The 57,671-nt window shown below is 30.2% G+C and carries 51 protein-coding genes, 6 tRNA genes, 1 other RNA gene and 3 pseudogenes; 32 read left to right on the top strand and 29 right to left on the bottom strand.

The annotated features are described in order from the left end of the window. Positions 1-46 precede the first annotated feature (46 nt). On the top strand, positions 47-1,270 hold the full coding sequence (locus L8U98_RS06660; protein WP_263725315.1) for an HD domain-containing protein: 1,224 nt from the start codon (positions 47-49) through the stop codon (positions 1,268-1,270). Between the two features lie 3 nt (positions 1,271-1,273). On the opposite strand, the gene ffs is transcribed toward L8U98_RS06660, so the two are convergent. After that, positions 1,274-1,371: signal recognition particle sRNA small type (gene ffs / locus L8U98_RS06655), an RNA gene on the bottom strand. 52 nt (positions 1,372-1,423) lie between these two features. On the opposite strand from ffs, the gene L8U98_RS06650 reads away from it, so the two are divergent. Further along, positions 1,424-1,867: a hypothetical protein gene (locus L8U98_RS06650; RefSeq protein WP_263725314.1), complete on the top strand. Its 444-nt coding sequence runs from the start codon at positions 1,424-1,426 to the stop codon at positions 1,865-1,867. 10 nt (positions 1,868-1,877) lie between these two features. On the opposite strand, the gene L8U98_RS06645 is transcribed toward L8U98_RS06650, so the two are convergent. Genes L8U98_RS06645 through L8U98_RS06625 form a run of 4 tightly spaced genes read right to left on the bottom strand, consistent with a single transcriptional unit; the run spans position 1,878 to position 6,546 of the window. Beyond that, the gene (locus L8U98_RS06645) at positions 1,878-3,503 is read right to left on the bottom strand and encodes a flagellar hook protein FlgE (RefSeq protein ID WP_263725313.1); all 1,626 of its coding nucleotides are present in this window, start codon (positions 3,501-3,503) and stop codon (positions 1,878-1,880) included. Between the two features lie 4 nt (positions 3,504-3,507). Continuing rightward, the gene (locus L8U98_RS08280; protein ID WP_412175048.1) at positions 3,508-4,515 is read right to left on the bottom strand and encodes a flagellar hook capping FlgD N-terminal domain-containing protein; all 1,008 of its coding nucleotides are present in this window, start codon (positions 4,513-4,515) and stop codon (positions 3,508-3,510) included. Between the two features lie 51 nt (positions 4,516-4,566). Beyond that, positions 4,567-6,204, bottom strand: a complete 1,638-nt coding sequence (locus tag L8U98_RS06630; protein WP_263725312.1) for a flagellar hook-length control protein FliK — start codon at positions 6,202-6,204, stop codon at positions 4,567-4,569. A gap of 3 nt (positions 6,205-6,207) precedes the next feature. Further along, entirely contained in the window at positions 6,208-6,546 is a 339-nt protein-coding gene (locus L8U98_RS06625) for a hypothetical protein (protein WP_263683132.1), read from the bottom strand. Positions 6,547-6,673: 127 nt separating this feature from the next. On the opposite strand from L8U98_RS06625, the gene typA reads away from it, so the two are divergent. Continuing rightward, positions 6,674-8,482, top strand: coding sequence for a translational GTPase TypA (gene typA / locus L8U98_RS06620; RefSeq protein WP_039629177.1), 1,809 nt, complete (start codon positions 6,674-6,676; stop codon positions 8,480-8,482). Beyond that, complete coding sequence (locus L8U98_RS06615; RefSeq protein ID WP_263725311.1) at positions 8,482-9,114, top strand: poly(A) polymerase; 633 nt, start codon at positions 8,482-8,484, stop codon at positions 9,112-9,114. Before typA ends, L8U98_RS06615 begins: the two co-directional genes overlap by 1 nt. 11 nt (positions 9,115-9,125) lie before the next feature. Here L8U98_RS06615 and L8U98_RS06610 read toward each other — a convergent pair whose 3' ends face one another. The 10 genes from L8U98_RS06610 to L8U98_RS06565 form a co-directional block, all read right to left on the bottom strand. Continuing rightward, entirely contained in the window at positions 9,126-9,866 is a 741-nt protein-coding gene (locus L8U98_RS06610; protein WP_263725310.1) for a carbonic anhydrase family protein, read from the bottom strand. A 102-nt stretch (positions 9,867-9,968) separates the two neighbouring features. Next, positions 9,969-10,598, bottom strand: a complete 630-nt coding sequence (locus tag L8U98_RS06605) for a protein-L-isoaspartate(D-aspartate) O-methyltransferase (protein WP_263664091.1) — start codon at positions 10,596-10,598, stop codon at positions 9,969-9,971. A gap of 90 nt (positions 10,599-10,688) precedes the next feature. After that, positions 10,689-12,206, bottom strand: a complete 1,518-nt coding sequence (locus L8U98_RS06600; RefSeq protein ID WP_263725309.1) for a disulfide bond formation protein B — start codon at positions 12,204-12,206, stop codon at positions 10,689-10,691. 10 nt (positions 12,207-12,216) lie between these two features. Then, complete coding sequence (locus tag L8U98_RS06595) at positions 12,217-12,384, bottom strand: hypothetical protein (RefSeq protein WP_039619427.1); 168 nt, start codon at positions 12,382-12,384, stop codon at positions 12,217-12,219. A gap of 124 nt (positions 12,385-12,508) precedes the next feature. Further along, complete coding sequence (locus L8U98_RS06590; RefSeq protein ID WP_263664043.1) at positions 12,509-13,531, bottom strand: ribonucleotide-diphosphate reductase subunit beta; 1,023 nt, start codon at positions 13,529-13,531, stop codon at positions 12,509-12,511. After that, entirely contained in the window at positions 13,528-13,944 is a 417-nt protein-coding gene (locus L8U98_RS06585; protein WP_263664044.1) for an RDD family protein, read from the bottom strand. The genes L8U98_RS06590 and L8U98_RS06585 overlap by 4 nt, the downstream gene beginning before the upstream one ends. Then, on the bottom strand, positions 13,944-14,552 hold the full coding sequence (pyrE, locus tag L8U98_RS06580; protein ID WP_263707096.1) for an orotate phosphoribosyltransferase: 609 nt from the start codon (positions 14,550-14,552) through the stop codon (positions 13,944-13,946). The genes L8U98_RS06585 and pyrE overlap by 1 nt, the downstream gene beginning before the upstream one ends. A gap of 2 nt (positions 14,553-14,554) precedes the next feature. Next, positions 14,555-15,112, bottom strand: a complete 558-nt coding sequence (frr, locus tag L8U98_RS06575; RefSeq protein ID WP_039668941.1) for a ribosome recycling factor — start codon at positions 15,110-15,112, stop codon at positions 14,555-14,557. A gap of 12 nt (positions 15,113-15,124) precedes the next feature. Continuing rightward, entirely contained in the window at positions 15,125-15,469 is a 345-nt protein-coding gene (gene secG, locus L8U98_RS06570; protein WP_012662194.1) for a preprotein translocase subunit SecG, read from the bottom strand. A 102-nt stretch (positions 15,470-15,571) separates the two neighbouring features. Then, on the bottom strand, positions 15,572-16,273 hold the full coding sequence (locus L8U98_RS06565; RefSeq protein ID WP_039619421.1) for a Bax inhibitor-1/YccA family protein: 702 nt from the start codon (positions 16,271-16,273) through the stop codon (positions 15,572-15,574). A 160-nt stretch (positions 16,274-16,433) separates the two neighbouring features. Here L8U98_RS06565 and L8U98_RS06560 point away from each other — a divergent pair, with 160 nt between their 5' ends. Further along, positions 16,434-17,072, top strand: coding sequence for a carbonic anhydrase (locus L8U98_RS06560; RefSeq protein ID WP_263664047.1), 639 nt, complete (start codon positions 16,434-16,436; stop codon positions 17,070-17,072). Next, the gene (locus L8U98_RS06555; protein ID WP_263702849.1) at positions 17,069-18,940 is read left to right on the top strand and encodes a mechanosensitive ion channel family protein; all 1,872 of its coding nucleotides are present in this window, start codon (positions 17,069-17,071) and stop codon (positions 18,938-18,940) included. Before L8U98_RS06560 ends, L8U98_RS06555 begins: the two co-directional genes overlap by 4 nt. Here L8U98_RS06555 and L8U98_RS06550 read toward each other — a convergent pair. After that, positions 18,937-19,251, bottom strand: coding sequence for a hypothetical protein (locus L8U98_RS06550; protein ID WP_263679566.1), 315 nt, complete (start codon positions 19,249-19,251; stop codon positions 18,937-18,939). The two genes, L8U98_RS06555 and L8U98_RS06550, sit on opposite strands and share 4 nt — an antisense overlap. Before the next feature lie 31 nt (positions 19,252-19,282). Beyond that, positions 19,283-19,645, bottom strand: coding sequence for a hypothetical protein (locus tag L8U98_RS06545; RefSeq protein WP_263664050.1), 363 nt, complete (start codon positions 19,643-19,645; stop codon positions 19,283-19,285). A gap of 100 nt (positions 19,646-19,745) precedes the next feature. Here L8U98_RS06545 and L8U98_RS06540 point away from each other — a divergent pair, with 100 nt between their 5' ends. From L8U98_RS06540 to L8U98_RS08270, 4 genes and pseudogenes are all read left to right on the top strand, one after another. Further along, positions 19,746-25,031 (top strand): Ig-like domain-containing alpha-2-macroglobulin family protein, encoded by a 5,286-nt coding sequence (locus L8U98_RS06540; RefSeq protein WP_263725308.1) that lies wholly within the window; start codon positions 19,746-19,748, stop codon positions 25,029-25,031. Continuing rightward, positions 25,028-27,232 (top strand): penicillin-binding protein 1C, encoded by a 2,205-nt coding sequence (gene pbpC, locus L8U98_RS06535; protein ID WP_263725307.1) that lies wholly within the window; start codon positions 25,028-25,030, stop codon positions 27,230-27,232. The genes L8U98_RS06540 and pbpC overlap by 4 nt, the downstream gene beginning before the upstream one ends. 194 nt (positions 27,233-27,426) lie before the next feature. Continuing rightward, a pseudogene (locus L8U98_RS08275) lies at positions 27,427-28,059 on the top strand (PDC sensor domain-containing protein); the annotation flags it as partial. A 1,068-nt stretch (positions 28,060-29,127) separates the two neighbouring features. Beyond that, positions 29,128-29,508, top strand: a pseudogene (locus L8U98_RS08270) (methyl-accepting chemotaxis protein); the annotation flags it as partial. 23 nt (positions 29,509-29,531) lie between these two features. On the opposite strand, the gene L8U98_RS06525 reads toward L8U98_RS08270, so the two are convergent. Continuing rightward, on the bottom strand, positions 29,532-30,515 hold the full coding sequence (locus tag L8U98_RS06525) for an argininosuccinate synthase (protein ID WP_263725305.1): 984 nt from the start codon (positions 30,513-30,515) through the stop codon (positions 29,532-29,534). Positions 30,516-30,580: 65 nt separating this feature from the next. After that, complete coding sequence (gene dnaG, locus L8U98_RS06520) at positions 30,581-32,368, bottom strand: DNA primase (RefSeq protein WP_263725304.1); 1,788 nt, start codon at positions 32,366-32,368, stop codon at positions 30,581-30,583. Between the two features lie 74 nt (positions 32,369-32,442). On the opposite strand from dnaG, the gene L8U98_RS06515 reads away from it, so the two are divergent. Genes L8U98_RS06515 through L8U98_RS06490 form a run of 6 tightly spaced genes read left to right on the top strand, consistent with a single transcriptional unit; the run spans position 32,443 to position 37,349 of the window. Next, positions 32,443-33,405 (top strand): hypothetical protein, encoded by a 963-nt coding sequence (locus tag L8U98_RS06515; protein WP_263725303.1) that lies wholly within the window; start codon positions 32,443-32,445, stop codon positions 33,403-33,405. Continuing rightward, on the top strand, positions 33,402-33,842 hold the full coding sequence (gene rnhA, locus L8U98_RS06510) for a ribonuclease HI (protein WP_039668930.1): 441 nt from the start codon (positions 33,402-33,404) through the stop codon (positions 33,840-33,842). The genes L8U98_RS06515 and rnhA overlap by 4 nt, the downstream gene beginning before the upstream one ends. Then, a complete protein-coding gene (rnc, locus tag L8U98_RS06505; RefSeq protein WP_263664061.1) occupies positions 33,835-34,503 on the top strand; it encodes a ribonuclease III in 669 nt (222 codons plus the stop codon). The genes rnhA and rnc overlap by 8 nt, the downstream gene beginning before the upstream one ends. Next, complete coding sequence (gene aroC, locus L8U98_RS06500; RefSeq protein ID WP_263725302.1) at positions 34,500-35,588, top strand: chorismate synthase; 1,089 nt, start codon at positions 34,500-34,502, stop codon at positions 35,586-35,588. Before rnc ends, aroC begins: the two co-directional genes overlap by 4 nt. A gap of 55 nt (positions 35,589-35,643) precedes the next feature. Then, entirely contained in the window at positions 35,644-36,687 is a 1,044-nt protein-coding gene (locus tag L8U98_RS06495; protein ID WP_263725301.1) for a Cj0069 family protein, read from the top strand. A 35-nt stretch (positions 36,688-36,722) separates the two neighbouring features. Further along, positions 36,723-37,349: a trimeric intracellular cation channel family protein gene (locus tag L8U98_RS06490; RefSeq protein WP_039629140.1), complete on the top strand. Its 627-nt coding sequence runs from the start codon at positions 36,723-36,725 to the stop codon at positions 37,347-37,349. A 195-nt stretch (positions 37,350-37,544) separates the two neighbouring features. On the opposite strand, the gene L8U98_RS06485 is transcribed toward L8U98_RS06490, so the two are convergent. The 10 genes and pseudogenes from L8U98_RS06485 to folE all read right to left on the bottom strand — a co-directional run bounded on the left by L8U98_RS06485 (position 37,545) and on the right by folE (position 46,228). Continuing rightward, positions 37,545-37,619 (bottom strand) — tRNA-Glu (locus L8U98_RS06485). A gap of 53 nt (positions 37,620-37,672) precedes the next feature. Beyond that, positions 37,673-38,826 (bottom strand): annotated as a pseudogene (gene nhaA / locus L8U98_RS06480) (Na+/H+ antiporter NhaA). Then, a complete protein-coding gene (gene nhaA / locus L8U98_RS06475; RefSeq protein WP_263725300.1) occupies positions 38,823-39,983 on the bottom strand; it encodes a Na+/H+ antiporter NhaA in 1,161 nt (386 codons plus the stop codon). Before nhaA (L8U98_RS06475) ends, nhaA (L8U98_RS06480) begins: the two are co-directional and overlap by 4 nt. An 81-nt stretch (positions 39,984-40,064) precedes the next feature. Beyond that, positions 40,065-41,036, bottom strand: a complete 972-nt coding sequence (locus L8U98_RS06470; protein ID WP_039619400.1) for a Fe-S cluster assembly scaffold protein IscU — start codon at positions 41,034-41,036, stop codon at positions 40,065-40,067. 10 nt (positions 41,037-41,046) lie between these two features. Beyond that, complete coding sequence (locus L8U98_RS06465) at positions 41,047-42,225, bottom strand: NifS family cysteine desulfurase (RefSeq protein ID WP_115646283.1); 1,179 nt, start codon at positions 42,223-42,225, stop codon at positions 41,047-41,049. 122 nt (positions 42,226-42,347) lie between these two features. Further along, on the bottom strand, positions 42,348-43,493 hold the full coding sequence (locus L8U98_RS06460; RefSeq protein ID WP_263683141.1) for a hypothetical protein: 1,146 nt from the start codon (positions 43,491-43,493) through the stop codon (positions 42,348-42,350). A 77-nt stretch (positions 43,494-43,570) separates the two neighbouring features. Next, positions 43,571-43,750, bottom strand: a complete 180-nt coding sequence (locus L8U98_RS06455) for a putative motility protein (RefSeq protein ID WP_039619394.1) — start codon at positions 43,748-43,750, stop codon at positions 43,571-43,573. Positions 43,751-43,803: 53 nt separating this feature from the next. After that, on the bottom strand, positions 43,804-44,292 hold the full coding sequence (locus tag L8U98_RS06450; RefSeq protein ID WP_263725299.1) for a hypothetical protein: 489 nt from the start codon (positions 44,290-44,292) through the stop codon (positions 43,804-43,806). Between the two features lie 53 nt (positions 44,293-44,345). Beyond that, positions 44,346-45,656 (bottom strand): flagellar protein export ATPase FliI, encoded by a 1,311-nt coding sequence (gene fliI / locus L8U98_RS06445; RefSeq protein ID WP_039668920.1) that lies wholly within the window; start codon positions 45,654-45,656, stop codon positions 44,346-44,348. Then, complete coding sequence (gene folE, locus L8U98_RS06440; protein WP_012662169.1) at positions 45,656-46,228, bottom strand: GTP cyclohydrolase I FolE; 573 nt, start codon at positions 46,226-46,228, stop codon at positions 45,656-45,658. The genes fliI and folE overlap by 1 nt, the downstream gene beginning before the upstream one ends. A gap of 109 nt (positions 46,229-46,337) precedes the next feature. Here folE and tig point away from each other — a divergent pair, with 109 nt between their 5' ends. From tig to L8U98_RS06360, 16 genes are all read left to right on the top strand, one after another. After that, complete coding sequence (gene tig, locus L8U98_RS06435; RefSeq protein ID WP_263725298.1) at positions 46,338-47,657, top strand: trigger factor; 1,320 nt, start codon at positions 46,338-46,340, stop codon at positions 47,655-47,657. Next, the gene (clpP, locus tag L8U98_RS06430; RefSeq protein ID WP_087699173.1) at positions 47,657-48,247 is read left to right on the top strand and encodes an ATP-dependent Clp endopeptidase proteolytic subunit ClpP; all 591 of its coding nucleotides are present in this window, start codon (positions 47,657-47,659) and stop codon (positions 48,245-48,247) included. The genes tig and clpP overlap by 1 nt, the downstream gene beginning before the upstream one ends. Before the next feature lie 14 nt (positions 48,248-48,261). Beyond that, complete coding sequence (locus tag L8U98_RS06425; RefSeq protein WP_263664077.1) at positions 48,262-49,302, top strand: GGDEF domain-containing protein; 1,041 nt, start codon at positions 48,262-48,264, stop codon at positions 49,300-49,302. After that, positions 49,299-49,823 (top strand): peptide deformylase, encoded by a 525-nt coding sequence (gene def / locus L8U98_RS06420; protein WP_263725297.1) that lies wholly within the window; start codon positions 49,299-49,301, stop codon positions 49,821-49,823. Before L8U98_RS06425 ends, def begins: the two co-directional genes overlap by 4 nt. After that, positions 49,820-51,328, top strand: coding sequence for a YifB family Mg chelatase-like AAA ATPase (locus L8U98_RS06415; protein ID WP_263725296.1), 1,509 nt, complete (start codon positions 49,820-49,822; stop codon positions 51,326-51,328). The genes def and L8U98_RS06415 overlap by 4 nt, the downstream gene beginning before the upstream one ends. 8 nt (positions 51,329-51,336) lie before the next feature. After that, positions 51,337-52,026, top strand: a complete 690-nt coding sequence (locus tag L8U98_RS06410; RefSeq protein WP_039619378.1) for an NYN domain-containing protein — start codon at positions 51,337-51,339, stop codon at positions 52,024-52,026. A gap of 2 nt (positions 52,027-52,028) precedes the next feature. After that, positions 52,029-53,369 carry a DNA recombination protein RmuC gene (gene rmuC / locus L8U98_RS06405; RefSeq protein ID WP_263725295.1) on the top strand — a complete coding sequence of 447 codons (1,341 nt, stop codon included), beginning with the start codon at positions 52,029-52,031 and terminating at the stop codon, positions 53,367-53,369. After that, the gene (locus L8U98_RS06400; RefSeq protein WP_263725294.1) at positions 53,353-54,699 is read left to right on the top strand and encodes an NAD(P)H-hydrate dehydratase; all 1,347 of its coding nucleotides are present in this window, start codon (positions 53,353-53,355) and stop codon (positions 54,697-54,699) included. Before rmuC ends, L8U98_RS06400 begins: the two co-directional genes overlap by 17 nt. Continuing rightward, positions 54,690-55,262, top strand: coding sequence for a phosphoribosylglycinamide formyltransferase (purN, locus tag L8U98_RS06395; RefSeq protein WP_263725293.1), 573 nt, complete (start codon positions 54,690-54,692; stop codon positions 55,260-55,262). The genes L8U98_RS06400 and purN overlap by 10 nt, the downstream gene beginning before the upstream one ends. Before the next feature lie 42 nt (positions 55,263-55,304). Continuing rightward, on the top strand, positions 55,305-56,027 hold the full coding sequence (locus L8U98_RS06390) for a TerC family protein (RefSeq protein ID WP_263725292.1): 723 nt from the start codon (positions 55,305-55,307) through the stop codon (positions 56,025-56,027). An 86-nt stretch (positions 56,028-56,113) separates the two neighbouring features. Continuing rightward, a tRNA-Pro gene (locus tag L8U98_RS06385) sits at positions 56,114-56,191 on the top strand. 12 nt (positions 56,192-56,203) lie between these two features. Next, positions 56,204-56,280, top strand: a tRNA-His gene (locus L8U98_RS06380). Between the two features lie 3 nt (positions 56,281-56,283). After that, a tRNA-Arg gene (locus L8U98_RS06375) sits at positions 56,284-56,360 on the top strand. Between the two features lie 27 nt (positions 56,361-56,387). Next, positions 56,388-56,464, top strand: a tRNA-Arg gene (locus L8U98_RS06370). 5 nt (positions 56,465-56,469) lie between these two features. Next, a tRNA-Leu gene (locus tag L8U98_RS06365) sits at positions 56,470-56,554 on the top strand. Positions 56,555-56,900: 346 nt separating this feature from the next. Further along, the gene (locus tag L8U98_RS06360; protein ID WP_263725291.1) at positions 56,901-57,524 is read left to right on the top strand and encodes a hypothetical protein; all 624 of its coding nucleotides are present in this window, start codon (positions 56,901-56,903) and stop codon (positions 57,522-57,524) included. The last annotated feature ends 147 nt before the right edge of the window (positions 57,525-57,671 follow it).

Raw genomic sequence — 57,671 nt, 5'->3', positions numbered from 1 at the left:
TAAAGATTATAAAATAAAGTAAAATCACAGCAAAAAAAGGAAATAAATGATTAGTGTAGAATTAATAGAGCATATTTTTAAAGCAGCTTCTATATCAAGATGGAATGATTATCCTAGAATGACAAATTTAGTCGAGCTTGATAAGCAAGCACATAAATTTATCATTGCTTATTTCATTGCTAAAATGGAAAAAGATATCAATATGCGCTTTATTATAGAAGCGGGGATTTTTGAGTTTTTAAGCAGGGTAGTAGTGACTGATATACGCCCTGATGTGTACCATGAGATAACACGTGCAAAAAATGAGCAAGTAAGTGCTTGGGTGTTAAGTAAAATCGCACCGATGATTCAAGATATTGAAAATGGTGAGTTTTTAAAACGCTATGAGCTTTTTTTACAAGGTAAAGATTATGCGAAAGAAGGGCTTATTTTAAAAGCTGCTTCGTATTTTGCGACAAGGTGGGAGTTTAATATAGTTTATCAAACTAGCTCGTTTTTAAGTGATATTGATGAGATTAAGGCTAAGGTTGAAGAAGAATTAGAAGATTATTATGAATTAATTGGCGCAAGAAAAATCGCTCTTAATCAAAAAATTTCTAAAATAATCGATCTAAGCGGACGTTTGCGTTTTCAAAAAAGATGGGCGCAAACTCCAAGGATTCCTGAAACTGCGGTTTTAGGACATATGCTTGTAGTGGCTATTTTGTCTTATTTTTATTCTTTAGAAGTAAAAGCATGCGATGGTAGAATAGAAAGCAATTTTTATTGCGCTTTGTTTCATGATTTGCCTGAAAGTTTAACTAGAGATATCATCTCTCCGGTAAAATATGGCATAGATGGTTTAAATGAAATCATCAATGAGTATGAAATGAAGCTTATTAATGAGAAAATTTTACCTTTTATACCACTATCTTTTAGAGAGGAATTTAGCTATATACTTGGTATTAGAGAAGGACAAAATGAAGAAAGTGTCTTTGTAAAAAATGAATTTGAAAATCGTATTTTTAATAACAAGCCAAGTGTTTATAGTGGTAGTTTAGATGCTGTTAATGAAGATCGTTTTAAGGCTATTGATGGAAAGGCTTTGAAATATTGTGATAAATTAGCAGCTTTTATAGAAGCAGCTCTATCGATTAGCTATGGAGTAAAGTCTAAAGAGCTTGAAAGCGGTTTTGTGGGAATGTATGAATATTTTAAAACAAATCCGACTATTAATGGGGTAAATTTCTTTAGAATTTGTGAGGATATTAAAGGATATTTTAAACTTTAAAACCCTCTCCCAGATGACTGCGGCACACACTAAGTCTAAGTGCTCTGCTGTGTTCCCACCCTGAAGCGGTGCTTAAAAATAGCATTGCACAGGTCTAAGAGAAGGCAGTTGAAATAATACCTTAAAATATCTTAAAAAACATTGAGGTGAAGTATGTTGAGTATATTTGCAAATTTTTTATCTAAATTTAGAGAATTTTTTGTTCCTAGTCATTTGTCTTTAGAATTTAGAGCAAAATCTTTTGCTGCTATTATTGCGGCAAATAAGACTATAAAAGCAGAAATTTGGCAAGTTTTGGCTGATATTGCAAATGAAGTTTATCCAGATGATAAAAGTAGGCAGGCGATTTTAGTGCAAACTTCTAAAGAATATGTAGATAGAGTTTTAAAAAATGAGCTTAGTTTAGATGCTTTGCTTAAAAATATTGCTTCACTTTTAAAGAAAAATCCAAGATATGCAAAAAAGATTAATTTTCATAGACTTGAGCGTTTGATGGATAAAAATGAAGAAGAAGCTTTAGTGCAACTTAGGGTATATGAATTTTTTGAGCAAGAAATAAAATATATTTTAGAAAAAAATTCAAAAGAACCATCATGAAAGGCTAAAATTAGCGTTTCATGTTGATTGCTTTTTGTATCATTTGATCAGCTGTTGTGATACTTTTACTACTTGAATCATAAGCTTTTTGCAAAGTGATTAAGTTTGTAAATGCTACGGATAAATCTACATTTGATTGCTCTAAATAAGAGCCTTTAAAGGTTGCTGTGCTGAAATTTCCATTATCATCAAGCAAAAAGGTTGGATTACCGCTATTTCCTGTTTGTCCATAAAGATTTTCTCCTAGCTTTTCCAAACCTTGTTCATTGGTAAAATTAAACAAAGCAAGTTTTGCCATAGCTATTTGATCGCCATTAGTAAAAGTGGCGATGATGGTACCATCTGTGTTGATAGAATAATTATTTAAAAACCCTTCACCTTTGCCATCTGTTTGTGTGTGTACTGAAGGCTGTTTATTTTTTAAAGCATGAAGTCCATCATAACCTGAATTTGGTATATTTGGATCATAATAAGAACCAAGGTCTATATTGACTTTTGTTCCATTATTATCAACTGAGTTTAGAGTGCTAGATACCAAAGCTCCAGCTTCATTAAAGGTGATTAAACCTTCGGTAGTTCCACCTATTTTATTGCCATCATTATCATATACTTGAGCAACGGCTTTGTACTCTAAATCTGTGCCATTTTGCGGTAAAACTCTATCTAATTTAACCTTAACCCAACTAGTAGAACCATCAGGATTAATTAATTTTGCAGAAAGTTCTGTGCTATCAGCTACTTCTTTTTCTACACTTAAATGAGATGATTCTAACTTAGCTGTTTCTAAATCTACTTTATCTAGTTTTTGATTGTCAATACTAAAAGCCAAATTCTCATCTAAAGTAGCTTGTAATGTTTGACTAGCACCTTTTTCATCAGTAATTTTAAAATATATAGTATCACCAGGCTTTAAACCAAAAATTTGCTCATCTTTTACACTACCTGAAATTTTTACACTACCATCTTCATTTTTACTAAATTCAAATTTAGAAGCATCTACATCTACATTCACTGCTTCTGTTTTGGTACTTGTGTCTAAATTTCCACTCCAAGTGATATTTTGTGTTGGTTGAGGTGGTAAATAAAGATTTTTAGGCACAGAAATAGGCCCTTGGGTATTAACTCCACCTATTTGGAAATTTTCTCCAGGTGTTCCACTCCAAGCTGTGGTAACTTTTTGTCCCATAGCTTGACCAAACATATTAGAAACCCTATCGCTTAGCTGAATTTCTTTTAATGATGGATTCATAGTTCCAAGCACATAATTACCATTTGAATCTACTAAAAATCCATTTGCATCAGGTTTAAAAGCACCATTTCTAGTATAATAAACTCCATTAGCATTACTTACACCAAAAAAGCCCTTTCCAGCAATAGCCACATCAAATTCATTATCAGTAGAAACTAGTGGTCCTTGTTCAAAAACATCATTTGTAGCTCCTGCTACACTACCATAACCAGTTTGACCTTTGTTGTATGATTGGGTTGTAACAGTGCTGTAAAATACATCTTTGAATGCTACATCAGAGTATTTAAAACCAACTGTATTGACATTGCTTATATTGTGAGCAGTATTGTCTATGCCATAACTTTGGGATTTTACTCCATTTACTCCATTGTAAAATGCTGTAAACATGATTTTATCCTGTAATTTCTTTAATGTCTTCCCATTTAACCCAGCTTCCACCCATGCCAACCAAGGCTTCTCCATCTTCAAATCTTACACCAGTGATAGGATAAGCACCATAAGTTGAGTTAACTGTTGTTCCATCTTCACCTATATAACTTGCTCTTACATAGTATTTACCAGATGGCACAGGATTTCCACTGTCATCTGTTCTATCCCAAACAATCTGTTTCATACCTGCAGTCATATCTTTAACTTTCATTGTTCTTACAGGATCACCTGCTTCGTTATAAATAGTAAATGTTACAGGTTCGCTATCTGATTTATAAGCTGAATCAATCTTAGCTGTTTTGATATCAACGCTTGGAGTATGTCCTATGATTTTAAAGGTTTGATCCTCGCCAACTACTGCTTTAACAGTTTCTTCTTGGCCTTTATCATCAACTAATTTTACATATACAGTTTCCCCAGGCCCTGCTATTTCTTTATCTACCTTACCTGTAATGTCTAGTTTGTCTTCACCATTTTTCTTAAGTTCAAAACCTTCAGTGTCAATATCAGTCTTTTTACCTTTTTGTGGTTCTTTTGGTAAATACATATTAATTTGAAATTGTATATCATCATCTGCTACCACAAGATAATCATCTTTAACTGTTGCAAGTTTTCCAACCGCAGCTAATGCACTCATACCGGTACTTGCTGCAATAGAATTTTGTAGTTTTGCCATCGCATCTACTAGTTGAGTCATGGTTTTATTGGTGTTATCTTGCATTTCAAGTGCTGAAAGTTGTGCTGTTTGAGTAAGCATTTTTTCAGTATCCATAGGATCGGTTGGATCTTGGTGTTGAAGTTCTATCAAAAGAAGCTTTAAAAATGCATCCTTGTCAAGTTCTGCTCCAGGGTTATAAATCAACCCACTATCGCCTTCTCCAGCTCTAGCATTTCCTTTTGCATTTGGCATATCTTTAGTATTAAGTGTTGCTAAAGGACCTTGAAGAGTTTGTGTATTTATATTTGACATAAAAATCCTTTTTTATATGTTTTTAAAGCTTAAAGCAAAAAATATTCCATACTAAAAATATTTAGCTAAAACCATCTCTAAGCTTGGTTTTTCTTGAATTTCTTTTTCAAAATTCACCTTATCTTCTTTATTGTTATTATTTTTTTGTTTTTGTGGATTATTCTGCTCTTTTCTTTCTTGGTTGTTAAAATTCATTTCTAAATTTGTAAAGCCCATATTTACAAGAGCATTTTTAAACTCAGCTTGATGTTGTATGAAAAGATTTAAAGTATTTTGATTAGAATTAAAGCTGATGTTTAGATTAGATCCTCTTTGGACTAAGGTAACTTCTACTTCTCCAAGATTGTGTGGATTTAAAGTTATACTAAAGCGAGTTATAGGTGCTTTATAACTTTCTAGTTTGTCTTTAAATTCTTGGGCAAAATCATTGAAAGTTTCTTTCATAGGAATATTTTGATTTTTCACAAAATTATTAGAAACTCTATTCATTTCTTTCACGTAAGAATTTAAATTTTCTTCATTATGATCACTATCATCTTTTGAAAACTCTTTTGTGTGTTTAAAAATATCACTAAAATTATCTATATTTTGATTATTTTTATCTATTTTTAAATGTTTATCTTGAGGGGTCAATAGATTTTCTAAGTTAATTTTTAAATCTTGATTTTGATTTTGTATATTTTGAGTATTTTTTATATTTGTTAATTCAGTTTTTAAATCTTTTGAATTTTCTAAAACAGAACTTATTTTTTTACTAAAGCTATCTTCGCTAGTAGTTAGTTTTTCATTCTTTAATATTTCTTTAAAATCTATTTTTTCTTTATCTTTAATTTCTTTTTTTAAGTTTGAATTTTGAGTTAGATTAATGAGTTCTATATCATTTAATTTATCATTTTTATTAATATTTTTTATATTTTTTGTTTCTTTGTTATCTTGAATTTTTTCTATAAATTTTTCTTTGAAATCTATATTTTGAATATTTTCTTTTACTTTTACATCTTTTTTTGGAAGCTCTATGTTTTTTAAAGCAGAAGAAAGTAAAGAAACACCTTCATTTTCTTTGCTTTTTATATTTTTATTTGTATTTGGTTCTTCTTTTAAAAGTTTGGTGATTTTTTGATTGATTAAATCTTGAAAAACATTAGTATTGTTTTGTTTTGCATTTTCAAAAAAACCTTTTTTATCAAGATTTGGAAAAGCTTCTTTTAAATCTTTGATTTGTTCAAATTTTATATTTTTTATATTTAATCCAAGTTCTTTTGCTATATTAAAAAGCTCATTGATATTTTTTATATTTTTTAACTTGTGCAGGTTTTTTTCAAGAGCTAAAATAGCAGTATTATCTTGGACAAGTTTGTTTAATTTTATATCCTTGCTATCACTTTGTAAAACTTCTAGTAAAGAAAGAATTTGCATAAAATTTGCACCTTCAAAAAGCTTTAAAGCATCCTTTTCGTCTAATTGAACTTTATCATCAATGGTTTCTTTTAAGCTTTCGTTTTTATTTTCTTTTTGTGGTGCTTTAAAGTCTTTTGGTAAACTTCCATCTTTTTCATCTATAGCTTGCAATAGTGAATTTAAAAATTCTTCTCCATTACCATTTGAATTAGCACTTTCTTTGCTAGGATTTTCATTTTGTGGAGCGATGCTTAGTAAGTTTAAAGCATCGCTAGCTTGGATATTTGACATTAATTAACCTACTAAAAAATTATTTTTTGCTAAATTTGGAAATAAATTTTGCAATTGTGCTGCACAATCAAGTTTTAAATTTTCATGAGAAAGATTAAAGTTTTTAAATATTACTAGTAATTCTTCTATATTTTTAGCATTTAAAACTGCATTTTCATTATGAGCATCATCCAAAATTTCACTTACTTTACTTGAAAGTTTTGCATAGTTTAGTTCTTTTTCTTCACTTGAATTTACAACTTCTAGATAATTTAAAAGTTCCATAAAATGCTTACTATTTAAAACTGAAGTTCCTTGTTTTTCTAAGTTAGCGTTAAAGATTTGAGTTCCTAGGTTTGACATATTTTTCTCCTTAAAAATAATTCTTACCCAAAATAAAAGCAACAAGTGTTCCAATTTAGCAATCTTAATTTTTAAGCAATTTTTTTATATAATATTAGATTTTAAATTTAAGACTTTGGAGAAAAACTTGGACAATATTAGAAATATAGCTGTTATAGCTCACGTTGACCATGGAAAAACAACAATGGTAGATGAGCTTTTAAAACAATCAGGAACCTTTAGTGAACGCGAGCAAATAGCAGAGCGTGTGATGGATAGTAATGATATAGAAAAAGAAAGAGGTATTACTATACTTTCTAAAAATACTGCTATTAATTATAAAGGTACTAAAATAAACATCATAGACACTCCAGGCCATGCTGATTTTGGCGGTGAGGTTGAGCGTGTGTTAAAAATGGTTGATGGGGTTTTGCTTTTAGTTGATGCGCAAGAAGGTGTTATGCCTCAAACTAAATTTGTGGTAAAAAAGGCTTTATCTTTAGGGCTTAAACCTATCGTTGTTATCAATAAAATCGACAAACCAGCTGCTGATCCTGAAAGAGTAATTAATGAAATTTTTGATCTTTTTGTGGCTTTAGAAGCAAATGATGAACAACTTGATTTTGCTGTAGTTTATGCAGCTGCTAAAAATGGTTATGCAAAGCTTGCGCTTGAAGATGAAAGCACTAATATGGAGCCATTGTTTAAGACTATACTTGAGCGCGTACCTGCTCCAAGCGGTAGCGATGAAAACCCTTTACAGCTTCAAGTTTTTACTCTAGGTTATGATAATTTCGTTGGTAAAATAGGCATTGCAAGAATTTTTAATGGTAAAGTAAAGAAAAATCAAAATGTAATGCTTGCTAAGGCAGATGGTTCTAAAATCAATGGAAGAATTTCAAAACTTATTGGTTTTATGGGTCTAGAAAAAATGGACATTGAGGAAGCAGGAACAGGTGATATTGTAGCGATTGCAGGTTTTGAAGCTTTAGATGTGGGAGATAGTGTGGTAGATCCAAACAATCCTATGCCGCTTGATCCTTTACATATAGAAGAACCGACTTTAAGCATAGTATTTTCAGTAAATGATGGTCCTTTAGCAGGTACTGAAGGCAAGCATGTAACTTCAAATAAAATCGCAGAACGTCTAGAAGCTGAGATGAAAACTAATATTGCTATGAAATATGAAAGTACAGGCGAGGGCAAATTTAAAGTAAGTGGAAGAGGTGAACTGCAAATAACTATCTTGGCTGAAAATATGCGTAGAGAAGGTTTTGAGTTTTGCATGGGAAGACCTGAAGTTATCGTTAAGGTAGAAGATGGAGTTAAAACAGAACCATTTGAGCATTTGGTGATTGATGTGCCTGATGATTTTACTGGGGTTGTGATTGAAAAATTAGGTAAAAGAAAAGCTGAAATGAAAACTATGACACCAACTGGAGATGGTCAAACTAGACTTGAGTTTGAAATTCCTGCGCGTGGGCTTATAGGATTTAGATCACAATTTTTAACAGATACTAAAGGCGAGGGTGTAATGAATCATAGCTTTTTAGAGTTTCGTCCATTTAGTGGAGCAGTTGAAAAAAGAAATAATGGCGCGTTAATTTCTATGGAAAATGGTGTTGCACTAGGGTATTCTTTATTTAACTTACAAGATAGAGGGGTATTATTTATTGATCCTCAAACAAAAGTATATACAGGTATGATTATAGGTGAGCATTCACGCCCAAATGATTTAGATGTTAATCCTATTAAAGGTAAAAATTTAACTAATGTTAGAGCAAGTGGAAGCGATGATGCGATTAAGCTTGTACCACCTAGAAAATTAAGCCTTGAAAGAGCATTAGAGTGGATAGAAGAAGATGAACTTGTAGAGGTTACTCCACAAAATATTAGAGTTAGAAAAAGATATCTTGATCCTACTCAAAGAAAAAGAATGGAAAAGGCTAAGTCTTAATGGATTTTGAAGCCATAAGACAAGCTTTAAATAAAAGACTCAAAGCTTTACAAATTTTAGCATTTGCTGAAGCTTTGGTTATATTTTTTCTTGCTTTTCAATTTAGCAAAGATGTGATTATAGCTTTGTTTTTTGCTGTTTTAGCAGGAGTTTTGTTTTTTAGAATTTTAGGAAGAAAGCTTATGTGGGGACGCAATGAGCTTGTGTTTAAAATGTGTGAAGAATTTTTAAAACAAAACAATGCTAAATTTGACAAACAAGGCTTTGATCAAAAATATTTTGAAAAAATTGCTTTTGACTTTTCTTTAAAAACTTATCATTCTCAAAATTCTTTTATTTTTGATGATTTTATTCTTTATGATGTGAAATTTAAAGATGAATTTGGGAATTTCTTTTGTGGAATTTTGCTTTATAGTAAGAAATTAAAAGAAGATATTAGTTCAAATGAAAGTATTTTTGAAAAAGTAAAGAATAAAGAATTTTCTACACAAAGAGTTTTGAAAAAAGATGATTATTTACTCATAGCTAGTTTGAAAAATCCTTTTTTTGCTGATTTAAAAATTTCAAGTGAGCTAAATTTTAAACTTTTTAGAGCTAATTTAGAAAAAATCCAAGCTTTTATACATGATTAAGTTTAGCTTACTTAATCATTTTGTTCTAAATTATTAATTTCTTGTATTTTTAAATTCTCATTTTTTCCCATTAAATTTTGTATAGTTTGGATTTGCTCTTTAGATGCATAGCTTATATCTTTTAAAACTATCCAAGTGATTTTTTGATTACAAGGCTTGTTGAGTTTATTTTTAAAGATATAAAAAGATTGAAGGTCATTTGGTAATAACTCATTAGCACTTAAGCCTTGAACATAAAGTTTATCGCCTTCTTTTTTAGGAAAAGCACGGATGATTTTTTTAATAAAAGGATTTTCCACGCCTTCTTGTAAAAACAGCACAACTACTGCTATATCGCCTTTTTGACTTACATGGCTAAAATGAATTTCTAAAGGATAAGACTTTTTATCAATAGAAATTTTTGATGGAGCGTGAAAGTGAAAATGAGATAAATTATAACTTGTATTATCTAGCACGATATGGCTTCCATTGCTTGCAAAATACATTTTTATGGTATAACCATCATTCATTAAACCAAAAGAGTCATTTGAATAGTTAAATTCTAAAGAATGATTTTTATTTGTAGCTTTTTTGCTGTTTATATTAATAAAATCTTGATTTAACCCACTTTCACAATAAATCCAGTTTTTATCTAAATTTTTCCATTTATCTTTTTCTATAAAATTTCCATGTGAGGCATTTTGAGGCATTTGCTCATAGGCAAAAAGCATGCTAGTGGTAAATAAACCAAAAAGTATTTTTTTTAAACTCATAATATTCCTTTTTAATATAATTATAAAAAAATATCCCCTATAAAAAGCTTATGTTTAAAAATAATTATATTAAAATTAAATATTTACCTAAAATTAGTAGGATTATTCTTTACCATCTTTGATGGGTACAAAAAGACATTCATCTAAAACTTCTTTACTAATCTCGCCATCTTTTTTGGTAAATTTAGTGATAAATTGTTGATTTCCTATGAGTAAAGGAGCTACTAAAATTCCATTGTTTTCAAGTTGATCAAACAATACATTTGGGATATGTTCTATATAAGCTGAGAGTAAAATTCTATCATAAGGTGCATAATTTTTCCAACCATTTTGTCCATCATCAAATTTTACATGGATATTAGCATAGTTTAGTTTTTTAAATTTTTCTATAGCGCTAATTGCAAGTTTTTCAATGCGCTCTATGGTAAAAACTCTTCTAATGAGTTTGCTTAAAATCGCAGCTTGATACCCGCTACCACAACCTATTTCTAAAACACTATCAGCATCTTTAAAATCAAGTGCCATAGTCATTTTAGCTACGGTTAAAGGTGAGCTTATCCATTGATTGCCCATTAAAGGAAGCGCATCAAGTCTATAAGCATGCATTTTTAAAGGTGAAAAAATTTCTCTTGGAGTGGAACAAAAAGCTTCAAATAATTCTTCATTGATGAAAGTATTTTTGCGAATTTCTTCTGCCATAGTTTGACATTGTTTTTGTTCAAATATATGAATCAATAAGCACCCCTTGATAAAAAGTGTTATTTTATCTTAAATTTTATTTATCTAGCTTTAAAATCCTTAAGGCGTAAAAACGCCTTAAGATTAATCAAGTGTATAAAGAATGTTTAATCCATCTTGATAAGATAAGATGTGTATTTTGCCATCTTTAAAGAATAAACTTCTTGCATTAGTTATATTTTCTGGATAAGAAATGGTTTTTACAACTTCTTCTTTATCTAGATCAATTACAGCAATAACATTATGCTTTTTGCTTAATGCATAAATTTTACCGTCTTTAAATGCCATTGAAGTTACATAAAGATCACCTAATGTTTTCCCTTCCTTTAGATCAGCTTTAGGAGTAAATTCAGCTGAAAGAACTCTATCCGCTAAAGAAATTTTAGAAATTACAAAAGTTTTAGCGTCTTTATTGTTTGGAACAGTTGCTGTATACATATATTTTCCATCAGTAGTTGTGCTTAGTATGTGATGGAATTTAGCTCTAACTGTATCAATTCTACCACGACCAAGATCTTTGCCTTGACCTTCGAAATTATTTGCCCCTTTCATAAAGTCAGCATATTGTAAAGCCTCATTTGCATTAGGATTTTGAGCAAATCTTAAGAAAGTTTTATTAGAACCCATTAAGATGTATTTATTGTCTAGATAAGGGATAATTCCTACGATAGGGTTGATTGTAGCTGAAAAATATGGATCTAAAATAAAATCAACTTTAGTGCTAAAATTATTATCTAGGAAAAATACTTCCCATTTTGAACTTGCAACATATTCTCCATTGATATAATCAAGTGTATTGATAGCTTTAGGAAAATCAATTTTTGTTTCATTTGTTATTTTTAGATTTTCATCAATACTTGCAAATGGAGCATTGCTAATATTATTATCAAATTGAATACCTAGTTTTTCACTAGCAGGCGCAAAAGCAAAGTCAGGTTCTTTAACATCGCGTTTTCCTAAGAAAGAAATGCTTTTCCAGCTTTTGCTCCAACCTGAATCATCCCAAATGATGTATTTTGGATTTAAACTAAAACGAACCGGATCGCCTTGTCCGCTATATGGAACAGGACCAGTGCTTACAAAAGCTTGGAATACATTTGAAGCTACAATAAAAGCAACAATAACCATAGCAGCTAGATTAAATTTAGTTAATTTTCTAAAGCTAGCTCCTTCCATTTCTTTTTCAAAAGAACCAAATTTTGGAGCAAAGGCAAAAATAACACCAAGTAGTAAAACTACAGCCCAAAATACCACTTCAGCCCAAAAATAAGTATGTAAACCAAAAATAGGTAAACCAAAACCTTGATCAAGATCACGGTGTGCATGGCCGCTTATATGATTAAATGATTGCCATAAACCAAAAGCTGTTGCGATTAAAAGGAAAGCTAAAAATTTACCTTTCATACCATAACGTACAACAAATAAAGCCGCTACGCCGATGAAAATCATTGATTCTCTTTGACCCCAGCAAGAAGTACAAGGGCTATCACCTAGTATATAGCCAAAGATTAAATTTGCAATTCCAACAGGCAATAAAATAACCAAAAAGCCTGCTAAGCACATTAAAAAATAAAAGAATTTAGTTTTGTTAATATCACACATATTTGCCACCTTATAGATTCATTAGGCCTAAGATTGCGCCTGATTTACGACCTAAATAGTCAAATACCATAATAGCCCATGAAATTACAAGTATAGAAAAAGCTAATTTTTCTTTTTCTGGTTTAACTATCATGAGGACTATGGCGATAAAGATTAACAAAAGTTCTAAAAACTCCATCATTTCCCCTTTGAAATAAAATAAAAACCGCCGATTTTACTATATTAGAATAAATAAAAATAAAATATTAAACTGAAAAAGAGATTTGATTTAAAAAGTATAAAAAAATGAGTAGTTTTGAGACTTAGAAGTCATCAAAACTTAAGCTTCCTTTGGAGTAATTTGTAACCTTGCTTTCAAAGAAATTACTCTTTTGATCATTAAATTTAGAAAAATCATCTACCCATTTAATAGGATGTTTTGCATTATAGATTTTATCAAGATTAATTGCAATTAGTCTTTGATCAACAAGATAATGAATATATTCTTCTATAATATCATCTGTAAAGCCCATGATTTGATTTTGAGTGATGTATTTGCCCCATTTAATTTCAAGTTCACCTGCTTTTTTAAACATATCATAGATTTTATTTACATTGGTATCATTAAATAAATCAGGTCTTTCTTTGCGCACAGAATTAATCATATTTTGAAATAATAGCAAATGTGTAATCTCATCTCTTTGTATAAAGCGTATCATTTGTGCTGATCCTAGCATTTTCCCTGCGCGCGCTAAAGCATAAATAGCAGTAAAACCACTATAAAAATATACTCCTTCTAAGATTTGATTTGCTACCATTGCAAGTAAGAGTTTGTTATCATCTACTTCGCCAGCTAATTCTTCATAAATACTTGAAATGAAATCATTTTTTTCTCTTAAAGTCTCATCATGTTTTTCCATTTCATAAATTAAGTCCGTATTTTCACAGATTGCTTCAACCATTACTGCATAAGATTTTGAGTGATTTGCTTCTTCATAAGCTTGTCTTGCTAAAACTGCATTGATTTCAGGTGCTGTGATGTAAGGATTAATATTATCAGCAAGGTTGTTTGTTTGAAAACTATCCATTGAGATAAGTTGAGACCAAACTAAATCATACATTCTTTTTTCTGCTACGGTTAGATTACAGCGATAATCAAGTGCATCTTTGGTTGTATCTACTTCTTTTGGAAACCAAGTATTTGCCTCCATTAAATCCCAAAGCTTTAAAGCCCAAGTGTATTTTGCTTTAGTAAAATTTAAAATCCCATGAGGATTACCATTAAATACTTTTCTATCATTTAAAGTTTCATTTGATTTTGGATTATAAATTCTTTTTCTATTCATTTTTCTACCTTTGTGACAATAACACTTTGGCTTAAAATATCATGCAAAGCCAAAGTATCTTTTCTTAAAAAACTTACCAAAAACCCAATCAATAAACCAAAACTTACGATAAAAATTATATAGCGTAAGAGTATTCTAAAAAAATTAAGTTTTTGGCCATTTTTAAGATCAATTAAATATAAATCATAAGCTTTAAGTCCAGGACTTTGAGCTTTTTTTGCTAAAAATAAGGCCTGTATAAGCCCAAAAAGCAAAGAACATAAAAAAATTATAAGTTGATTGTTTAAAAAGGCTTCTTTAGAGCCAAGTGTGAAATAAAATAAATATAAAACAGGCACATAAAGCAAAAATAGATCAATCAAAAAAGCTTTAAATCTTAAAAAGCGAGTAGCTATTTTTGCTTTAGTTTTCATTAGTTTCCACGACTACCAGGTTTGATAGCTTTGGTGCCTTTTTCACAAAGTGGACAAGCATTTGCTTCATAAATATCAAATTCGAAATTTCCTAGTGCAAAAAGTGGTAAATTTTCAGGCAGTTTTGCATTTTCTTTTCTAGGGTTGTTTAAATTTTTTACCGCACAAAAACCACGATTTGCTAAAGCTGCAAAGCCTACTACTTCCCCACCTAAGCTTTCGATGATTTTTGCACTCTCAAGTGCAGAACCACCTGTTGTAATAATATCTTCACAAACGATAAATTTTTCGCCTTTTTTTACTTCAAAACCACGTCTAAGACTCATCACTCCTTCCACGCGCTCAGTGAAAATAAAGCGTTTATTGCAAGCTCTAGCAAGCTCATAACCTGCTAAAATTCCACCCAAGGCAGGAGAACAAATGCTATCAAATTCAATGTTAAAACTAGCAATAACTTTTGCAAGCTCTTCACAAAGCTCACCTGCTAGTTTTGGATTTTCTAAAACTTTAGCACTTTGAAGGTAAAACTCAGAGTGTTTCCCTGAGCTAAGCAAGAAATGCCCTTGTAGGTATGCCCCACAATCTTTATAAATTTGTTCTAAGTTCATTATCAAACCTTTAAAAGTTCTGCTTCTTTATTTTTAACTAATTCATCTACTTTTGCTGTGTAATTATCAGTTTGTTTTTGAACCTCATCATAAGCTTTTTTGGCTTCATCTTCTGAAATTGCTTTATCTTTTTCTAATTTTTTAACCGCATCATTTGCGTCTTTTCTAATGTTTCTAATGGCTACTTTAGCCTTTTCTCCCATAGCTTTGGCATTTTTAGCATTTTCTTCTCTTTGTTCTCTTGTCATAGGTGGAAAGAATAATTTCACACTTTCACCATCATTGTTTGGATTTACTCCTATATTTGCTGCAGCTATGGCACTTTCTATAGCTTTTAGCATTGATTTTTCCCAAGGAGTAATGCTTATGGTTGAAGCATCAGTTGCTAAAACTGTTGCTACTTGATTAAGTGGGGTTGCACTACCATAATAATCTACATGAATATGATCAAGTATGTTGATATTTACTTTACCAGTTCTTATAGTGGTAAAATCTTTTTTTAAGGCCTCTAAGCTTTTATCTGATTGTTGTTTTTGTTTGGTATAAATTTCATTTAGCATGGTTTATCCTTTTTATTTGCTAGTGTTGCTTTCGCTAATTGGGGCACTTGGTGCAACTGGAATGTTAGTTGTGTTTGTCTCAGGTGCTTTTGGTAAAATTTGTTCTGCTTTTTCAGCAAGTGAGTTAGAATTAGCATTATTATACATATAGCTAAGAGCAATTGTATTAGCAATAAGTAAAACACCCATTACAAAAGTAAATTTAGCTAAAAATCCCGCAGGACCTTTTGCTCCAAATAAACTTTCATTACTTCCACTATAAGCTCCAAGTCCTATGCTTGAACTTTTTTGTAATAAAACTGCAATACAAATAATTACAACAATTGCAAATTGCAAAATAATTAAAAGAGTAGTCATGAATTTTCCTTATTGAAAATAAAATGAGTATTTTAACTTAAAAAGTTTGATAAAAACTTGAAAGAGGTAAAGAAAATTTGCGAGAAAAAATCTCGCAAATTTTTATCTGCTATTAAAGCTTCTTAAAATATTAAGAAGAGAGATGAAAAGGTTGATAAAATCAAGATAAAGAGCAACTGCGCCTTCGATTGGTGTTTCATAGTTTCCTCTAATGATGTTTTGAGTATCATAAAGGATGTAAAAAGAAAATAAAATCGCACCAATACCAGAAATAGCTAAACTCACAAGTGAGCTTTGGAAAAATAGATTAATTAAAGAAGCTACTACGATAACGATTAAAGCTATAAAAAGCATTTTTCCCATCATAGTAAAATCTCTTTTTGTATTCATAGCAAATACACTTAAAGCACCAAAAGCTACTGTTGTTAAAGCAAAAGCTTGAGCGATGATACTAGCCCCTGCAGGAAGTGCTAAAACTGAATATAAAAGTGGTGTTAAAGTAAGCCCTGAAACAAAAGTAAAGGCAAAAAGTAAAATTAAATTAAGCGGAGCTTCTCTTTTTTTCCATTGTAATGCAAACAATAAACCAATTTCAACAATAAATAAAATCCAAAAAGTTGCTTGAGATTGTGCAAATAAATGCGCTAGGGCAAAAATTCCTATGTAAGCGCCCGCTGTTGCAGCTAATAATGAAGCAGCAAAAAGCTGATAAGTTTGTTTTATAAAAATGCTTAAATCACTTCTAGCATAACCTTCAAATTCTTGAGTTTTAGAGTTAGAATAATCTCTATCATAAAGACTCATTAAAATCCTCCAATAATTTTTAAAACCAAAATTTACAAAAAAAAGATAAATGAAAGATTAAAACTACATAAAAATATAACAAAAAATAAATTTATTGATTTGGTTTAAGTAAAAATAATTTTAGTATAATGTCTTGTTAAAATACAAAAAAGGACTATTCTTGAAAGACTTGATCGATGGTGCTTTAAAATTTATGCAAGAAGATTTTAAAGAGCATGCAGAGCTTTTTGAAAGTTTAAAAAACAAACAAAATCCTCATACGCTTTTTATAGGTTGTGCTGATTCAAGAGTGATACCAAACTTAATCACTAATACAGGTCCAGGCGAGCTTTTTGTTGTAAGAAATATAGGCAATATCGTTCCACCTTATAGAGTCGGGGATGATTTTTTAGCAACTACTTCAGCTATTGAATATGCTTTTAATTCTTTACATATAAAAAATATTATAGTTTGCGGTCATAGTAATTGCGGAGGCTGCGCGGCTTTATATGCAAACGAAAATGATTTAAAAAATATGCCTAATGTCAAAAAATGGCTTACTTTGCTTGAGCCTATAAAAAATAAGGTTTTAAAGATTGCAGGTAGTGATTTAGCTATGCGTTCTTGGATGACTGAAAAAATGAATTTGGTAAATTCTTTGCAAAATTTATTAACTTATCCAGGCGTTGAAGAAGCTTTAAATAAAAAAGAAATTGAACTCCATGCTTGGTATTACATCATAGAAACGGGTGAAATTTATGAGTATGATTTTAATTTTGAAAATTTTGTTTTAATTCAAGAGAGAGCGAGAAAACCATGAAAAAGATTTTTAGCATTATTTTGCTTTTTTTATTTGTTAATGCTTTATATGCACAAGAAAAAAACGCTTTAGAGGATAAAAATAGTATTTTTGCCCTAGTACAAAATTACATAGAGCTAAATTTGCTTTTAGAAAGCTTTAAAAATAGCGATACAAATAGCAGTGAATTTCAAGATAATATTAAAGAAATAGAAAAACAAAAAGCTGCAATTTTAACTACTTTACCTTTAAAAATGGTATCTCAAAAAATTGATGATAAAGAGGCGAAAGACTTTTTACAAACTAAAAATGCTTTGCAAAAAAGTGTTGAAAATGCTCAAGCTAAGAAAAGATATTATGATTATGTAGATAATAAAATTAAACTTTTAAATTTAACCTCTGCAGAACATTTTTACCTATGCATCTTTGAATTAGAAAAAGTTTTTATCGAAGGAGCACAAAGTCAGACTATAAGAAGCATTATTGATAAAAGTATTGATGTGCTTAAAGAAGATATGGTTTTTAATTTTACCTTAGATAAAGAAAAAATTAATGATATTACTCAGCTTAGAACCTTAGAAATCAATGAAAATAATTTAAGAAATGCTATAAAATCTTATAATGAAATTTTAGTTTATCTAAGAAACAATGCTAGTTTGCTTGAAACTAATTTTTTATTTACAGGTTTGGGTTTGCAAAATGCGATTAATTATATCAATGAACAAACTTCTATTAGTAGCGTAAATCTTGGAAAAATAGTCATTTCTATCGCTGTAATTGTCTTTTTTTATTCTTTGAAATTTTATCTAGCAAAGATTTTATATTTTATACTCATACGTTTGTTTGGAAAAAATTCAGCTAATATGGAGATAAAAACTCATTTTCTAGAAAAACTTCAAGGGCCAGTGGGTTGGTTTTTATTTGCTTATGCTATAGGAATTTGTTTTACCATTTTTTACTATCCTGCACCTGTAGATATAAGAATTAGCAATATTTTATCCATTGCTTATGTTATTTTAACTGCTTGGCTTGTGATAAATATCTTTGATAGTTATGGCATGGTGATTGTTGCAAAGCTTGCTGAAAAAAGTGGTAAGCGTGAAGTGGTTAATTTAATCATTAAAATTTTATATTTTATCATTATAGTGATAGCTGTTTTATTTGTTTTAGCGCATTTAGGGTTTAATATTTCAGCATTAATTGCATCTTTAGGTATTGGTGGTTTAGCTGTGGCATTAGCAGCTAAGGATATTATCGCAAATTTCTTTGCTTCCGTGCTTTTGCTTTTTGATAATAGTTTTAATCAAGGCGATTGGGTGGAAATTTCAGGTATAGAAGGAACCATAGTAGAAATTGGACTTAGAAAAACCACTATTAGAACTTTTGATAATTCTTTAGTATTTTTACCAAACTCAACCATCATGGGAACAAATATAAAAAATTGGAGCAAAAGAAAAATAGGACGCCATGTAAAATTATTTATCGGTGTCACTTATGATGCAAGACCTGAGCAACTTGAACAATGTGTAGAAGATATAAGATATTTATTAGCTACTAGTCCTTTGATAGCCCAAGTTGATGATAGCGCGTTAAATCATGGCGGAACGCGTGCTAGATACAGACAAAATTTAGTTTCAGTAAATGACTTAGAAGGGTATAAAAATAACACTTATGTGGCTGTGAGTGGTTTTGGTGCAAGTTCTATTGATATAGAAGTATATTTTTATACCAAAGCAGTAGATGCAGGTGGTTTTAGAGAGGCAAGACAAAGTATTCTGCTTGAGTTAATGAAAATTGTTGAAAGAAATAAACTCAGCTTTGCTTTTCCTTCGCAAAGTCTTTATATAGAAAAAATCAATAAAGAAGACAAAGAAGAGCTATTATCTTAATAAGCTCTTCTTTGATTATCGCATTCAACTATAATTTTTTCAGCGATGATAATACTTCCATTTTTACTGCCTTTAATTTTAACAAGGCTTCCTTTTTTTAAATCTTGTACATTAGCTTGTTTTTTATTGCTTCCAAAAATTCCACAACCATAAACATCAATACGTGTTTGGGGTAAAATTGTGATGATTAAATTATTATCAAAACTTGTTTGAATGCTTATTGTGTGAGCTGTGGTATTTTTTAAGATGCCTTGAACTTTATAAGCAAATGCAAAAGTGCTAATGCAAACTAGTATAAGAAAAAAACGCATTAAAATAACTCCTTTTTAGGAGTTATTTTGCTTAATAAGCTCTTTTTTTGCATTCGATTTTGATTTCTTTAGCAGTTATATTTTGAACTTGATTTGGTGTTTGTGGATTTGGTGTTGTTTGAGCATAGCCATGGAAAACTTCAGCTTCTATAAAAGTTCCTACTTTTAAATCTCTAAAAGTGCCGTATTTATCCATACCAAAAATACCACAATCATCCATATCAATTTCAGTATTTGGTAGAATTTTTACATTCATTTTTTGACCGTAAGTGGTGTCAATTAAAATGGTTTTTGCACCATCATTTACATCTACTATCACTCCATAAATTCCATCTGCATAAGCAAGACTTGAAAGACCTAAAACTGTTAATAATGTAGCGATTTTCTTTTTCATTTTTTCTCCTTTATTTTTTATGCAAGAATTATATAATTTTTTGAGTGAAGCAAGAGTGAATTTAGATATAATTTAAAAAATTTACTAAAATGAGGTATTTATGAGAGGGTTTTTACATTGTTTTTTTGCGTTTTTGCTTGCAAGTTTATTGTTTGCTTGTTCTAAAAATGAAGTTAAAAGCTCTGCTATAAGAGCTTATGGTTTTAATGAAAACACGCAAAGTATTTTTATAGAGTTTAATACTAATATTATTAATCAAGAAATAGGCGTTATAAAAGAAAGAGAAATTATTGTTAATAATCAAAAGACAAAAGTAAAATATGAGCTTGAAACGCCTACAAGATTGAATATTTTTACAGCTTTAAAAGCAAATCAAGCATATGATATTTTTATGGATTTAAATGATATTTTAGCAAATGAAAAAGTGCAATTAAAAGTCCAAACTCCTTTTGAAAAACTAGATATTAAAGGATATTTTCAAAATATTTCAAATGATGAGAGTGTATTGCTTTTAAATATTCAAAGTTTTTATACTCTTAATAAAGATGAATTGTTAAAAGCTATTAAAATTACTGCACAAGAAAAAGAAATTCAAATAGATAAAATCATCATCCAAGGTGATATAGCAAGTATATATTCTAAAGCACTAAGTATCAAAAATACTAATACTAATGTAAAAGTGGTTTTTAATAAAGATATTTTAGGCTTAGAAAATAATATAGATTTAGAGTATATTTTACTTGCAAAGAGCGAATTTGTTTTTCAAAATGCAAATATAGTTAATAAAAACATAGAATTGCTTTTTTCTCAAAATATTTCACAAGATCAGAATTTAAAAGAATTGATTTTTATTACCCCAGAAGTAGATTTTAAAGCATTAGCTTTTGGAAATAAAATCAAACTTACAGGTGATTTTTCTCCAAATAAAACTTATGAAATTCAACTTGCTCAAGGGATTAAAAGCGCTGATGGAATTAGCACAAAAGAAAATTATAAAACTCAAGTAAGTTTAAAAGACTATGAGCCTGCTATAAGTTTTACAAATCAAGGGGTATTTTTATCTAGCAAAGCGAGTAAAAAAATAGCTTTTAAGAGTATGAATGTTAAAAAAGTTCGTTTGGAAGTTCATCAAGTATTTTCAAATAACATAAGTGAATATTTAAGATATAAAAATCTTCAAGGTGCTAAAAATTTAAGCGATTATGATAGTGATATTTTTTCAGAGAGTGATTATACTAGTGAAATAGTGTTAAAAAAAGACTTTGATATAAAAAATACCAAAAATCAATGGCAAGAAAATGAGATTGTATTAGATGGTTTAAAAGATTTAAGCGGTGTGTTTATAGTCAAGCTTTATTTTAAAGAAGAAGATGTTGATTATGTTTTTGATGAGGGAATGGAGAGTTGGAAAAAATATAGATTTTTTAACCAAAAAGCAAAAGTAAGTAAGAACTTAATTTTTTCAGATATAGCTTTGATTGCTCAAAATTTAAATAAAAAGCTTTTTGTAGATGTGAGAGATTTTACTACGCAAAAGGCTTTAGGTGGGGTTAGGGTTGATGTTATTAGCAAAAGCAACCAAGTTTTAGTTTCTAAAATGAGTGATGATAATGGTTTGGCTGTTTTTGATGATATTGATGAATCAAAAGCTTTATTTATCATTGCTTCAAAAGATAAACAAGCTTCTATCTTGCGCTTAAGTTCACCTTTATTATATGATGGTTTTGATGTTGATGGTTTTGATTTAACTTCTCAAAATAAAGTATTTATTTACACAGAAAGAGGGGTTTATAGACCAGGTGATGATATCCATTTAACTATGGTTGCAAGAAATGATAAAGGAGTTGTTAATCATCCTATATTTTTAAGTTTTTTTGACCCACGCAATAAAAAGCTTTTGGATAAAATCAAGCTTGAGCCTTTAAGTAATGGAACTTTTTATAAAAAGATTTCACTCGATCAACAAGCTTTAAGTGGAGTGTATTTAGCTAGGGTTGAATTTGCAAATACGATTTTTGATAAAGAAATTTTAGTACAAAATATAGTGCCAAATCGTATAAAAGTATCCATGCAAGCTCCAAAAAGTATAAAAGAAAATGAAAAATTAGATTTTAATATTAGCTCAAAATATCTTTTTGGAACACCAGCAAGTAATTTACAATATCAAGCTGATTTATTTGTAAGTAAAAAAGATTATAAAAATTCAAAATATCCAGAATATATTTTTTCAAATCCTAGTGTTTTAGTGCAAAAATATCAAGATAATTTAAAAGGCATTTTAGATGAAAGTGGCTTTGTAAAGCAAGAGTTTGCTTTAAATGACTTTTTAAAAAATACTCCATATAATCTTGAAGCTAACATAAGGGCTAGGGTTTTTGAAAAAGGTTCAAGATCGGTTGAAGCGCTTGTGAATTCACAAGTGATATTGCATGAGTATTTTGTGGGTATTAAGCGTTTAAAAAATCACTATTTAAGCTCGGGTTCTACAATTAATTTTGAAGCTGTTGTGAGTGATTTAGATGAGAATTTGATAGCAAATAGGGAGATTAAATATACTATTTATGCAAATGATTATTCTTGGTGGTGGGATTATGATAATTATGATGATTTTTTAAAATCACTCAAAAAAGATAAAAACACACAAATCATTACTCAAGGAAGTATTTTAAGTAAGGATAAACCGGTTAAAATAGAATTTGACCCAAAAGAATATCATGGTGAAATGTTCATAGAACTTGAAGATATACAAAGTAAAACAAGCACAGGAGAGTTTTTTTATATTAGTAGTTTTGGTGCGCCAAGTAATGCTGATATAGTGAGTTCTTTAAAAATAAAAAGTGATAAAAAAGAATACAAACCGAACGAAACAGCTTTTATAGAATTTGAAAGTGTTAAGGGCGCAAAAGCCATTGTTACTTTAAATGATAATGCAAAGGTTTTAAAACGCTTTGTGATAGATACGCATGAAGATATTACAAAGGTTGAAATTTCTATTCTTAAAGAATATATGCCAAATGTTTATGTGAGCGTGATTTTACTTCAAGATTATGATCAATATACCAACGATAGAGCCTTAAGACTTTTTGGCGTGGTGCCTTTAAATGTAGTAGATGAGCAAAGTAAAATCGAGCTTGATTTAAAAGTACCGGATAAAATCATGCCAAAACAAGATTTTGAAGTAGAAATTCAAAGTAAAAACAAGCAAAGTTATACTTATACCGTCGCTATTGTAGATGAGGGCTTGCTTGATGTGAATGCTTTTAAAACCCCAGATATTTGGGGGTATTTTTATCAAAAAACACGCTTTAACATGAGCATATATGATACCTATGATAAAATCATTGCTAAAAATATTTCTAATGCTTCTAAGGTATTAACTACGGGTGGTGATGTTTTCTTAGAAAGTAGAGCAAATAAAAGCAAAAATGATGAAAAAGCAAGACGCTTTAAACCTGTTGTATTGTTTCAAGAGCCAGTACAAAGTGATGAAAATGGTTATGCAAAATTAAAATTTAATATGCCATCATACTTAGGTTCGGTTAGAGTTATGGTAGTGGCAAGCAACTTAGCAGGTTTTGGTAGCGCTTCTAAAGATATCCAAGTTAGCGCACCTGCTGTAATGCTTGAAACTTTGCCAAGGGTTTTAAGGCCTGATGATGAGTTTAAGCTTTTGGTACAAGTATTTAAAGTAGATGATGATGTAAAAAATGCAAAACTTAAATTAAAAACAAAAAATTCACTCATAAATTTTGAAAACGATGAAATTTTAATTGACTTTGGTAATGAAAAAAGCAAAGATATTTATGTTAATGCAAAAGTAAATTCAAACAAGCTTGGAGTAGAAGAAATAGAGTTAAGTTTAAATGCAAAAGATTACACCTATACTCAAAATACGCAAATTGATATAAAAGCGCTAAATACCATTATTTATGAGGGTAAATCTTTTAAAATTCCTGCAAATACTTCTATGGAGTTTAAAATCACACAAGATTATATTAATCCAGTGGCGTTTTTAAGTGTGAGTTCTAAGCCTATTTTAAATATAAATCATAGATTAAAATACTTGCAAAATTATCCTTATGGATGTATAGAGCAAAGCACTTCAGCAGTTTTACCACAACTTTTTTTACAAAAACTTGATCAAGGGGCAAATGAGCAAAAAAATATTAACAATATCAATGCATTGTTAAGTAAATACGCAAATTTCCAAACTGCTAATGGCGGCTTTGCTTATTGGCAAGGACTTAAAGATTCTGATGCTTGGGGAAGTAATTATGCGGGTATGTTTATGATTTTAGCTAAAGAAAGAGGTTATTATGTGAGTGAGGGAATGTTTAAAGCATGGCTTGATTATCAAAAACGTTATGTTTTAAAAACTCAAATAAATAAAGAAATTAGAATAAATTCTTTATATCTTTTAGCTTTAGCTAAAGAGCCAAATTTAAGCATAATGAATGCCATTTATGAAGATAGTACTTATTTGCAAAGCCTAAATAATGTAAGTCTTTGGCAACTTAGCGCAGCTTATAAATTAGCAGGTTTTGATGAGGTAGCTTTAAATATAGCTAAAAATTTAAGCACAAAGCCCGATGGAAAAGCTAATTATACTCATACTTATGGATCTTTTCTAAGAGATGAAGCTATTATTGCAAATGCGTATAAAATAATCTATGGTAAAGATAATGATGAATTATTAGATGATATTAAAACAACTTTAGAAAGCCAAGCTTGGCTTAGTACTCAAAGCACAGGTTATGCTTTATATGCTTTGGCAAATAGCTTTAGCGATGAAAGCCCTAAAACTATCAATGCAAGAGTAAAAATTAATGGCGAGGATAAAAAGCTCAATACGAGTTTTTCTAAATTTGAGTTTAATCAAGGCAGCGCTTTGATAGAAGCTAAAGAAGATACTTTTGTACATTTTGGAGTAGAGGGTATTAAAAAAGGTATTGCTGAACCTTTTGCACAGCGTATGTATATAGAAAGAAGTTTTTATGATGAAAATGGAAATGAAATAGATGAAAGTACTATAAAAAGTTCTCAAATTTTTTATATGAAATTAAAAATATCAAATAAAAATTATCCAGGCGCTTCTAATATAGCTTTAACTCAAATTTTACCAAGTGGATGGGAGATAGTGCATGATCTTTTAGATGATGAAACTCCTGATTTTGTGAAAAATTCTTATTATGATTTTGTCGATATAAGAGATGATAAAATCATGTATTTCTTTCCTTTATATTCTGATGAATCAAGAGAATTTTTTGTGAAATTAAGTGCTGTTACTCCAGGTGTTTATACTTTGAGCGGAGCTTATGCTGAGGCAATGTATGATAATGCTTATAAAGCTTTAAGTGAGAGCAAAAGAGTCAAAGTAGTGCAGTGAAAATCAAAATAAGCCTTGCAATATGCTTTTTAAGCCTATGTTTTTACATAGGCTTAGTTTATTTTAGTTTTGATAGCAAGGATTTATTTAAAGGCACTTATAGCAAGGTTTTACTTGATAAAAACAAAGAAATTCTTAGTGTATTTTTAGATGCTAATGAACAATGGCACTTAGAGAGTGATTTTATACCACAAAAATTAAAAAGTGCAGTTATTTTATATGAAGATAAAAATTTTTATTCTCATTATGGAGTAGATTTTTTAGCACTTATAAGAGCTTTTAAAAATAATCTTTTTTCAAGTAAAAGAAGTGGTGCAAGTACAATTTCTATGCAAACAATCAAACTTCTAGAGCAAAATAAACGTACATATTTTAATAAATTTAACGAAATCATCAAAGCTTTTGCTTTAGAAAGTGCTTATGAAAAAGATGAAATTCTAAAGCTTTATTTAAACAATGCCCCTTATGGAGGAAATTTAGTAGGTGTTGCAAGTGCGGGTTTGTTTTATTTTGAAAAAGATTTAAAAGATCTTACTTGGAGCGAAGCAGCTTTACTTGCTGTGCTTCCTAATAATCCAGGTTTGATTAATCTTGAAAAAAACAAAGATAAGCTTTTAAAAAAACGCAATGCTTTGCTTGATAGGCTTTTTGAAAAGGGATATTTTTCTAAAGATATCTTAACTCTTGCAAAGGCTGAAAAACTTCCTAGTTTTAAAGCAAGAAAAAACTTAGCTCCGCATTTAGCACGTAGGCTTTTAGCGGATAAAGAAAAAATCGTTTCTAGTATAGATAAAAAAATTCAAATCAAATTTGAAGAAAAAGCTAAAGAATATTCTTATAAACTACAACAAAAAGGCATAAAAAATCTAGCTATATTGTTAGCAGATACCAAAACAAATAAAGTTTTAGCTTATGTAGGATCTAATGATTTTTATGATTTTGCAAGTTTTGGTCAAGTTGATGGGGTTATTGCAAAGCGTAGTGTGGGTTCAACCTTAAAACCTTTGCTTTTTGCTTTTGCCATAGATGAGGGACTTATAGTGCCTGAATCTTTAATGCTTGATGTGCCTACATTTTTTTCTAATTTTGCTCCACAAAATGCAAATAAAAAATATCATGGCCTTATTAGCGCAAAAGAATCTTTGCAAAAATCACTTAATATCCCTTTTGTAAACTTGCTTGCAGAATATGGGTATGAGAAGTTTTTTTATAAACTCAAAGATATTTTAAGTTTTGAAGATGAAAATTTTAAAAAATATGGACTTTCTTTGATTTTAGGTACAAAAGAATTGAGTTTAGAAGATATGGTAAAAATTTATCTGGGACTTGGAAATTATGGAAATTTTAAAGAGCTTTTGTATGAAGAAAATACATTTACTAAAAAAGATAAAAAACTTATTAGTGATGGAGCAAGCTTTTTAACCTTACAAACCTTAAAGGATTTGGATAGATCAGGTTTAAGACAATATGATTTTAATACTATCATCTCTTGGAAAACAGGCACAAGTTATGGTAGAAAAGATGCCTGGGCTATAGGAACTTCTCCAAAATACACTTTAGGAGTATGGGTTGGAAATTTTAATGGCGAAGCAAATGCAAATTTATATGGTGTGAGCATAGCAGGAGAACTGTTTTTTGAGCTTTTAGCTTTACTTGAGGGAGTTAATTTAGAATTTGAAAAGCCTAGTGATTTGGTTACTATCAAAATTGAAAATCAAACAGGGTATAGATATGATTATAAATTTGATTTTAAAGAGGTACTTTACCCACAAAGTGCAAATGTTTTAAGGACTTCGCCATTTTTAAAAGAAGTTTTTATATATAAAAACAAAGAAGTTGATTCTTTAGATGAAAATTTCATCCATGCAAAGAAAAAGATTGTATTAAATTTACCTTCTACTGCACAAGCGTTTTTTGCAAAAGAAAGGCAAAATTTGCAAAATTATAATCAAAATTTAAAAATTATTTATCCATTAAATAATCTTAATATCATTTTACCAAAAGATTTAAAAGGTTCACAAAAATTATTAATAAAGCTTACAAATCCTAGAAAAGAAAAGCTTTTTTGGTATTTAAATCAAGAGCTAATTTTCGAAGGTAAGGAAGAATCTTTGGCCTTAAATTTAAAAAAAGGTAAATATACTCTTAATATTATTAGCGAAAATGGACAAAGCGATTTTGTAACTTTTAATATATTTTAAATATAAATAGTAAAAAATACTAACTAAAAATCCATTACCCTCCCCCCTATTTTATAGTATTTTAAGCGATAAAAAATAAAAGTAATTGCAATTCTTATAAAATAAATAAAAATAAAATAATTTTTTATATTTTTTTAATAAAAATTATTTATAATAACAAGAATATTTTACCACTTAATATCTAAGGAGAGAAAATGCGAAATTGGAGTCTTGGTGCAAAAATTGTCTTCGTGGCAATTATTACTGTTATTTTAATTTTGAGTGCTTTGTCTTTGCTTATTATTAACAGATCTACTGCTATTTTAAATACGCAGATAGAAAATACACTTACAGCTTCTGTACATCGCTATGGAAATCAAGCTGAAGCAAGTATCAAGTCTTTATTTGTAAGTGCTATTGGTACTCAAAGAACATTAAACAATCTTATTTCAGAAGGTGCTATAAACCCAAAAAGGATAGAAAATATTCTAGGGGAGGCTATTGATGCAAACCGTGATGTGGCTTATGGTTATTATTATTTGCAAGATGGTTCTGTATATAAAAATTTAGGTGTTGATACAAAATACTTTACAAATAATAATGAATTTATGATTTTGATGAAAGATAATGACGCAAATAATGTTGGCGGTATGCAAACTATAGCAGCAAGTGAAGAAATAGCTTCAACACAAGCTATTAAAAATTTAATGGGTGGTGATAAGCTTTATTTTGGTGAACCAAGATGGTATAACATCCAAGGTAATAAATTTTTAGGACTTAATGTAGCTGCACCTATTGTAAATAAAGAAGGCAAGGCAATAGGTGTTGTTGGTATGCTTTATGATCTTAAACCTATCGCAGATTTTTTAAATGATCCATCAAGATCAATTTATCAAGGAGCAAGAAGGATTTTAATAGCAAGCAATGGTGTTATAGCTACACACCCAAATGCAGATTTTGTTACGAAGAAAATTACGGATGTTAATAAAAATGCAGCTCATGTGATAGAAGCTCAAAAAACTATCCATGCAGGAGCTATTGATTATATAGCAGATGATGGTAGTGAATATCATGGAGCTATAAGGGTATTTGAAGTGTGGCCAAATACTGGAATTCATTGGGCTATGTTGGCTGTTGTGCCTAATAAATCTGTGTATGCGCCAATCGTAGATCTTAGAAATATCATCTTGGCAAGTTCTGTTATAGCGGTTATTTTTATCGTGATTGCAATCAGTATTTCTGTAAAAAGAATTGTTTCTATTAGAGTACAAAGACTCCAAAGTCATTTAATGAAATTTTTTAGATACCTAAATCATGAGGTTGCAACAGTAGAAGTTTTAAAACCTAGATATAATGATGAAATAGGCAAAATGGCTGGTGTGATTAATGATAATGTCCAGTATATTCAAACTTGCTTGGAAAAAGATGACATTACTGTGCAAAATATTTTAGAAGTTTCTTGTGAAATAGAAAAAGGATATTTCACTCAAAGAATAGAGGCAAATCCTGTAAATCCAAAACTTGTAGAATTAAAAGAAGTATTAAACAAAATGCTTGAGGATATGGAATTAAAAATAGGTAGGGATTTAAATGAAATAGAAAGAGTTTTTGCAAGTTTTAAAAATCTTGATTTTTCCGATAAGCTTGAAAATGCAGAAGGTGAGATAGAAAAATCACTTAATGCAGTAGGCGCAGAGATTAGAAAAATGCTTCAAGCTTCATTAAGTCAAGGTGAAATGCTTCAAACTAAAGCTGATGCTTTAAAAGAGAGTGTTTTAAAACTTAATGATGGTGCGCAAAAACAAGCCGATTCTTTACAAGAAAGTGCCGCTGCAGTTGAAGAGATGAGCGCTTCTATGAATGCAGTAGCAGCAAGAACTGAAGAGGTTATTAAGCAAAGTAGTGATATTAAAGATGTAACCGATGTTATTAGAGATATTGCTGATCAAATTAACCTACTTGCATTAAATGCAGCTATTGAAGCAGCACGTGCTGGTGAACATGGACGTGGCTTTGCTGTTGTTGCTGATGAAGTTAGAAATCTAGCTGAAAGAACTCAAAAGTCTTTAGGTGAAATAGAAGCTAATACTAATATCTTAGTTCAATCTATTAATGAAATGGGTGAGAGTATTAAAGAGCAAGCTTTAGGAATTTCGCAAATTAATCAATCTGTTTCAGTAATTGATGGTTTAACTAAAGAAAACTCACAAATTGCTCATGCGACTAATTCTGTAGCTAATGAAGTTGATTCTATGTCAGCTGATATTGTAGCAGAGGTTAGAAGAAAGAAATTCTAAAAAACTACCCTTTAAAGGGTAGTTTAATTTATAAAATATTCTTGAATTTTATTTTTATCTTCAAAAGCCATACTTTGGAAAATTTTATCTTTAAAGCCTATTTTGTATTTTGTATTATTTTGAGTTTTAGCATAAGTTAGTGCTATGCTTAGAGCAAGTTCAAGATCTTGTGGATTGATGTTTTCATCCACTAAAGAATAAGCACCTATTAAATCAAAAAGTTTTAATTCTTCGTATTTTTGAGTTTTTAATTCTTTTAAAAATTGATTTTCTAGCTCATTTCTACCTACTATCATTTTAGAGCCATTTGGAAGTCTTAAGTGGCGTCCGTATTTTAAAAGTTGAGCATCATTAACTTGCATATTTTTATCAAATTTAATGAAATCTTTGATTTTATTAGAAAAGCTCTCAAGTGTAAGCAAACATCCACCGCCTGGACTTTCAAAATCTTCAAAATCAAATTTGGCAGCTAGTTCAAGTTGTCTTTTTCTGCTTCTTCCACTTATGTTTTCTAACTTTTCTCTATCAACCCAACCCTCACGCTCAGGTTTGGTTAGAGGTAAATTTTTAGCACACATTGGACGTAAGATTAAATCTTCTTCATCAAGTGCTAGTTTTTTAACCTTGGCCATAGCATCATTTCTTTGGCTCATTGGGCGTTGACCAACTACTTCTCCTGTGATGATAAAACTTGCATTTTCATCTTTTAACATTGAAAGAGCAGTTTTAAACATAAAAGCATGACAATCTATACAAGGATTAAAATGCTTTCCATATCCATATTGAGGGTTAAATAAAACTTCTTGCAAATATGCATTTCTTACATCTATCATTTCAAAACTAGCCCCTGCCATAGCAGCGCGTTTTGCCATGAGTTCGCTTTTATCGCTTGTGCCACCAAAGCCTATATTAATATTTAAAGCTTTTACTTCTATACCTTGAGAGCTTATGAGTTTTATAGCAAGCATAGAATCAAGCCCGCCACTAAAAAGTGCTAATGCTTTCATTTTTTCCTTTCGAAATTTTTGGCATATTGTAATGAATATTTTTTAATTTTTATGCAAGTTTTTATTTAAAAAACTTCTTCTTCAAAGTTGTAATGAATTGCTTTTTTATCTTTGATGTTTTTTTGTAGTCTATTTAAAAATAATTCCAAACTTTCCTCATCATCTAAAAAATGCACGCTTTTTAAAACTTCTATCAAGTGATTAAAAAAAACTTCATCATTTTGATAGCTTTTTTTGATTTTTTCTAAATTTTGATTGAGCAAATTATAAATTTGTTTTTTAAAGGCTTGTTTTAAATTTAAACTTTTTAATTTATTAAAATATGCAAGGTTGATCTTGCAAATAGCATATAAAAATTCTTCTAAATTGCTTAAGTTTTTGATATTTTCAAATTCATAAAGCTCTCTTATACTAGGATCTTCAAAGTTTTTTTGCTCTAAAATAGCTTTAGTAATATCTTGGTGTAAAAAATATTCTTTTGCGCTTAAAAGTTTAAAAAGCCCTATGGTTTCATTATTTTCATATAAAAATTTCAAAAGCTCTAACTCGCTTATATTATTGATTTTATTTTGTTTGATGGGATTAGTAAAGTTTATGTTTTTTCTTGTATTTTTAGAAAGTTTAATATCATTAATATTTACACCCAAAAGATTTGCTACTAAGGTAGTGTAGGAATTTGCTACTAAAGGCTCAAGATTAAAAGTGTATTTTTGTACCTCTTCTAAAGCCTTTTGCTTACTAAGTGCTGAGTTTAAATCACAACTTGCAATCAAACTTCTTATATAAAATTCTCCAAGTTCTATACCTTTTTCTAAAATATTAAAAAGTAATTTTTCTTGATGGCTTGCTACAAGTTCAGCCGGATCTTTTCCACCTTCTATTAAGACTACTTTTCCATCAATTTTTGCTAAACTTAGCAAATGTGCTGAACGCACAGCAGCATTAAGTCCTGCATTATCATTGTCAAAACACAAAATTACTCTTGCTTCTAATCTTTTTATTAAAGGTATGTGATTTTCACCCAAAGCAGTTCCCAAAACCGCTACAGCATTTTTAAATCCTGCTTTATGAAAGGCTATAGCATCCATATAGCCCTCACAAATTATCATTTCTTTTTGTTTATAAATGGCATCTTTTGCTAAATTGAGTGCATAAAAAACGCGTGATTTATCAAAAAGTTTGCTTTGGGGAGAATTAACATATTTTGCCATATTTGTTTCATCTAAAGTTCTACCACCAAAGCCTATAAGCAAATTTTTATGATCATAAATACTAAAAGTAATGCGGTTGATAAAACTTGCATAAGCGCCATTTTCATTTTGTTTTATCGCACCTACCTCTAAAGCTTCTTCTTGAGTGATTTGCTCATTTTGTAAAAGTCTTAGTGTTTCATTAGAACTTGGCGCAAAGCCTAGTTCAAAGGTTCTGATATCCTCATCATTTAAGCCTCTTTTATAAAGATAAGCTAAAGCTTCTTTGTTTTTAGCTAGGTTTTGTTTATAAAAAGCATTAAGAGTAGGCAAGATATGAATGATGGATTTTTTATTATCTTGTTTTTGCGAGGTATAAGTAAGTGAAAAATTACTCCATGAAGCAACTTTTTCCACCGCTTCAACGAAGTTTAATTTCTCATAATCCATTACAAATTTAAAAACATTACCCCCGGCCTTGCATGCAAAACAATGATAAAATCCTTTAATAGAATTAATATGCATACTAGGATTTTTATCATCATGAAAAGGACAAACGCAAACATAGCTTGAGCCTTGTTTTTTTACTTCAACATAATGAGCTATGATATCAACAATATCTGTTTTTTGTAAAAGTTGTTCTATACTTGCTTGTTCTATCATCTTTAAACCTTAAAGAAAATTATATAAGCATTTAGCTATAATTGTTATAAATTTGAAAATTAAGTTGTAAGGTTATGGATTTTTTCTTTGTAGAATACCGCGATCCTTTATTTGGTCTTATTGTTTTAACTGCTTTGGTTTTTATCATAGCTAGCTCACATTATATATGGCGTATTTTTGCAAATAAAGATCAAAAAAGCAAACTTGATCGTTTTGTAAAAAAATTTGAAATTAATTCCACACACCAACAAATTTTAAAAAATGCCAATTTAAGCATAGAAAATTTAAATTTCTTAGCTCAAATTTTTACCAAAAGTGGTGAATTTGAAAAAGCTGTGGGGATTTATCTCATAGCTTTGCAAAAAGCAAATGAAGCAAGCCAAAAAGAATTTATCTTTTTTTCACTAGCACAAGTTTATCTAAAAGCAGGATTTTTAGAGCGTAGTGTAGAAGCTTTGTTAAATGCCTTAAAAATTAAAGCACGTAATAAAGAAAGCTTAAAACTTTTAAAAATTGTTTATTTAAAACTCAAAGATTATGACAAGGTTTTAGATGTTTTAGAGTGTTTGTTTGAGCTAGGAGAAAATATATATACAGAAAAAGCCTTGATAAAAGCTTTAAAAATTCAAGCAAGTTCTAAAGAGCAAGAACAAAAACTAAAAGAAATTTTAGCTTTGAGCAAGGATAATGAGTATATTTTAAGACTTTGCTTTTTGCATTATAAAGATAAACTTACTCAAATGCCTCAATTTGAAAATGTCATTGATTTGCTTAATGAATGCAAAAGTCCGCTTAATCTTGAAGATGAAAAATACCACGAGTTTTTTTATGCAAAAAATTTAAGCAACAAAGCTATTCCTATCAAAAATCATAAACTAAAAATTTTAAAAATTTTAAACGATAATGAGCTAAGTGCAAATCTTAGCTTTACTTATGTATGTAATAATTGTAAAAATCAAAGTCCTTTGTTTTTTTATCATTGTCCATTTTGTTATGAATTTGGAAAATGTGAGATTTATTATGAGGTAAAAGCTTGAAAAATATTGAAATTTATACTGATGGTTCTTGCTTAAACAACCCTGGCTTTGGAGGGTGGGCTTATGTTTTAACTTATAAAAATCATCAAAAAGAACAAAGTGGGGCGTGTGAGAATACAACAAACAACCGCATGGAATTAATGGCTATTATAGAGGCTTTAAAAGCTTTAAAAGAACCATGTGAGGTAAAGTTATACACAGATTCAAATTTAATGGTACAAAGTATTAATGAATGGCTTGAAGGTTGGGTAAAAAAAGATTTTAAGGGTAAAAAAAATATTGATCTTTGGAAAGAGTATTTAAATGTAGCTAAAGATCATAAAATAACTGCTTTTTGGATCAAAGCGCACAATGGCCATGAATTAAATGAGCGTTGTGATGAGCTAGCAAGAAATGCAGCCTTAAAGCTCCAAGAAGAAAGGTCAATAAATGCTTAAAAAACTCCAAGAAAGATTAAATTATCATTTTAAAAATGAGCAATTGCTTATCGAAGCTTTGACGCATAAAAGTTACAAAAAGCCTTATAACAACGAAAGATTAGAGTTTTTGGGTGATGCTGTGATGGATTTAGTGGTAGGGGAGTTTTTGTTTTTTAAATTTCAAAAAGACTCAGAAGGAAATCTTTCTAAACTTAGAGCAGCTTTGGTGAATGAAAAATCTTTTGCAACTTTAGCGCAAAAACTTGATCTTGGAGCATGTATTTTTATGTCTATTGCAGAAGAAAATAACGATGGACGCAACAAACCTTCCATACTTTCTGATGCTTTTGAAGCACTAATGGGGGCTTTGTATTTAGAAATAGGTTTTGAAAAAACTAAAAATATAGCATTAAATTTGCTTAATGAAGTTTATCCGCATATTGACACACAAAGTTTGTTTAAAGACTATAAAACAAGACTTCAAGAAATTACACAAGCAAATATGGCAGGCACGCCTGAGTATGTAGTGGTAAAAGCTTTTGGGCCTGATCATAAAAAGCAATTTGAAATCGCAGTAAAAATTCAAGGCATAGAAGTAGCAAGATCTATAGCAGGTAGTAAAAAAGAAGCCCAACAACAATGTGCTAAAATCGCACTTGAGAAATTAGGAAAACTATGAATAGTTTTGGAGTAAGATTTAAATTTACAAGCTTTGGCGAATCTCATGGTCAAGCTATAGGTTGTGTGATAGATGGTATGCCAGCAGGGGTGAAATTTGATTTTGATTTTTTGCAAGAAATGCTAGATAAAAGAAAGCCAGGTCAAAATAAATTTAGCACTCCTAGAAAAGAAGAAGATAAAGCTCAAGTTTTAAGTGGAGTTTTTGAGGGTTATACAACAGGAACTCCTATAAGTGTTTTGGTGTATAATGAAAATACACGCTCAAAAGATTATGAAAAAGATGTATTTCGTCCTGCACATGCTGATTTTACTTATTATCACAAATATGGCATTAGAGATTATAGAGGCGGTGGAAGAGCTAGCGCTAGAGAAAGTATAGCAAGAGTAGCAGCAGGAGCTGTAGCACAAATGCTTTTAAAAGAATTTGACATAGAGATAATGAGCGGAGTTTTTGGAGTAGGAAGCATTGATAGCAAACTTAGCAATGATGAGTTTGATTTTGATTATGCTAAAAATAGTGAAGTTTATGCTTTAGATAAAAATTTAGAGCAAAGTTTTAAAGAAGAAATTTTAAAAGCTAAAAAGGCAAAAAACAGCATAGGCGCTAGAGTTTTTACTAGAGTGAAAAACCTTATAAAAGGTTTAGGCGAGCCTTTGTATGATAAGCTTGATTCTAAACTTACTCATGCAATTATGGGGGTAAATGCGGTTAAGGCTATAGAAATAGGAAGCGGTATTCAAAGTAGTTATATGTATGGAAGCCAAAATAATGATGAGTTGAAAGATGGGGTGTTTTTAAGCAATCATAGCGGTGGGATCTTAGGCGGAATTTCTAATGGGGACTTTATCGATATAAAAACATATTTTAAGCCAACTCCTTCTATATTTTTACCCCAACAAACGCAAAATATTCAAGGAGAAAATGTTATACACGAGTTAAAAGGCAGGCATGATCCTTGTGTGGGTATAAGAGGTAGTGTTGTGGTAAATGCTATGGTAGCAATTTGCATGGCTGATGCCTTGCTTTTAAATGCAAGCTCAAATTTGCAAAATTTACAACGAGTTTATGGAAAAAACAAATAAAAATTTAATACTTATTTAGATATGATGATAAAATATCTTTAAAAAAGGGAGAAATATGAAAAAAAATATTGTGTTTTTTGAAGTTAGAGGTGGTAGCGATAAAGGTGAAGATGGCCATAGAAAAGATACTATGCCTATGGTGAATGCCTTAAAAGAACAAGGTTGGAATGCTGAGGTTATCTTTTTTGAAGTTGAAAAGAAAGATGAAATTTATGAATATGTAAAAAACAATGCTGATGCTTATGTTTCTAGAATCAACCCGGGAAATTTAAAAGAAGAAAACGAGTATTTTGATATGCTTAGAAAACTTTGTGCAAATGGTGTTATAGGTATGCCTCATCCTGACGCGATGATAGGATATGGCGCTAAAGATGCGCTTACCAAGCTTAATAAAACGGCTTTAGTGCCTGAAGATACTTATGCGTATTATGATATCAAAACTTTTAAAGAAAGTTTTCCAAAAACTTTAGCAAAGGGTGAGAGGGTTTTAAAACAAAATCGTGGTTCAACGGGTGAGGGAATTTGGCGTGTAAGATTGATAGATGAGCTACCAATGGGGACGACAAGTGTGCCATTAAATGCAAAAATCAAATGCACAGAAGCAAAAGATAATCACACAGAAGAAAGAGAACTTGGTGAGTTTATGGACTTTTGTGAGCAATACATTATAGGTGATAATGGTATGCTTGTAGATATGACTTTCTTGCCGCGTATCAAAGAAGGTGAAATTAGAATTTTAATGCTTTATCATACTCCAATTTATGTAGTGCATAAAAAGCCTGCAGAAGGTGCTGATGCATTCTCTGCAACACTTTTTTCAGGTGCAAAATATAGATATGATGAGCCAAAAGATTGGCAAGGATTGGTTGATTGGTTTTTAGCAACCTTACCTGAAATTCGTTCAAAACTTGGAAATTATGATATTCCTTTGATTTGGACTGCTGATTTTATCTTAGATACAGATGAAAATGGTAAAGATAAATATGTTTTAGGTGAGATTAATTGCTCTTGCGTAGGATTTACTTCTCCTGCTGAATTTGTTGATCCTATTGCTAAAAAAGTAGCTCAAAATATCATTGATATCGTAAGTAAAAATTAACCCTTGTTTTAACAAGGGTTTTTTGAAAACTCATTATGCTTTTAACTATACTTTATATTATCGGAATTACTGTTGATGCAATGACAGGAGCTATTGCTGCGGGAAGACATAAAATGGATCTTTTTGGAGTGATATTTATAGCTTTGGTAACAGCTATTGGCGGAGGTTCTATTAGAGATATTTTGCTTGATCATCATCCGCTAACTTGGATTAAAACTCCTGAGTATGTGATTTTAATTTGTGTTGCAGCTATGATTACAACAAAAATTGCCAAATATGTTATAAGGCTTGAAAAACTTTTTTTGATTTTAGATGCTATAGGTTTGGTTGTTTTTAGTGTTTTAGGTGCACAAATTGCAATACAAATGGGGTATGGTTTTATAGTGGCTGTGAGTTCAGCTGTAATTACTGGTGTATTTGGTGGGATATTAAGAGATATATTGTGTGCTAGGATACCACTTGTATTTCAAAAAGAAATTTATGCGGGTGTTGCTATATTAACAGGGGCTTTGTATTATATATTGTATATTTTGGGCGTAGATGAGTTATGGGTAATTCTTGCTTCATTGATTGTAGGAACCATAGCAAGACTTTTGGCGATATATTATGGTTTAAGTTTGCCTATATTTTCTTTTAAAGATGGAGAAAATAAAGAAAGTTAAAATTCTATCTTATAAATTCTTAAAGGATAAGCCTTATTATCCATAGTATTTTCATAAAATCTTACAAGCTTGTTAGTAGGTAAATTTATTTATATTTTTTACTTTTAGAATATTTATTTGATGTATTGGTTATAAATTAAGTTTAGTTATGGAAAATTACTATTTTTGATATTTTTGTAATTAGAAGTTAAAAAGTGGTGACCCATACGAGACTCGAACTCGTGTTACCGCCGTGAAAGGGCGATGTCCTAACCGCTAGACGAATGGGCCAAATATTAAATAAGAAATGAAATTATATCTTATTTAATTTAAAAAAAACTTAATTATTTTACAAAGCGCAGATAAAAATAGCCAAATACACCTGAAGCTAAGGAAGCTAGTAAAATAGCAAAATTATCCACAAAATTAAATATATCACTTACTTCATAGGCAAGGGCGTCTATAAAAAAGCTCATGGTAAAACCTATGCCTGTGAGTATACAAACCCCATAGAGTTGTTTAAAATTAGTATCTTTTGGCAGTTTTGCAAGTTTAAATTTAATTGCCATATAAGCAAAGCCAAATACACCTAGTTGTTTTCCAACAAACAAGCCTAAGAAAATCCCTATACTTACACCGCTAAATAGCATATGTACTTCAATTTTTGAAAGATCAACCCCTGCATTGGCAAAAGCAAAAAGTGGTAGTATTATAAAAGCTATCCAAAATTTTAAACCATGCTCGATTTCTTCTAATAAAGCATGGTTGTTTTTTGTAAATACAGGTATAAATAAAGCTGTGATGATACCTGCCAAAGTTGCATGCACTCCACTTTTTAATACACTAAGCCAAAGTAATGCTCCAAGTATATAATAAAATGATTTTCTTTCATTGCCCAAGCGATTAAGTAAAAATAGACCCACAATACAGCAAAAAGCAACAAAAAAAGCTAAAGTTGAAAGCTCTCCTGTATAAAAAATAGCAATGATTAAAATAGCTCCTACATCATCAAAAATCGCTAAAGATACTAAGAATATTTTTAAAGAACTTGGTATGCGTTGTTTTAGCATTGTAAGTATAACTAGGGCAAATGCAGTATCAGTTGCCGTTGGTATAGCCCAACCTTTTAAAACATAAGCATCGTTAAAATTGATAGCACAAAATATCAAAGCAGGCGCAACTATATCACCTATAGCAGCCATTAAGGGTAGGTAATATTACTAAGAGTTTTAAACTCTCCTTGAACAAATTCTTTTTTTAATTCAAGTCCTATGGCAAAGAAAAAGATTGCAATAAGACCATCATTAATCCACAATAAAGAAGGCTTAAAAAGTTCCCAAGCACCTACTTTTACACCCATTTCTACACTTAAAAAATCCATATAGTGTTGTCCATAAGGACTATTTTTAAGTAGCAAGGCAAAGATCGTTGCTAATAAAAGCAACAATCCTCCTAAAATTTCAAGTGATAAAAAGTTTTGGAAACTTCTTAATTTCATTTTTTAAAATTATAAATAAGTTTTAAGTAAACATATCCAACTATAGCGCTTAATAATGAAGCTACTAAAATTGCAAGTTTGTCTGAATATGCAAAAATATCACTATTTTGATAAGCTAGGCCATCTATAAAAAAGCTCATAGTAAAACCTATACCTGTGAGTATACAAACCCCGTAAAGTTGTTTGAAATTAACATTTTGTGGAAGTTTTGCTAGTCCTAGTTTTATACTAATATATGAAAATAAAAATACTCCAATTTGTTTTCCCAAAAATAATCCTAAAATAATACCTAAGCTAACCGAAGAAAACATAAAGCTTGGATCCATATCTTTTAAATCAACTCCCGCATTTGCAAAAGCAAAAATAGGCAAGATGAAATAACTCACCCAAGGTGCTAAGTCGTGTTCTATTTCTTTTAAAAAAGACTCACCGCTTTTTGTTTGAAGTGGTATAAATAAAGCAGTAATCACACCTGCCAAAGTTGCATGCACCCCACTTTTTAACATGCTTATCCAAAATACTATAGCTATGATGATATAAAAAGATTTTTTGGTAACGTGGAAATGATTTAGCAAATAAAGTGCTAAAATACACACCAAAGCAGCAATCATAGCAAAAACTGAAAGTTCGCTTGTATAAAATAAAGCAATCACAATAATCGCGCCTAAATCATCAAAAATAGCTAAAGAAAGTAAGAATAATTTTAAAGAAGTAGGTACTCTTTTGCCTAAAAGCATTAAAATACCAACCGCAAAAGCTACATCAGTAGCCGTTGGTATAGCCCAACCTTGCAAAGCAAAAGGATCCTTATAGTTAAAAAACGCAAAAATCAAAGCAGGCACTATCATACCACCAAGTGCAGCAAATACAGGTAAAGACATAGCCTTTATGCTATTGAGTTGCCCTCTTGTTACTTCATATTTTAATTCAAGTCCTATAGCAAAGAAAAAGATTGCAATAAGGCCATCATTAATCCATAAAAGTAAAGGTTTGAAAATTTCTAAACTTCCAGCTTGAAAGCCAAAAGGAATATTTAAAAAGTTAGTATATTGATCCGTTAAAGAACTATTTTGTAAAATGAGTGCAAGTACGGTAAAAAATATTAGCAAAACACCAGGAAAAGTTTCACTTTTAACAAAGGTTTGAAGTCTTTGCATAAATAGCCTTTTTAAATTTTTATTAACGTGTTATTTTAACATAAAAAGGCTTGAAATTTAAAGTTTAAGCAGAAAAACTGCTTAAACAGGTATAACGCGTATATTTGGACTAAGTTCTTCTTGTAAGATATTTTCTATAGCATATAAGGTTGCACCACTCCCACTTGAACAGCCACTACATGCTCCAAGATAACGTATATATATATCTATATTTTTATTGTCACTTTTTTGGATATCAATTACTTCTAAATCTCCACCATCACCGTGTAGCATTGGACGCACATCGCTATCTAAAACAGCTTCTACTGCTTTTAGCTGTTTAACCATGGTCATATCATCAAAAGCAATATCGGCTTTGCTTTGATCTTTTAGCTTTTCTCTTTCCATTTCAGCTCTAGTTTCAGCTAAAATATCTACAAGATAATAATCTTTTTTCTCATGTCCTCCAGGCTTAACACAAGATTTACAAAAAGCACCTGCTTTGGTAAATTGCGTTATTTCTTCTACTGTATGTAAATCATTTAGTTTGATTACTTCTTTAATGGTTCCAAGGCTTACCCTAGCACATTCACAAACTATGATTTGATCTTCAAAATCCTCAGGATTAACACCTTTATAATGCGCCGCAGCTTGTTTGATAACATCATAAGCCATAACTGAGCAGTGCATTTTTTGCGGTGGAACTGCAGGAGTTTCGGGATTATCTCTCATAGCAAATTCAACATCTAAATTTGTAATTTTTACAGCCTCATCTACGGTTTTACCTATACAAAGATCAACCATAGTATCACTACTTGCTATCGCTGTACCACAGCCAAAGCTTTTAAATTTAGCATCAATGATTTTATCAGTTTTTTCATCTACCAACCAATAAAGCCTAACCGCATCACCACAGCTTTCAGCTCCAAAATCTGCAACAATAAGTTTTGCATTTGCTTTTTGTGCATCTTCTTGTGTGAATTCGCCCATATGTTGAGGGTTATTCATTCTATCTTGTACTTTTTGAGAATACTCATCCCAAATTGATCCGCCAATTAAATTATTCTTTGCCATTTTTTATCCTTTAAATATTTTCAGGCTTATATGCATAAGTACTTGAGATTGCTCTAAGTCTTTGCGTTGCTTTTTTTATTTGCTCTGCTGCATAATCAATTTCATCTTCTGTGTTAAATCTTGATAAAGAAAGTCTTAGGGCAGTATGAGCTAAATCGTTTTCAGCGCCAATTGCCTCCATGATAGGATTGCTCTCAAGTGCTTCGCTAGCACAGGCTGAACCGGTGCTTGCTGCTATACCATTTTTGTTTAAATCCCAAAGCATAGCCTCGCCTTCTACGCCTTTAATGCTTGCTAAGATGGTATTAGGAACCCTTCTTGATCTATCTCCAACTACACTTGTATCAGGCATAGCTAAAATTAAATCTTCTAATTTATCTCTTAATCTTCTAATGTGTGAGTTTTCAAAATCAAGCATAGTATTTGCAATTCTTAAAGCTTCTGCCATTGCTATAATATATGGCACATTTAAAGTTCCGCTTCTTCTACCGCCCATATGCTCACCACCATGTAAAAGCGGAGTTAATTCTATATCTTTTTTAATATAAAGTCCACCTACACCTTTTGGACCATGGAATTTATGTGCAGAAAATGAAGCAAAATCAACTCCAGCTTTTGCAAAATTAACCTTGATTTTCCCAACAGCTTGAGTTGCATCAGTATGAAATAATGCTCCATATTCATGAGCAATTTGAGCCATTTCTTCTATAGGAAAAATCATACCAGTTTCATTATTTGCCCACATAATGCTTACTAGGGCAGTTTTATCTGAAATAGCTTCTTTTAGATCTTTTACACTAGAAACACCCTCATGATCAACGCCAAGTTCTATGACTTTTACTCCTAAAGATTTTAAAAACATAGCACTAGCTGCTACTGCAGGATGTTCTACACTAGAAATAATTACTTCATTTCTATCGCTATTTAAAATTCTATCAAAATATACACCTTTTAATACCCAGTTGATACTCTCTGTGGCACAGGAAGTGATAATGATGTCATCTAAATCGCTTGCCCCAAGTCCTGCATAAAGTTTATCCATAGCTTCTTTTAAAGCAGGGTGAGTTGCACTACCCCATTGATGAAGGCTGTTTGGATTACCATAATGTTCTTTTAAAAAAGGTTTCATAAGCTCATAAGCTTCTGGTGCAAGTTGTGTTGTTGCATTATTATCTAAATATACTTTCAAAATTACACTCCTTTAATTAGGATAATTTTTATCTTTTTTGTTAATATACACTAAAATGTTAAATTTAACATTAAACTAAATGGATTTAACTTGTGTAAAATTTTTTATTATTTTAGCACAAGTTAAGCCATTGCATTTAAATATGAGTGTAAAATTTTATTAATGCTTGCTTGTCTTTTGCGATTTTCTAAAAATTGGGTATCTAAAAGTTCTTTTTGAGTATTAATTTTTTCAAGATCGATATTAGAATCATTTTGATTAAACTCTTTTTTTAAAGCTTCAAAATCTTTGCTAATTTGCTCACTATAAAGACTATAAATAGAACTTGAATTAGCAAATTCTTGCATGTTGATACTGTGTTGATAGTTGATGTATTGTTGAAAGAAAACTGAAAGTTTATCTTCTGTGGTGTTGTTTTTATCTACTCCATTGATATATAAATATAAATCAAAACTCATTTTTTCTTTATTGCTTTCACTTAGATAATCTTGCATACTCATTTGACCTCTCATGAGTTTTTGAAAATTTACATTAGAAGACATATCTAACTCAATAGGAGTTAAAAAGAAATTAGCCTTTTGATTATTTTGTTCTTTTAAATCATGATAAATATAATTAAGCAATAATCCACTTTTAGAAACTTCGCCTTGTCGGTTTAGATAAGGTCTTATGATAGGATTACTAGCCGTGTTTTCAATGCTCGCATTGAATGCAAAGTCTCCTATTTTGTTATCAAGCATTAAGGTATTTAGATTTTTATTTGCTTCTTTTGCATTTTGTAAACTTTTGGCATTTTCATAAACTTTTAAAATTTTTCCTTCATAAGTATAGCTATAACCTTGATTTAATTCTGAAATTTGTGCTTTACTTAAAAAACTATTATCATTTTTTTGAAATTCATGATTGATGGTTTTTAGTGTATTATGATAAGTGTTTAAAAGTCTTGGTAAGTCTATTTTGTTATAGTTTAAATTTTCATCAAGCTTTATAAGTTGTTTTGAAATTTCTCTTATGCTTTTTATATTAATATCATAATCAAGAGGCAAAGCAGCCGTTTTATTAAGATCTTTTTCAAAAAAACCTTGCTCATTGATTCTAAAACCAAACTCGCTTGCATAGCTTACTTCATAATCTAAATTAGAACCTTTTATATCAAGTAAATCACTTTTAATATTGGTATTTTCTTTTTTTTCTTCCGCGTGTCCAGTCTTTGCAAAAGGATAATTTGCAAAATTCTGATACGGATTGACATTAGAATTTACAAACATAACTCTTCTCTTCAAAAATATTGCTTAGCCTTAAAAAAGCAAAAGCTATGCCAAAATTTTTGAATCGAAGAGAAAAATTAAGCGTAAATGTCAAGCAATCCTGAACTAGTGCTAGGAGTAGTAGTTGGAGCAGGGTTTGCATTTACGCCTTCAAGTACTTGCATTACTGCATTTTCATTGGCTTCTATGGTTTTTTTCATCATAGTAGTTGCAATGTTAAGCATTAAACTTGCTTGGTTGTTAGTAACTTCGCCCATAACATACTCCTTTTGTTTGGATTAGTAATATTATCGGCAAAGTTTGGTTAATATTAAGCTATATTATAAATTTTTGATAAGTAGTGATTGTGAGTGTTTTCTTTTGCTTCAAGCATATCGATATAGTTTTTAAACTCATCCATATCTTTAAAAAGATTTTTTATGGTAGTGTTAATTTCGCTAGAAAAATTTTGAAGATTGCTTTGTGTTTTTAAATATCTTTCTATTTGATAAATTCTAGCGATTTCTCTTTCATACTCATCTTGAGTTATTCTTTTTGCACTAAATTCTGCATTTAGTATTTTTTTATCATTGATAATAAATGATTTTTTTTGATTGTTGATTTTAAATTCAACGATAAATTCTTCTTTTGAATTAATAATTTTTAAGTATTTTAATTTAGCTTTATTTTCTAATAAAAGATAGCTTATACACTCTAAAAACATATGTGTAAAAATTTCTCTTTCAAAGATATTTTGACAAATATCGGTGTATTTTAAACCCAAGCTTTGTTGATGATCTAAAAAAGCTATATTTGACATGATCCATCCTTTTTTCATGACTTTTTATCATGAAAAAGCAAAAATCATTCCAATTATTGTGTATCAATCATTTTTAGCATATTGATAGTATCTTCAAATTCAAAACTTTCTTCAGGATTTTGACTAAGAAATTGTTGCATAAAGTCTTTTTTAGCGATAGCCTGATCAAGTTCTTTATCAGTGCCTTTTTGATAAGCACCAATTCTAAGTAAAACCTCATTTTCTTTAAGCAAAGAATTTAAACGTTTAAATTTTCTAGCAGCTAGTTTGTGTTCATCACTAATAATATCACCCATAACCCTTGAGGCTGAATTTTGTATATTTATAGGTGGATAAATTCCAAAGTCAGTAAGTTCGCGACTAAGCACTATATGCCCATCAAGTATTGATCTGCTTTGATCAGCTATTGGATCACTCATATCATCTCCATCAACCAACACGGTAAAAAATGCTGTTATAGTGCCTTTACCTTCTTCTTTTCCTGCGCGCTCCATAAGCTGAGGTAAAAGACTTAAAACGCTTGGCGGATAGCCTTTTGTCGTAGGTGGTTCACCTAGAGCTAGGCCTATTTCTCTTTGAGCCATAGCAAAACGCGTTACACTATCCATGATAAATAACACATCTTTGCCTTGTTCTTTAAAATACTCAGCCACACTCATAGCGCAAAATGCTCCGTATTTTCTCATCAGCGCACTATCATCACTTGTTGCAACGATGATGACAGTATCATCAAGTTTACCACCAAGATTTTTTTGTATAAATTCAGGAATTTCTCTACCGCGCTCACCGATTAAAGCTATGACTTTAATCGGAGCTTTGGAATTTTTTACTATCATGCCCATAAGGGTTGATTTACCAACCCCACTTCCTGCAAAAATCCCAAGCTTTTGTCCTACCCCACAAGTTAAAAGCGCATCTATTGTTTTAACTCCTACTGGAAAGACTTCCTCTATCAAACCTCGTTTCATTGCATCAATGGGTGCACGCATAATAGGCATAAATTTACTTGCCTCAATAGGTCCTTTACCATCTTTTGGTCGCATAAAAGGATCAACTACTCTTCCTAAAAGTTCATCACTAACACCTATTTGCATACCCGCATCATTAATAAAAGCACGATCGCCTATTTTAAAACCTTCCACAAAACCAAAAGGACTCAAATAGCTTAAATTCTCATCTACTTCTACCACCATAGCCATAGCTTCTTTGCTCTCATCTTCACTAGAAACTATTTTAATAATATCACCTATGCTAGTTTTTAAACCATTTATTTCTATACTAGTACTTGAAATTTTAGTAATTTGTCCAAAAACACTAGCAAGATTTTGTGAAGCAATTTTGCTACGAAGTTTTTCTAAACCCATTAAAACCTAACCTGTTTTGCTGAGTTAATTAAGGTAAAAAATTCTTTTCTTGTTTTTTCACTTTTTAAAAAGCTACCTCTTAATGCTGAAGTGCTAGTAGTAGAATTTGCCTTTTGCACCCCACGCATTTCAACACACATATGTCTTGCTTCAATAACCACCCCAACGCCTTTTGCACCTACATGTTCCATTAGTGCTTCTGCGATTTGCTCTGTGAGTTGTTCTTGAATTTGTAAGCGTCTTGCAAAAACTTCTACAAGGCGTGGAATTTTACTAAGACCTACGACTTTTTTATCCGGTATATACGCAACATGTACGCGCCCAAAAAAAGGTAAAAGATGATGCTCGCAAAGACTATAAAATTCTATATCTCTTACTAAAACCATTTCATTGTTTGAACTTTCAAATAAGGCATCATTTAGTATTTGTTTTGGATCTTGTTTATAACCGCTATTTAAAAATTCAAAAGCTTTAAAAACTCTTGTAGGGGTTTTTAAAAGTCCTTCTCTTTGCGGATTTTCCCCGATAATTTCTAACATATTTTTTACTGATTGTTCAAATTTTTCTTGCATTTTTTCTCCATCAAAAATTAAAATTTTAACATATTTTTATTTTTATATAAAGTGATAAGGAAAATTTTGGTATATTATCAAAAAATTTTATTTAAAAAGGGAAAATATTATGGAAGTTACAGCAAAACTAATTGATTTTGCAAATGCAAATGCTACTGTGAAAATTGCTCAAGGAGCTATTAAAGCAGAAGTTGAAAAATTAGCTAAAAAAGCGTCTAAAACTATGAAAATGGATGGTTTTAGAGCAGGAAAAGTTCCTGTTGCTGCTATACTTAAAAGATATGAAAAAGAGCTTACAAGAGATGCGGAGCAAGATCTTTTAAGAAATGCTGTAGATGGTGCTTTAAAAGAAGTTAAAAAAGAGGCTAAAGATTTAGTAGGTGAGCCATATTTTGAAAAATTTGATAGAAAAGATGGCGATATTGAAGCTCAAATGGTATTATCTTTTAGACCAGAAGTAAAATTAGATGGATATGAAGAACTAATTCCAACTTATAATACACCAAAAGTAACTCAAAAAGAAATTGATGCAAAAAAAGAAGAATTATTAAAAAGATTTGCCACTCCTGAAGCGATTAAAGAAGCAAGAGCTTTAAAAGAAGGCGATTTTGCTAAATTTGATTTTGAAGGTTTTGTTGATGGTGAAGCTTTTGATGGCGGAAAAGCTCAAAATTATGTTTTAGAAATTGGTTCAAAACAATTCATACCAGGATTTGAAGAAGGTATGATTGGTTTAAAAGCAGGTGAGGAAAAAGATATTAATGTAACTTTTCCAAAAGAATATGGTGCAGCGCATTTAGCAGGAAAAGATGCGGTATTTAAAGTAAAAATTCACGAAATTCAAGAACTTAAATTACCTGAGTTAAATGAAGAGCTTTTAAAAAGCTTGTTACCTGAAGAAAAAGAACCAAGTGTTGAAAAATTAGATGCAAAATTAAAAGAACAACTAAAAAATGAAAAAATCTTTAAACTTATCAATGATGAGCTTAAAAATCAATTTGCAGAAGCTTTGGTAGCTAAGTTTGACTTTGTTTTACCAAGAAATATAGTAGAGCAAGAAACAGATATGCAATTTAGAAGCTCTTTGAGAACTTTAAGCGAAGAAGAATTAAAAGAATTTAAAGATGAGGCTAAATATAAAGAAAAAAGAGAAAGTTTTAAAGAAGATGCACAAAAAAGCGTAAAATTAACTTTCATTATAGACGAGCTAGCAAAACTTAGAAATGTTACAGTAAGCGATCAAGAATTAATCCAAGCGATTTATTTTGAAGCTTATAGATATGGTTTTAACCCGCAAGAACATTTAGATAATTACAAAAAACAAGGTGCATTGCCTGCTATTAAAATGTCTTTAATCGAAGAAAAACTTTTTGCTGATATTTTCAAAAAAAATGACAAAAAGAAAACTGAAAAAGAAAGTGAAAAATAATGAGCTCATACATACCTTATGTGGTTGAAAAAACAAGCAGGGGTGAAAGAAGTTATGATATTTATTCAAGACTTTTAAAAGATAGAATTATCATGCTAAGTGGCGAGATCAATGATGATCTTGCTGCTTCTATTGTAGCTCAGCTTTTGTTTTTAGAGGCTGAAGATCCTCAAAAAGATATTTATCTTTATATTAACTCACCAGGTGGGGTTGTAACCAGTGGATTTAGTATTTATGATACGATGAATTATATTAAAGCTGATGTAAGTACTATTTGTATTGGTCAAGCTGCTTCAATGGGTGCATTTTTGCTTAGTTGTGGTGCTCCAGGGAAAAGATTTGCTCTGCCAAATTCAAGAATTATGATCCATCAACCACTAGGTGGTGCAAGAGGGCAAGCAACTGATATAGAAATTCAAGCAAAAGAAATTCTAAGATTAAAAGCGATTTTAAATGATATTTTGGCTAAAAACACCAAACAAAAACTCTCTAAAATAGAAAAAGACACTGATAGAGACTTTTTTATGAGTGCTGTAGAAGCTAAGGAATATGGCTTAATCGATAAGGTTTTGGAAAAAAGTTTTAAATAAGGAAAAGCATAGCAATGTTAGATGATGATTTATTTGCTGATTTAAATTTAAGTAGCGATCCAACTCCAGCCAAAGAAGCTCCAAAAATTCAAAAAATTAGTGGAGGTGAATTTGAAAAATTTGCAAAGTCTATTTTGACTGAGCTTGTAAAAGATAATGTACCTCCAACACCAACTAATTATGGAGTTTATTTTCAAAAAATGCTTGAAGAACGTCCGGTAGCTTTTAAGAAAAAAGTTAGCGAGATTATGGAATTTGAGCAAAACGATGATGGTATCAAACGTGCAAATATAGAACAAGAAATCAAAAAAAGTTTTAGTTCTACTTCGGCATTATTGCAATACATTGCTATGATTTATAGACATCTTGAAACAGTTAAAGATATGTTAAGAAGACGTAATTCAGAACTTGCTATTAGTACAGGAAATTTAGCTGTTTCTAATGTAATTCACGCTCTTGAAGCAGATCTTTCAAGATTTTCTAGTATTTTAGATAAATATTCAGATGAGATTAAAGAAAGTTTTGATGAGGTTAGACAAACTTATAAACATATAGAAGAGCAAAGTGATTTTGACTCTAAATTTGGAGTTTATAATAAAAAATATTTTTTAGAAAATTTAGAAAAAAGCATTGAAAGTAATGCAAAATATAATTATCATACTTCCTTAATATTTTTTAGAGTAAAAGAAGAAATTCTTGAGCAAACTTATACTCAAAAAGAAAAAAATGCTTTTTTAAAAGGTGTGTGTAGAATTTTTAGTAAAAATGTCTCTTCAAGCGATATAGTAGCCCATTGTGGAAACAATATTTTTGCTATGATGATTTCTCATACAAATTTAGAAAAAGCACAAGAAATATGTAATAAAATTTTAGAATCTTTAGAAAATTCAAATTTTTTCCTAGCAGATAAAGAAATAGATGTAGATGTTGAAGTGGCTATAAGTGCTGTTAATCAAGATAGCAAGGGTGAAGAATTAATAGAAAAATGTATTGAAGCTTTAAAAGATTCAGGAAAAAATTTAGAACCCTTTATAATAGTGGAAAAAGAAAAATGATAAGAAAGATAATTACCTATCCTAATCCAAGATTATTTTTAGAGTCAAAAAAAGTAGAAAATTTTGATAAAGATTTACATATACTTCTAGATGATATGTATGAAACAATGATAGCTAATAAGGGCGTAGGCTTGGCTGCTATTCAAGTTGATGTGCCAATTAGAGCTTTGCTTGTAGATATTGGTGATGAAGAAGGTAAGCAAAAAGAAGATAAACAAACTCTTTTAGAAATTATTAATCCTATTATAATACCTTTAGATGATGAAAAAATTTCTTGTAACGAGGGTTGTTTAAGCATACCGGGTTTTTATGAAGATGTGATGCGTTATAAAAATATACAACTTGATTATCAAGATAGATTTGGCAAGCCACAAAGTTTGCAAGCACATGATTTTTTAGCAGTGGCTATTCAACATGAAGTTGATCATCTTGATGGGCATTTATTTATAGAAAAACTTTCTTTTTTAAAACGCCAAAAATTTGATAAAGACTTTAAGAAAAAATCCAAAAAGAACAAATGAAAAAACTAAAATGTGCAAGTTTTTCTACAGAGCTTGATATTATCGATGTAGAATCAACTTTCACAAGAGGTTTGCCAGGTTTTAGTATAGTGGGTCTTGCAAATTCTACCATCAAAGAAAGCACAGAAAGAGTTAAGGCAACTTTACTAAGTCAAAATTTCAATTTCCCAGCTCAAAAAATCACTATCAATCTTAGTCCATCAGATATCCCTAAAAATGGCTCTCATTTTGATTTGGCTATTGCGATTTTGATTTTATTTCAAAAAGAAAATTTAGATGACTTTTTTGTTTTTGGAGAACTTGGTTTAGATGGAAGTATTAAAAGCACTGCTAGTTTATTTTCTATCTTACTTTTTTTAAGTGCAAAAGTACAAAATGCCAAAGTAGTAGTACCAAAAGCTATAGCACAAAAAGCTTCGATGATACCTAACTTAACAATCTATGCTTTGGAAAATTTAGCCCAAGCTATGGATTTTTTTAAAGAAAAAAATTATGAGAATTATCATATAAATAATGCTCATCCTTTGTTTGAAAACGCCATAGAAATTAATAATCAAAAATATATAAAAAATTCTATTTACCTTTATGATTTTAAAGAAGTTAAGGGTCAAGAAAATGCTAAATTTGCATGTATAATAGCAGCTTTAGGTATGCATAATATTTTATTTGAAGGTAGTCCAGGTAGTGGTAAAAGTATGTGTGCTAAAAGACTTCCTTTCATCATGCCACCGCAAAGTTTGAAGGAAATTTTAGCTCAAAATGCCTATAAGTCATTAAATTCTTTAGACGATGATTTTAGTGCCAGTAGGGTTTTTAGAAGTCCTCATCATACAAGTACTAGGGCTAGTATTTTTGGTGGAGGAACCAAAAATGCCAAGATAGGAGAAATAGCACTTGCAAATGGAGGGGTTTTGTTTTTTGATGAGTTTCCCCATTTTTCAAAACAAATCATAGAAAGTTTAAGAGAGCCGCTAGAGGATTTTAAAATTCTTATTTCAAGAGTTAATACCAAGGTGATTTATGAAACTAAATTTTTATTTGCTTGTGCGCAAAATCCTTGTCCTTGTGGAAATTTATTTTCTAAAAGTCTTGCATGTCGTTGCCAAGAGATAGAAATTAAAAAATATAAAAATAAAATTTCATCTCCTATTTTAGATAGGATTGATCTTTATGTAGCTATGGATGAGATTTCACATGAAGATAAAACAAGTTTAAGCTCTGAACAAATGAGTGAAATGGTTTTTAAAGGATTTTTATTTCAAAAGCAAAGAAAACAAGAAGAATTTAATGCTAAATTAAATGATGAACAGCTGAAGCAATTTTGTATTTTAGATTCTACTGCGAATGAAATTTTGCAAAAGGCTATAAATTCATATAATCTCTCTCAAAGAGGGGTAAATAAAACCATAAAAGTAGCAAGAACCATTGCAGATTTAGAGCAAAGTGAGTTGATCTTAAAAACTCATATTTTAAAAGCATTAAGTTTTAGAATGAGAACTACATAGGAGTAAAAATGGATAATAAAAGTGTGGCGATCTTTATTGATGCAGAAAATATTCCTTCAAAATATGCAAAATCTATTTTTGATATCGCCTCTGATTATGGAGAAATCGTTATAAAACGAATTTATGGAGATTGGACACAAAAAAATATACAAAATTGGAAAGAACAAATCGCACAATATTCTATCATCGCTATGCAACAATTTAATTTTATAGCTAATAAAAACTCAAGCGATATGTATTTAATCACTGAGATTATGAGTTTTTTTTATGAAAAAGATATTGATATTTTTGTCATTGTTTCAAGTGATAGTGATTATACTAGTTTAATCCAAAGGCTTAAAGAGGGCAAAAAGCAAGTTATAGGTATGGGTTTAAAACAGGCTGTAAAATCTTATGTGAATTCTTTTAGTGAATTTTTTTATTTAGATCAAGATGAATCTAAAGAAAAAATATTAAGCACTAAAGAATATATCAAAGATTTAATTAATATCACAGAAGCCTTAATAGAAGAAAAAGGCCGTGCTGAATATGCTCAAATTCGCACCAATATGAATAGAAAACACGCAAATTTTATCCCTCAAAATTTTGGTTTTAAAAATTTTAGAGCTTTAGTAAAAGAGTTTTTACCACAAATGAAACAATTTAAAGAAGGTAATGAAAAAAATATTTATTTTCTTATTGAAAAAACAAAGGCTTAAAAATGGAAAATATCTTGATAGCCTTTTTAGTTGTTGTAATTTTAGCTTTTATATGGTATGTGTTTAAAAGTCAAAAAGAAAAAGCAAAATTAGAGTTTTTAAACCAAAACAATATAGCTTTGCAAAATCAACTTGCTAATTTAGAGTTTGAAAAAACTACACTCATAGAAAAAAATTCCAAACTTTTAGATGAAAAAATATTATATTTGTCTAAAAATGAGGCTTTAGAAGCAAAATTAGCTCAAAAAGAACAAACCCAGCAAGAACTTTTAAATATACATTTAAAAGAGCGTGCGAATTTAAAAGAAGAATATACCCAAACTTTAATAAAACTAGAAGAAAAATACAAGCAAAGCTTAGTAGAATTAAAACAAGAATTAGAACAAAATTTACAAAAACAAAATGCTAGTATTTTAAACCAAAACAAACTTATGCTTAATGAGGATACAAAAAAAATCTTAGAAGAAATTTTCTTGCCTGTGAAAAAAAGCGTTAAAGAATACAATGAAAGACTAAATTCAAATGAAGTTAGTCTTAAAACTCATATTGATAATATGTTTAAATTTAGCCAAAATATGACAGAAAATGCAGATAAGTTAGCTAAAATTTTAAAGGGCGATAAAAAAATTCGTGGTAATTTTGCAGAATTGCAACTAAAATCAGTTTTAGAAAATAGTGGTTTGGTAGAGGGCGTGCAGTATAAATTGCAAGAGAGATTTCAAGATGAGGGTAAAACCTATATTCCTGATGCGGTAGTATTTTTAGATAAACAAAAAAGTATAATCATAGATGCAAAATTTTCTTTACCAAGTGATTTTGCTTTTGAAGATATTAGTCAAAATACCTGCCTTGATCTAGCTTATAATCTAAAATCAAGAATTGATGAGTTAGCCAAAAAGCCTTATATGCAGTATGATAAACACACTTATGAGTTTGTTTTGCTTTTTATACCTTATCAAAATATCTTAGATTTGATTTTAAATGTAGATCTTGAAATTTATCAATATGCTTACAAAAAAAAGGTTTATTTAACTACACCAAATACTCTTTTTATGGCACTAAATACGATAAATATTTCATGGAAAAATATACAAAGTAATGAAAATATCCTAAAAGCTTTTGATGAGCTTGGCAAATTTCATGATAAATTTGCAGGTGTTTTAGATGATTTTGAAAAAATCAAAGAAAACATCAAAAGATTAAATACAAATGTAGATAATATGCAAACAAAGCTTACTCATGGAAGTGGAAATATTGCTTCAAGAGTGATAAAGCTTAAAGAGCTAGGTGCTAAAACCCAAAAGCTTATAAAATGTGAGATGAGCGATGAAAGTAGTATTTAAAGATAATATTTCTTATGAAAAAGAGCTTATTGAAAAAGGTTTGGATGAGTTTTTAATGATGGAAAATGCAGGCATAGAACTTGCAAATTTGATTAAGAAAAAAAGTAAAAACATAAAAAATGCTAAAATTTTATTTTTGCTTGGTACTGGTGGAAATGGAGCTGATGGACTTGTGGCCATTAGACACTTAAAAAAAGCTTTTGCCTATGTTATGCCATATAAAAAAAATACAATGTTTATCAAGCAAGAGCAAATTTTAAAAAATGTAGGTTTTAGTTTTTTAAGAAAAGAACCTAAATTTAAAGATTTTGACATTATAGTTGATTGTGTTTTTGGAAGTGGTTTAAATAGATCTTTAGATGAAAATTTACAAAGAATTTTTAAAAAAATTACTAAAAGCAAAGCTTTAAAAATAGCTTGTGATATTCCTAGCGGGCTTGGGCAAGAGCTATGTTTTAAGGCTGATTATACTCTTTGCATGGGGGTAATTAAAGAAATTTTGCTAGAAGATTTTGCAAAAGAATTTGTAGGTAAAATTAAAATTGCAAATTTGGGTTTAAAACCTTATATGCAAAATACTTCAAGTTTTTTACTAGAAAAAAAAGATCTAAAACTCATTACAAAAAAAGCTAGCTCAAATAAAGGTGATTTTGGTCATGTTTATATTTTTGCCAATAAAAGCGCAGGTACTTTAGCTGGACTTGGTGCTTTAGAGTTTGGAGCGGGGCTTGTATCTTTAGTGGCCAAAGAAAGCTTTTCGCCTTTGATTATGCTAAAAGATGATATCGAAGGTAAAATAAATGCAGCTGCTATAGGCATGGGGCTTGATGATTTAAGTATTTTAAAAGACGAAAGATTAAAAAACATTCCTTTAATCTTAGATGCAAATTGCTTTCAAAGTGAAAAATTACTTTCTTATCTTAATAGAGAAGATGTTGTTTTAACCCCTCATCCTAAAGAGTTTTCTATGCTTTTAAAACTTTGTTTTAATGAGGATGTAAGTGTAGAAGAAATTCAAAACAAACGCTTTTTTTGTGCAAGAAAATTTAGTTCTAAATTCCAATGTGCTTTGGTGTTAAAAGGGGCTAATCCCATCATCGTTCAAAAAGAAAAACTTTTTGTAGTAAATTGTGGCAATGAGGCTTTGGCAAAAGGTGGAAGTGGGGATGTGCTAAGTGGCATGATAGCAGCTTTACTTGGAGCTAAATTTAATGCTTTAGAAGCTGCTAAAAATGCAGTATTAGCTCATGCTTTAGTAGCTAAAAATTATAAGAAAAATAAAATTAGTTTTGATGCTTTAAAATTAATAAAGGGGTTAAAATGCTTATAAAACTAGCAGTTTTATTTAGTGGTAATGGAAGTAATTTGGAAAATATTTTAGAAAAATTACATAAAAAAACTTTTGGTAAAAATACCTTTGAAGTGGTTTTGTGCGTATGCAATAAAAAAGAAGCTTATGGCATACAAAGAGCTTTAAAATATGGTCTTGAAACTAAAATCATAGAACATGAAAAATTTACTTCAAGAGAAGAATTTGACGCAGAATTAGTAAAAATTATAAAAGAAAGTCAAGTAGATTTGACTATCCTAGCAGGATTTATGCGAATTTTAAGTCCTGTTTTCACTCAAAATATAAAAGCTATTAATCTTCATCCTTCTTTGCTTCCTTTATTTAAAGGTGCTCATGCTATCAAAGAAAGCTATAAAAGTGATATGAAAGTAGCAGGCATTAGTGTGCATTGGGTTAATGAAGAGCTTGATGGTGGTAAAATCATTGCACAAAAGGCATTTGAAAAAGCTAAATTAAGTTTTGAAGAGTTTGAAGATAAAATCCACCAACTCGAACATACACTTTTGCCTGAAACTATTGTAAAAATTTTTGAAAATGATTAATTTTTCATCATTATAATTACGCTTTTTGTTTAAGGAAAGTAAATGTTTGAATGGATTTTTAGTGTAGATGCTTGGGTGGTATTGCTTACCCTTACAGCTTTGGAGATTGTACTAGGGATTGATAATATCATTTTTCTAGCGATTTTAGTTTCTAAATTACCACCAGAGCATAGAGATAAGGGTAGAATTCTAGGTCTTGCTTTTGCGATGATTACTAGAATTTTATTGTTATTGTCTTTATTTTGGGTGATGAAACTTGTCACACCTTTATTTAGTATATTAGGTAATGAAATTTCGGGTAGAGATTTGGTGCTTTTGCTTGGAGGTTTGTTTTTAATAGTTAAGTCTATTAAGGAAATTAAAGAAAGTATAATGCACCAAGAGGAAAGTCAAAGCAATATAAAAATTAGCAATAAACTTTGGGTTGTAGTAGCTGAAATAGCCGTGATAGACATAGTATTTTCTCTTGATAGTGTTATTACTGCTGTGGGCATTGCTCAAGATATAGAGATTATGGTTATTGCTGTTATTGTTGCAGTTTTAGTTATGCTTTTTGCCTCTAAACCAATTGCAGATTTTGTGGAAAAATATCCAAGTATTAAAATCTTAGCTTTGGCATTTTTAGTAATGATAGGCTTTGTTTTAGTATGTGAAAGTTTTGATATCCATATAGATAAAGCATATATTTATACAGCTATGGCTTTTTCTTTGATAGTAGAAATTTTAAACATCATTTCGCAAAAAAAACAAACAAATAATTCTTAAAATATTTAGCATTTTTTATGCTAAATATTTTTTTATCTTGACTTTTAATATTTTTTTATGTAGAATAACGCTTTATTTTTGTACATCGGGGTGTAGCGCAGTCTGGTTAGCGCACTTGGTTTGGGACCAAGGGGCCGAAGGTTCGAATCCTTTCACCCCGACCATTTTTATAAATGGTGAGTGTAGCTCAGTCGGTTAGAGCATCAGATTGTGGTCCTGAGGGTCGTGGGTTCGATTCCCATCACTCACCCCATCAGCGCTCGTAGCTCAACTGGATAGAGCGACAGACTTCGGATCTGTAGGTTATGGGTTCGATTCCTATCGGGCGCACCATAAGCCTATTGTTACTTTTATTTTTATGCGCTCATAGCTCAGCTGGATAGAGCAACGGCCTTCTAAGCCGTAGGTCAGAGGTTCGAATCCTCTTGAGCGTACCACTTTTGCGGATGTGGTGAAATTGGCAGACACGCCAGACTTAGGATCTGGTGCAGCAATGCGTGAAGGTTCAAGTCCTTTCATCCGCACCACTAATTTAAAATTCTTTTAAGTATTTAAGTTTCGCGATTTATCTTAGTCATATTTATAACATAAATTAAATTTATAATATTACAAAACTAGGAAGATGCTATGGTAAATATATATCAAGTTAAAATTATTGAAAATTTTTGCAAGGATAAATTTAAAGAAGATACATGAACAAAAGATTTTTTTTTCATACCTTTTTAGCTCAAAATTTAGAAATTTACACCAATATAGAAGATCAAAAGTATGCCAAAGATACAATATTAATATATAAAAATTTTTGATATATGTATTATATGTATAAAAGATGAAGTCTCGGTAAGTCAAGAGTATTGTCAATTTAAAAAAGGTGTGATAGATCATATAGTTGTATATACCAATGAAAATATGAATGATGGTAAAATATCGCAACTATTAAGAGGTAGTTCTACATTAAAAATAGATAAATCAAATTGTTATGATAATCCAGATATTAAAGTTGTGTTTTCAGAAAAAGGCTTTTTATTTCAGGCTAGATTTAATAATTGTGAAAGTAAATTTAACGATACAATGACTATGTTTGCGCTTTCTTTGGCTTATCGTGAGAAAATGGAGTGTTATTTGAATTTAACTTCAAGTATTATAGATGAAGAAAATTATCATGATGTTATTGATATTAAAAAAGATTTTTATGTTTTTAATCTAAAGTATTTTTTTAGTAATCCAGTGCACTATAACTACCAACAAAAACATGCAATATGGAAAATTATATTTCAATATTACGATATTTTAGAACAACATCAAGAGCTTAAAATCCAGATAGAAAATCTTGTTGATATTTTGCATATTGAACAAAATCAAGAGGAAGATAAAAAGGAAAAAATAAAAGAGAATAAAAGAAAAAAAATCGAAATGATTTTTTTAATTATCGGTGGTTTTGTTACTTTAGCTTCGTTGGTCAGTGCATACAAAGACGCTATGGAATTATTTGGTTAAAATCATATATTATTTTGGCAAAACAAGCGTTTTAACTTTATAGTTAAATATGTTTTATGCAAAAATTAAAAGCCTTACTAAAATTTTGGAGTTTTTTATCCTCTTATGTCTCCTGTTCTATATTATTCTACATTCCTTCCGTTGTTT

The sequence above is a fragment of the Campylobacter sp. RKI_CA19_01128 genome (assembly GCF_025771175.1).
In the GTDB taxonomy this organism is placed as follows: domain Bacteria; phylum Campylobacterota; class Campylobacteria; order Campylobacterales; family Campylobacteraceae; genus Campylobacter_D.
Note: the sequence above shows the minus strand (reverse complement) of the source record. Positions and strands in the feature narration are given on the sequence as shown.

Excerpts from the sequence above, each read along its gene's own strand:
- L8U98_RS06660 (WP_263725315.1), top strand. The coding sequence starts at position 47 with ATGATTAGTGTAGAATTAATAGAGCATATTTTTAAAGCAGCTTCTATA.
- L8U98_RS06650 (WP_263725314.1), top strand. The coding sequence starts at position 1,424 with ATGTTGAGTATATTTGCAAATTTTTTATCTAAATTTAGAGAATTTTTT.
- L8U98_RS06645 (WP_263725313.1), bottom strand. The coding sequence starts at position 3,503 with ATGTTTACAGCATTTTACAATGGAGTAAATGGAGTAAAATCCCAAAGT.
- L8U98_RS08280 (WP_412175048.1), bottom strand. The coding sequence starts at position 4,515 with ATGTCAAATATAAATACACAAACTCTTCAAGGTCCTTTAGCAACACTT.
- L8U98_RS06630 (WP_263725312.1), bottom strand. The coding sequence starts at position 6,204 with ATGTCAAATATCCAAGCTAGCGATGCTTTAAACTTACTAAGCATCGCT.
- L8U98_RS06625 (WP_263683132.1), bottom strand. The coding sequence starts at position 6,546 with ATGTCAAACCTAGGAACTCAAATCTTTAACGCTAACTTAGAAAAACAA.
- L8U98_RS06615 (WP_263725311.1), top strand. The coding sequence starts at position 8,482 with ATGGATTTTGAAGCCATAAGACAAGCTTTAAATAAAAGACTCAAAGCT.
- L8U98_RS06610 (WP_263725310.1), bottom strand. The coding sequence starts at position 9,866 with ATGAGTTTAAAAAAAATACTTTTTGGTTTATTTACCACTAGCATGCTT.
- L8U98_RS06600 (WP_263725309.1), bottom strand. The coding sequence starts at position 12,206 with ATGTGTGATATTAACAAAACTAAATTCTTTTATTTTTTAATGTGCTTA.
- L8U98_RS06595 (WP_039619427.1), bottom strand. The coding sequence starts at position 12,384 with ATGGAGTTTTTAGAACTTTTGTTAATCTTTATCGCCATAGTCCTCATG.
- L8U98_RS06590 (WP_263664043.1), bottom strand. The coding sequence starts at position 13,531 with ATGAATAGAAAAAGAATTTATAATCCAAAATCAAATGAAACTTTAAAT.
- L8U98_RS06585 (WP_263664044.1), bottom strand. The coding sequence starts at position 13,944 with ATGAAAACTAAAGCAAAAATAGCTACTCGCTTTTTAAGATTTAAAGCT.
- pyrE (WP_263707096.1), bottom strand. The coding sequence starts at position 14,552 with ATGAACTTAGAACAAATTTATAAAGATTGTGGGGCATACCTACAAGGG.
- frr (WP_039668941.1), bottom strand. The coding sequence starts at position 15,112 with ATGCTAAATGAAATTTATACCAAACAAAAACAACAATCAGATAAAAGC.
- secG (WP_012662194.1), bottom strand. The coding sequence starts at position 15,469 with ATGACTACTCTTTTAATTATTTTGCAATTTGCAATTGTTGTAATTATT.
- L8U98_RS06565 (WP_039619421.1), bottom strand. The coding sequence starts at position 16,273 with ATGAGTCTTTATGATAGAGATTATTCTAACTCTAAAACTCAAGAATTT.
- L8U98_RS06555 (WP_263702849.1), top strand. The coding sequence starts at position 17,069 with ATGAAAAAGATTTTTAGCATTATTTTGCTTTTTTTATTTGTTAATGCT.
- L8U98_RS06550 (WP_263679566.1), bottom strand. The coding sequence starts at position 19,251 with ATGCGTTTTTTTCTTATACTAGTTTGCATTAGCACTTTTGCATTTGCT.
- L8U98_RS06545 (WP_263664050.1), bottom strand. The coding sequence starts at position 19,645 with ATGAAAAAGAAAATCGCTACATTATTAACAGTTTTAGGTCTTTCAAGT.
- L8U98_RS06540 (WP_263725308.1), top strand. The coding sequence starts at position 19,746 with ATGAGAGGGTTTTTACATTGTTTTTTTGCGTTTTTGCTTGCAAGTTTA.
- L8U98_RS06525 (WP_263725305.1), bottom strand. The coding sequence starts at position 30,515 with ATGAAAGCATTAGCACTTTTTAGTGGCGGGCTTGATTCTATGCTTGCT.
- dnaG (WP_263725304.1), bottom strand. The coding sequence starts at position 32,368 with ATGATAGAACAAGCAAGTATAGAACAACTTTTACAAAAAACAGATATT.
- L8U98_RS06515 (WP_263725303.1), top strand. The coding sequence starts at position 32,443 with ATGGATTTTTTCTTTGTAGAATACCGCGATCCTTTATTTGGTCTTATT.
- rnc (WP_263664061.1), top strand. The coding sequence starts at position 33,835 with ATGCTTAAAAAACTCCAAGAAAGATTAAATTATCATTTTAAAAATGAG.
- aroC (WP_263725302.1), top strand. The coding sequence starts at position 34,500 with ATGAATAGTTTTGGAGTAAGATTTAAATTTACAAGCTTTGGCGAATCT.
- L8U98_RS06495 (WP_263725301.1), top strand. The coding sequence starts at position 35,644 with ATGAAAAAAAATATTGTGTTTTTTGAAGTTAGAGGTGGTAGCGATAAA.
- L8U98_RS06490 (WP_039629140.1), top strand. The coding sequence starts at position 36,723 with ATGCTTTTAACTATACTTTATATTATCGGAATTACTGTTGATGCAATG.
- nhaA (WP_263725300.1), bottom strand. The coding sequence starts at position 39,983 with ATGCAAAGACTTCAAACCTTTGTTAAAAGTGAAACTTTTCCTGGTGTT.
- L8U98_RS06470 (WP_039619400.1), bottom strand. The coding sequence starts at position 41,036 with ATGGCAAAGAATAATTTAATTGGCGGATCAATTTGGGATGAGTATTCT.
- L8U98_RS06460 (WP_263683141.1), bottom strand. The coding sequence starts at position 43,493 with ATGTTTGTAAATTCTAATGTCAATCCGTATCAGAATTTTGCAAATTAT.
- L8U98_RS06455 (WP_039619394.1), bottom strand. The coding sequence starts at position 43,750 with ATGGGCGAAGTTACTAACAACCAAGCAAGTTTAATGCTTAACATTGCA.
- L8U98_RS06450 (WP_263725299.1), bottom strand. The coding sequence starts at position 44,292 with ATGTCAAATATAGCTTTTTTAGATCATCAACAAAGCTTGGGTTTAAAA.
- fliI (WP_039668920.1), bottom strand. The coding sequence starts at position 45,656 with ATGGGTTTAGAAAAACTTCGTAGCAAAATTGCTTCACAAAATCTTGCT.
- folE (WP_012662169.1), bottom strand. The coding sequence starts at position 46,228 with ATGCAAGAAAAATTTGAACAATCAGTAAAAAATATGTTAGAAATTATC.
- tig (WP_263725298.1), top strand. The coding sequence starts at position 46,338 with ATGGAAGTTACAGCAAAACTAATTGATTTTGCAAATGCAAATGCTACT.
- clpP (WP_087699173.1), top strand. The coding sequence starts at position 47,657 with ATGAGCTCATACATACCTTATGTGGTTGAAAAAACAAGCAGGGGTGAA.
- L8U98_RS06425 (WP_263664077.1), top strand. The coding sequence starts at position 48,262 with ATGTTAGATGATGATTTATTTGCTGATTTAAATTTAAGTAGCGATCCA.
- def (WP_263725297.1), top strand. The coding sequence starts at position 49,299 with ATGATAAGAAAGATAATTACCTATCCTAATCCAAGATTATTTTTAGAG.
- L8U98_RS06415 (WP_263725296.1), top strand. The coding sequence starts at position 49,820 with ATGAAAAAACTAAAATGTGCAAGTTTTTCTACAGAGCTTGATATTATC.
- L8U98_RS06410 (WP_039619378.1), top strand. The coding sequence starts at position 51,337 with ATGGATAATAAAAGTGTGGCGATCTTTATTGATGCAGAAAATATTCCT.
- rmuC (WP_263725295.1), top strand. The coding sequence starts at position 52,029 with ATGGAAAATATCTTGATAGCCTTTTTAGTTGTTGTAATTTTAGCTTTT.
- L8U98_RS06400 (WP_263725294.1), top strand. The coding sequence starts at position 53,353 with ATGAAAGTAGTATTTAAAGATAATATTTCTTATGAAAAAGAGCTTATT.
- purN (WP_263725293.1), top strand. The coding sequence starts at position 54,690 with ATGCTTATAAAACTAGCAGTTTTATTTAGTGGTAATGGAAGTAATTTG.
- L8U98_RS06390 (WP_263725292.1), top strand. The coding sequence starts at position 55,305 with ATGTTTGAATGGATTTTTAGTGTAGATGCTTGGGTGGTATTGCTTACC.